This is a genomic window from Nocardia elegans NBRC 108235 (assembly GCF_001612845.1).
Lineage (GTDB): Bacteria > Actinomycetota > Actinomycetes > Mycobacteriales > Mycobacteriaceae > Nocardia > Nocardia nova.
The window spans coordinates 1-57,671 of the sequence record NZ_BDBF01000011.1 but is presented as its reverse complement, the minus strand read 5'-3'; the positions used below and the strand labels follow the sequence as shown (position 1 = coordinate 57,671).

The following is a 57,671-nucleotide window of genomic DNA, read 5'->3' as shown; positions in this document are numbered from 1 at the left end:
GCCGGCGGATGCCGCGTCGGTCCACAACTGCGCGAATGCCCCGGGCGGCGAGCCGGATTCGACGAAACCGCGCGTCCATCGATCCGGGGCTTCGGCGGAAATCCACTGCGCCTCGCGGCTGTTCGCATCGAGCGCATAGGACAGTTGCGACATCAGCGGATGCCGCGCGTCGAACCGGTCGACGACCGTCCCGGCCGCCGCGAGCGCCACCGTGAGGACCACCGCCGCCGCGGGGATAAGGATGCCCCGACGGCTCGGCCACGCGTGGGTCAGGGTGAGTGTGAACAAGCCGCCGAGTATGAGCACCACGGGCGCGGTGAGATACGCGGCGGCGGCGAGTCCGGTCTGCAGCGCCGCGTACGCGGTGCCGCCGGCGAAGACCGCCGCCGGGACGAGGAACAGGGTGAGCACCGGCAACCGCAGGCGGTCGGGCACCGCGAAGGTCAGCGCGACGCCGACGACGGCGGCGAGGCCCGGAACCACCACCATCACACCCGCGGCCGGCGCCGCAGCCGTGACCACCGCACCGATCGCCGTCACCGCGCACAGCACGCCCACGGCGGTCGCGGAGGGCCCGAACAGCCGACGCGACAGCGCATACCAGGCGGCGAGTACCGCCACACACGCCATCACCACGGCCGCGCCGTAGAACTGCGGCCGGTACGGATCGACGAACAGGGCGCGATACTCCGGGCGGATCGCGGTGATCGCTTTCCACAACCCGTAGACGACGCCCATTCCGATCGGAACCGCCACCAGAGCGGTTGCCGCCGCGCCCAGAGTCCGGCCGATCGTCGCCTCACCGGTCCGGCGGATCCGCCACACCACCCAGGCCGCGAGCAGCACCGAAGCCACCGCCGCCACGACCACCATCCACAGCGGCAGCACCACCAGCTCACCGAACGGCAGCGGAAAGTACGCGCGATTCGGCTGATCGGCCGCGGCCCGCAGATCCCGCGCCGCGAATTCGCGCGCCGCGGCGGTGGTGTTGTCGCCGAATTGCTGCACGGTGGCGAGGTCGACGTGGTCCGGGTCGTCGAACGGATTGTGGTAGTAGGCGTTCCGGCCGGCGAAGGCCCAGTCGAGCACCCGGAAGCCGTGGGAGTCCAGCGCCGCGAAATCGGTATTGCTCCCGGTCTGATCCCCGCCCAGGGTCGTGGACAGCGAATCGGTGTTCGGATGCGGTACTCCGGTGACCACACTGATCAGCCCCGCATCGGGGTGACTGATCCGCCACAGCATCGGCGGACCACCGGCGCCGCGCGCCTCGTGATTGATCACCACTCCGCCGCGCGGGTCGGCGCCGCCGGAGGTCGCGAAGGCCTCGGCGCCGAGCAGACCCACCTCTTCGGCGTCGGTGAGAAGCACAACGAGATCGTTGCGCGGCTGCAGTCCGCTCGCCCGCAGCGCACGCACCGCTTCCAGCACGGTGGCGACACCGACCCCATCGTCGTTCGCACCGGGACCGGACGGCACCGAATCATAATGCGCGACAAGGTAAATAGTTCCCGTAGCGGCGCGTCCCGGCCAGCGGGCGACGATATTTCCGGTCTCCCCGAGCACCGCTACCGCACGATGCGGATCCACCGGATACTTACCCACGCCGTAGCGAACATCGGTGTCCAGCCCGAGTTCTCGCAGCTTGCCTACCAGATGCTCGCGCACCCGGTCGTGTTCGGCGGTGCCGACGGGGTGTGGCCGCGAGGCGATCTCCCGGATCGTCGCCAGCGCACGCGCGGCACCGAATTCCGTGGCAGGGGCCGCGGCGTCGCGATATCCGTGCGGTTGTTGCTCCCAGGCCGTCGCGATCGCGATCAGGACCAGAACAGCGAAGGCCAGCACACCCGATACTCGACGCCCCATCGTGCGATGGTAACCCGGCAAAAATTGCAAAAATCGGATAGGCCGAGCGCCCGAGACGCGCAAAGGGCAGCACCGCAACGGTTTCGATCCGTCCGAGCACAAGGGTGGGATCGCCCGATGTGCGCACTAGCCTCGATCCGATGAGTCTTTCAGTTCCGATCGGGGTTTCGGTCTGGCCGCGGCCCGATGCGGCCAACGACGTCGACGAGGTCCTCCGGCTCGCCACGCAGGCGCAGCGCACGGGTGTGCGTTCGGTGTGGTTCGGACAGAAATTCGATCTCGATGCGCTGACCCTCGCGGCGGTGGTCGGGCTCGCCGTACCGGAGATCGGGGTGGGCACCTCCGTGGTGCCGATCAATCCGCGCCATCCGCTGGTCGTCGCGTCGCAGGCCCAGACCGCACAGGCCGCGTCGGGCGGCCGCTTCCGCCTGGGCATCGGATTGGGCGCTCCGCCACTGGAATCGGCGGCGTTCGGCATCCGCGAGGACAAGCCGGTGCGGCGGCTGCGCGAATATCTGATCGCGCTGCGCCAGGCCATCGAGGACGGCACCGTCGATGTACAGGGCGAGCGGGTGTACGCCCGCCCGCCGATACCGACGACAGTGCACGGCGGCAGCGATATCCCCCTGCTCGTGGCAGCCATGGGGCCGCAAGCATTGCGGGCCACGGGCGAATCGGCCGACGGCGTATTGCCGTACCTCGCCGGGCCGCGCACGCTGGAATCGCATATCGTGCCGACCTTGCAGCAGGCCCGCCCGGCGAATCCGGTGCGGCCGCTACAGGTGGTCGCCGGTGTGGTCGCGATCGTCACCGATCGCGCCGAGCAGGTGCGCGAGACCGCGGCGCACGCGCTGGCGTTCTACGAACAATTCGATTCCTACCGCGCGGTTCTCGACCGCGAGGGCGTCGCCCACGCGGTCGATGTGGCGCTGATCGGCGACGAGGACCATGTCACCCGCGGCCTCCAGACGTATGTCGATGCCGGTGCCACCGAATTGCTGATCCACCAGACCGATCTCGCCGGCGAGGACGATCAGCTGCGCACCTGGAAGTTGCTGGCCGAGCTCACCGCCTGATCATTCGCTCCGGGGCCGGGCGATGATGATCGGGCATTCGACGCTGTGCATCAGCGCCTGGCTGGTGGAGCCCAACGTCATTCCGGGAAATCCACCCTTACCGTGACTGCCGACCACGATGAGCTGTGCCGCGGCGGATTCGTGGAGGAGGCGCCGCACCGGCCGATCCTCGACGACGACCCGGCGCACCGCAATCGGTTCGTCCGGATCCTCGTGCGCGACCAGGGCGGCGTCGAGGAGCTGATTCCCCTCCTCTTCGAGGGCCGCCGGGGACGGGTAGTCGCCGAACCGCTGCCAGGTGTGCACGACCACCAGATCGGTCTGCCGCCGCCGCGCCTCGTCGACGGCGATCGCGAGAGCCTGTGCGCTGCACGGGGAATCGTCGTAACCGACGAGCACCGGCCGCTCGGACCCGAGCAGCGGATCCGCCGGCACCACGGCGACCGGGCCGCGAGCGTGCCGCACCAGTGCGGTGCTGACCGAACCGAGCAGGCTGCGCTGATAGGCCCCGAGCCCGCGCGCGCCGACCACCACCAGACGGGCCTCGTCGGCTTGGGACAGCAGCGCGGGAATGATCGGCGCATCGATGACGGCGGTGTCGATATCGATCTTCGGGGCGATATCGGCCGCGGCCCGAGCGGCCGCCGCAACGGCGCGCTGGGCCTGCTCGCGGGTGCGCTCGTGGTAGGCGCACACGCCCTCGTCGCCGGTGCGGTCCTCCGGAACCGGCGGCACCGCCGAAACCACTTCCAGCGGAACCCGGTGCAGCGCCGCATCATTGGCGGCCCAGCGCGCGGCCCGCAGCGCATCGTCGGAACTGTCGACTCCCACCACCACGGGCGCCTTCGAGGCCATGCGTCCCACCTTCCCAGCGGTTCACGAACGTTCCAGGGCGAAGACACCCCCACCCTACCGGCCGGGATGGCGACAACTGCGATACTGGCGATACTCCGACGAATGCACCCGACGAAATATCGCTCTGGGAGGCATCATGCAGCACGTTCCCGACCGCTCGACGATCGTCGCGGCCCTGCAGTTGGCCGCCCGCGCCCCGTCCGTGCACAACACCCAGCCCTGGCGCTGGGATTTCGACGGCACCCGGCTGCACCTGTTCAGTGATTCCACCCGGCAACTGAAGGTGGCCGATCCGAGCGGGCGCCAGGAGCTGATCAGCTGCGGCGCCAACCTGCACCACGCCCGGATCGCCTTCGCCGAGCAGGGGCATCCCATCGCGGTGTCCTATATGCCCGAGGAAGGGCTGCACGACCTGCTGGCCGTCGCCGAATTCGAGCCGCCCCGCGCGCCTTCGGATCGCGAACGCGCCCTCGCCGCCGCGATCCGCGCGCGCCGCACCGACCGGCTCCCGATGTCCGCGCCGGACCGGCCGGAGCTGGTGCAACAGTTGCGTGAGGTGTCCGAGGTGGACGGTGTGCACCTGAACGCCGTCGACGATTCGGTGCGGCCCCGGCTCGCCGCCGCTTCCGAGCAGACCGCCGCCCTGCAACAGTTCGACACCCCTTACCAGAACGAATTACGCTGGTGGACAGGAAATTTCGATCTTCCTGAAGGGATACCGTCCTACGCTCTGCCCACCGCCCGCGAGGCGGCACTGGTCGACGTCGGCCGCGACTTTCCCGTCGCGCCCGGAGACCCGCACCGCACCGGTGAACCCGATCACGCCACCCTGGTGGTGCTCAGCACCGCCGAGAACACTCCGCACGAATGGCTGGCGACCGGCGAAACCCTGTCCGCCGCCCTGCTGTCGGCCACAGCGGCCGGACTGGCGACCTGCCCCCTCACCCACATCACCGAAATCCCGGCCGCCGTCCGCGCGATCCGCACGCTCCTCCCCGACCCGGATCGGATCCCCCAGGTACTCATCCGCCTGGGCACCGCACCCCACGACACCTTTGTCCCGCCCACCCCGCGCCGCCCGGTCGAGGATTTCCTGTCCTTGCCGCATTGAGGCGCCGGAGACCGGTCGGCCCATGGCGGGGTGGCCACCGGCCCGCCACACGCTAGACTGACCACGCCTGATCGTCACCCCCGGGAGGCACAGGCATCGTGGACCACTGCGAGGCAGGTGCGAATTCCGTTGCGAAACGGGGTTTTCCACATTTCCGCGCACGGTCCGCGCCCTCGTAGCTCAGGGGATAGAGCACCGCTCTCCTAAAGCGGGTGTCGCAGGTTCGAATCCTGCCGAGGGCACACATAGGTTCGGCCTGTTCAGGTCTGCCGCTGCCCTGGAAACCGAAATATTTGCGGACCCGCCAACCCTGCCGAATGCGGCGGCTGGACATTGCAAAAGGGTTGATTCGGCAACTTTCTGACACACGGCGGAAACGCGTAGAATTCCACCAGGTCGGGACAGCTATCTGGAGCCCATCATGATCAAGAAAAGGAATTCACACTCGAAATTCGCCCGGTTGGCAGCAGCAGCCGGAATAGCCGCAGTCGCTGCGGTTCCGGTCGTCGCAGCCGCGACGCAAGCGTCTGCCACCGAAACGGCGACGCCCACGTCCGCCACCCAACCCGTCGACAGCCCTGGCTGGGGTCACGGCAACGGCTGGGGTCACGGCGGCGGCTGGGGTAACGGCGGCGGTTGGGGTAACGGCGGCGGTTGGGGTAACGGCGGCGGTTGGGGTAACGGCGGTTGGGGTAACGGCGGTTGGGGCAATGGCGGCTGGGGTAACGGCGGCTGGGGCAGCAACTGGTGGAACCCATTCGGCGGCGGCTGGGGAAGCTTCTAGTGCCGACGACCGAGCCCGGACACGCACAGCGTGCCGGGCTCGGCCGCATCCGATACCGATCATGTGATGCCGGGATAGACCGACCGGGCCGGAACTGGTGACCGAATGAAAATCGTATGTGTCGGTGGCGGGCCGGCCGGACTGTACTTCGCCATTTCGATGAAGCGGCGCGACCCGGGCCATGCCGTCACGGTGATCGACCGAGATCCTCCCGGGTCCACCTACGGCTGGGGCGTCGTGTACTGGGACGACCTGCTCGACATCCTGTATCGGAACGACCCCGACAGCGCACAGACGGTGCGGGCCGGATCGGTGCTCTGGCGGGAACAGGCGATCCACGTCGGCGACGACGGGACCGCATATTTCCCGGGCTACGGATTCAGCATGGGGCGAGCGGCATTGCTCGATGTGCTGTCGCAGCGGGCCACCGACCTCGGCGTCGATGTCCAGCACGGCCGGGAAATTCACGATCTGTCCGGCTTCGACGACGCCGATCTCGTCATCGCTGCCGACGGCGCGAACAGCCGGGTGCGGCAGCTGGAGGATCATCGCTTCGGAACGTCGGTGAATCTCGGCGAGAATCGATATATCTGGCTCGGCACCGACAAGGTCTTCGACCGATTCACCTTCGCTTTCGAACACACACCGGCCGGTTGGATCTGGTTCCACGCGTACCCGTCGATCGCCGGAAAGATCAGCACCTGCATCGTGGAATGCCAACCGCGGACGTGGCGCGAATCGGGATTCGATTCCCTGGACGGCGCCGCGAATGTGCGTCTTCTGGAAAAGATATTCGCGCGCGTTCTCGACGGTCACTCGTTGATCAGCAAGACACGAGGCGAATTCGCAAGGTGGAGTTGCTTTCCCGAAGTGACCAACAAATCCTGGTATCACGACAATGTGGTGCTGGTCGGCGATGCGGCGCACACGACGCACTTCACCATCGGTTCGGGCACCAGGTTGGCGATCATCGACGCCATCGTGCTCGCCCAGAGCCTGTACGAGCACGGCGAGATCGCCGATGCGCTGGAGAATTACGATGCGCAGCGGCGCGCGGCGATGCGCCCGATCCAGGCCGCCGCCCGTGCCAGCATGACCTGGTTCGAACACGCCGACCGGTATCTCGACCGCGACGCCGTGCAGTTCGCCTATGCGATGGCGGTTCGGCACGGGCTGCAAATGCCGTGGCGATACCAGATGCACCTGCTCACACAGGTTCCCGCTGTGCGCACGATGCGCAGGGGTATCGATTCCGGGCAGCGGTGGTGGCGGGCGGCGCGGCGGGGCGAACTCGCGATGCCCCGGCGCTGATCTATTCGGCGGCGCGACCGCTCTCGTCGCGATGCAGCACCCAGGTGCCGCGGCCGGCTGCCTTGGCCCGGTACAGGCCCACGTCGGCATCGTTCAGCAGTTTCTCGGCATTCGCGCCCGCCACCGGGGCGACGACGGCGCCGATGCTGGCCGACATCGCCAGCAGATCGGTGGGACCGACCGGAACCGGTTCCCGCAGGGTCGCGAGCATGGTCTCGGCGGCGGCGTGCGCCGCCTCTTCGTCGCAGGGCGGTGCGAGCAGCGCGACGAACTCGTCTCCGCCGATGCGGGTGACCGTGACCGCCGGTGAGGTCATCGTCGCGTCCAGCCGGCGACCGACCTCGGCCAGCACGCTGTCGCCCGCGCGGTGGCCGTACCGGTCGTTGATCAGCTTGAACTCGTCGAGGTCGAGGAAACACAAACCGATGTGGTCGGCGGGACCGGCCGTCGCGACGATGGCCTCCAACTGCTCGAGCAGGCAGTGTCGGTTGGGCAGACCCGTCAACGGGTCGTGGCGCGCCTGCCACCACAGTTTCCGCTCCATCGCGCGCCGCTCGGTGATGTCCTCTCCGACGGCGAGCAGCCGCAGATCGCGCCCACCCGCTCCGCGCACCAGCGTCATCGTCCAGGCACCCCAGCAGACGGTGCCGTCGGGACGGCAGAAGCGGCCTTCGAAGTGCACGGTGCCACACCGGCGCTGGTACAGATCGACGACAACCCGCTGAAGTTTGTCTCGATCCTCGGGATGCATCAGATCCAGACCTGCCACGCCCGGCAGTTCCTCCGGCTTCATCCCGACCATCCGGGCCGTGGTCCGGTTGGCTTCCAGCGTGATGCCGTTGCTGTCGTAGAGGGCGATCGCCACCGCCGCGTTGTCGAACACCACGCGGAAGCGCTGGTCGGCAATCTCGCGGCTGTCCGCGTGGACCTTCAACAGCTCGGCGCTGTAGCCGCGGCCGAGTTCGCCCAGGAGCGCGCCGAACCGCCGCGTGCGATCCGGCCGCTGCGACCGTTCCAGTAAACCGGCCAGCACCGTCGCGGACGGGGTCATCAATGCGGGGTCGGTCAGCTTCCACCGCACCATCTCGACCCCGACGCGGTATGCGGGCGACGGATCGAACGGCTCGGCCGCCATGGCAGCGTCCAGTTCGACGATCCACGCGGTCAACTGCTGGACGCGCGGCAGAGATGCCGGCACGCCACCGCATTCGACCAGGGCCGCCGACCACTCCCGCGCCATGTCGGCAACCTCGCGCCCGTCCATCCGCGAGGACCTTCCTCCATCGCCGGACCCGCGAGGCCCGGCACCGACAACCCTCCCCATTAGCTACCAACGAGCATACGAAACAACCGCTCTGCCGTGTGGGTGACGCACGAACCGGCCGCACTACCGGCGCCCCCGGTCGAGCCGGCATCCCCTGCATACGGGATGCCCGCACGACGACGCGAGGCAGCTGTCCGATCCACTCGGGAACTACCCCCGATCGCGCGCGAGTAACGCCCCCGGTTCCGCGTCGAGATGTCCGGTATGCACCGTTCGCGCACGGCTCGACCGCCGTAACCCGGTGGCGTGGCCGGTGGCCGAAACCCTCGATGGCGCTCACCGACGCCGCCGCTCGGGACGTGCGTGCGAGAGCTCGAGCCGAGGGCGCCCTGGCGACCGATCGCACCGCATCGAAAAGTGCAGCACGGCAATTATTTTCGAGGGTAAGTCGCGAATACCCTTGACGGGCTGTGGCATACGGCGCAGAATAGCGGGCGGGGACGGGGGGCAGGTCGCCGGGCGATATCGGGGAGGATTCGCAACAGGCCCGAAAATCCTTGCGGGATAGCGACTTACATCCGGAACGACATGTTCGTTCGGACCGGCAGCACGGGGGGACTGATCAAGTGCGTCGAATTTCCGGCGCGATCCGCTTTCCTCGAATCCACGACTCCATCAATTCTCGGTTGCACACATCCGAGTCGAACAGAACGACTCGGAATGAGGCCGCCTCCAAGGGGAGTGCGAGGAAAGGAAGGAAAGTGAAGATGGAGAACACGGCAGACAGATCGGACAAGAAGATCTACGAGAAGCCGGTGATCGCCAAATGCGGCGATTTCCGGAAACTCACCGGGGGCGTTTTCACCACGGAATCCGACCTGCTGGTCGGACGCCGCGGAATGATCTGAGCCGTCACCACCGAGCTCGAATCATAGGGGGTTAGAGGATGACTGGCGATGCTCGGACAGGATTTGTCGTTCTGCCCGACAACGTGGCGGGAGTGAGCATCGCCAGGCGTCTCCTCCCATGGGCGCGGGTGTTGGCAGAGCACCGTTCGGGACGTCCGATGGTCGTCGGACATTGCCCGGACCGGCCGGTCGTTCACACGAACGGCCGTGCGGCGCAGGTGGTGATACTCGGCCACGCTCTGATCAGCGAGCAGGCCGTCCTCGACTATGCGATGTCGACAGGTTCACCGGCTCGATGGCGAGTGATTCTGGACGCGATCGACGGATCGTTTCACTCGATCGTCGAGGTGAACGGCGACATCCACCTGAACGGTGCCGCATACGGATCCCGGGGCCTGTATCGCGCCCGCGTGGACGGCATCGACATCGCTGCCGATACCGTGCACGCCCTGCGGCACCTCGTCAGCGGCAAACTCGACGCCGGTGTCCTCGCCGCGCATCTGCTCGAACCCGTTCCGCATCACCTCGCACAACGTCCGCTGCTCACGGGAATCGAACCGCTCGCCCGCGGTACCGGGTTGGTGATCACACCGACCGGCACATCCCGGATGGTCCGGAGCGCGAGTGAAAGGGCCGTCGTCCGGGGCCTCGAGGAGGGCGCACACGAGGTACGGAACCGGCTCGAGGCGGCGGTACGGGCTCGGACCGCGGCGGGTGGCACGGTTACCTCAGAACTTTCCGGCGGCTACGACTCGACGTCGATCAGTTTCCTCGCCGCTCGCGGACCAGCGGAAATCACGCTGCTGACGGCACGCGGACGCGATTCCGCCAATGAAGACCTCGAATGGGCCCTCCTCGCCGCCCGGCACCTGCCGCACGTGCGGCATACGATCCTTCCCGATTCCGAACTGCCTTTCACCTACGCCGGCCTGGAGGACGGGCCGACCTGGCTGAACGAGCCCTCACCGCTCATCGCCGGCAGAAGCCGGGTAGGTGCGCTCGCGGCACTGGCGGCAACCTTCGGTCCCACCGTGCACCTGACCGGCCACGGGGGCGATCACCTCTTCACCGGACTGCCGACGCTCTACCGCGATCTACTGTGGCGTCGCCCGCTCACGGCATGGCGGGGACTGCGCAGTTTCGGCGCCCTCGGCGGTTGGCGATCACGAGATCTCGTGCGCGGCGCGGTCGAGCCCGCGGATTTCCGGGCGTGGTGGAAAAGGAATTCTGTACCGATCGCCGGCGTGCCGGAACGGCGCAAACCGATGCTGGGCTGGGCCCTTGTTCCGTCCATTCCGGTGTGGGCCACCGCAGCGGCGAAAGATGCTGTGCACGAGGGAATCTCGTGGATGGCCGCCAATGCCGAACCGCTGGCGCCCGCTCGTGGGCGCCACGTCGAACTGGAGTCGATTGTCGAGGGGGCCCGGACGGTGGCCGTGTTGAACCGCATGTCACTGGCATCCGGCGGGCCGCCCCTGTCCGCACCCTATTTCGATGACCGAGTGATTTCCGCTGCCCTGTCGGTGGCGGTTCCGGATCGGGTCAGCGCCTGGACGTACAAGCCTCTGCTCAGGGCCGCGGTCAGCGGAATCGTGCCCGACGAGGTACTGCGCCGGCAGACCAAGGACAGCGGATCACACGACGTCGAAGTGGGCTTGCGCAAGCATCGCGACGAACTGGTGGCTCTGTGGGAGAGCTCGCGGCTCGGCGCCATGGGCCTGATCGACTCGAAGCGCCTGAAGCATTTGTGCGCCGGCCCCAGTTCGTTCGAACTGGAAGACGGAACGATGTTCAGCACCATCGCCTGCGAACTCTGGCTGCGCGATCTGGAACGGAATTTTCTCGATCCGCGGGACAGTAACGCGCGGAAAGCCTGAGGAATGGGAGGGACCATGGATACCGCGACACCGAGGCCCGGCTTGTCTTTCGTGCGAACGGAATACGGGGGCGTCGTTCTCGATCTGAAACAGGGCGAGTATTGGCGGCTCAATCCGGTCGGAGCGGAAGTGTTCGCCTCGCTCCTCGCCGGCGACGCCGCCGATCCCGTTGCGGCAGTGCTCGATCAATTCGACGTCGATGCCGTTACCGCGCAGCGAGACGTCGCCGAACTGGTGAGCCACCTCCGAGCAGTGGGGCTGGTGCCGTCGTGAGCCACCAGATGGCGCTCGGGACCGAATTCGAGGCGGACGGACGCAGGGGTGAGCGCTCGGCCGCGGCCTGGGCCGTTCGCGCCGCGAGGGTCATCGTCAGGTTGCCACCGCGACGGATCGAATGGATCCTGAAGCAGTTACACCGAGGAAGTCGTCCGGCCCCGTTCGACGATGCCGAGCGATGGCGACGCCGGGTCGTCGAGGTGAGTCCCGACGCCGCCGGAAGATACGGCTGCCTGACGAGGTCCGTGGCGACGACGCTGCTGAGCCGACGCTACGGTGCGTGGACAACCTGGTGTGTCGGCGTGCGCACCGAATTGCCGTTCGCCGCACACGCATGGGTCGAAGCAGACGGAAAGCTTGTCGGGGAGGCGGGAGACATGACGACATTCAGTCGACTGATCGTGGTCGGCCGGCATGCGAACGTGGGTGACGATGTCAGCTGACGACGGTGAAGTTCGAGAGCGCGAGTCCTGGCCGCGCCGCGTCGGCGCGCTGCTGAGAATTCTCGCACCACAACGCAATTCGCTGCTCGCGGCGACGGCACTGCTTCTCGTCGGCACCGGTTTGTCGTTGGCGCAACCGCTGCTGGCCGGACAGGTCGTCCGCGATGCCGCGGCGGGCGCGACGATCGCGTGGTCGCTCGCGGCGTTGGTGGGGGCCTATCTCCTGTATGCCGTCGCCGATACCGGCGGCAACTACATTCTCGAGCGATCCAGCGAATCCGTACTCTTGTCGGTGCGTCATCGCCTGGCCGGGCATCTGCTGCGGCTGAGAATTCCCACTCTGGAGTCACAGCGGGTCGGCGATCTCATCTCCCGGGTCACGCTCGATTCGACCGTGATCCGCAACGCCGTGGGGAGCAGCCTCGTCCAAATACTCACGGGTGCAATCACACTCGTGGGCACCGTGGCGGTGATGATCTATCTCGACTGGCTGTTGTTCTCGATCGTCTTCGTCACCGTGGGCGTCGCCGCGGCTGCGATGTTGCTGGTCATGACACGAATCGAAGTGGCTTCGGTGCGCTTGCAGGAGAGCGTCGGCGCGCTGTCGGCGGACATCGAGCGCGCGCTGAACGGTGTGCGCACGGTGAAGGTCAACAATGCCGAGGACCGCGAACACGAGCGGTTGACCGAACTGGCCGGTGCCGCATTCGCCGCCGGCGTGCGCGCGGCCCGATTGAAGGCGCTGGGAAATCCGGCCATGCACCTGGCGGTGACCGGGTCGTTCGTGGTGTCACTGCTGGTCGGCGGCGTGCGGGTGGCCAATCATCAGTTGGAGTTGAGCAGCCTCGTCACGATGATGCTCCTCGCGATGAACCTGCTCATTCCGGTCGGCGATCTGTTCAACGGCTCCGTCGGATTGCAGAAGGCATTGGGCGCGCTGAGCCGGATCGAATCGACGCTGGGTTTGCCGGCCGAGGACGTCGACGAGATTCCGCGGGGCGGCGTCGACGGTGATTCGGCGATCGAGACCCCCTCGGAGAACGGGCATCCCGCACTGGAATTCCGTGAGGTGCGTTTCTCCTACGACGAGCGGCCGATTCTCGACGGCGTGAGTTTCTCGGTACCTCCGCGGGGACATGTGGCCCTGGTCGGGCACTCGGGCGCCGGGAAATCCACCGTATTCTCCCTGGTGAGCCGGTTCTACGATCCGGATGGCGGCGACATTCTGCTCGGCGGCCGGTCCTACGCCGGTCGACCGCGGCGGGCGTGGCGCTCGGAAATCAGCCTGCTGGAGCAGAACGCGCCGCTGCTGTTCGGCAGCCTCCGGGACAATCTGACCTACCGGCAGCCGGGCCTCGGCGAAGACGATCTGCAGCGCGCGATAGAGCTCGCCGGGCTGGCCGATCTCGTCTCCCGGCTCCCCCGCGGGCTGGACACTCCCGTGGGCGAGCACGGCGTCCTGCTCTCGGGCGGCGAGCGTCAACGCGTGGCACTGGCCCGAGCGCTGATCCGCCGGCCCGTCCTGATGATGCTCGACGAACCCACCGCGATGCTCGACGCCGAAACCGAGAAGGCGCTGAACGTGACGATCCAGAACGTGCGAAAAGAATGTGCCCTCCTGGTGATCGCCCATCGCCTGTCCACCATCCGCGAGGCCGACATCGTCATGTTCCTGAAGGACGGGCGGATCGTCGACAGCGGGCCCCACGACGAACTGGTCGCCCGCAACGCCGACTATCGACAGCTCGTCGGCGCGAAGGTGTGAATCCGGCGCGGGGCCGACGGATGGTCCCGATGATCCGTCAGCTCGACAGGGTTACCACCGTGGCCGGGTCGAACAGGTCCTGGATTCGGTTCCACGGGAGCTGAACCGGGTAGTAGTCGCCCCGGGCGTGTGCGACGGAGAAGTAAACGGTGAGTCCCTCCGGGGAGGGGACCCAGTTGGCGAAATCGTCACCGCCGGGAGCGTGTGTGAACAGGGTGGGGCCGTCCGCGGGCACCAGGCTCTGGGCGGTCGCGGCGAGGGCGTTCCAGCTCTGGGCCGGGTCGCGCAAGGCCGTCGGCAACATGACCGGTTGCACGGTTCCGGTGTCGATCACCACGGTGCCGATCTGGTTGACCGGATGCGGGCCGCCCTCCCACGTGTGGTCGGTGATCAGCACGCCCGCAACGACCTTCGCCCCGATCCGGGTGACGCGGCTGGTTTCCCCGCAGCGCAGCCGGGCATCGTGCAACGCACCGTTCGCGGCGCCGCCGCTCGTATCGGCCAGCGAGGCGCGCATCGCCGCGTTGAACCGATCGCGCACTGCCTGCTCACCGCCCTCGAGTTGCGGCAACGTCACGTCGGTCGTCAGCGTCGCGGTCTGTTCCCGCACCGGCACGGTGGTGGCGGTGTACGGCCCTGCCGAGGCCACGGGCGACTGCGGACACCCGGCCTGCTGATCCGGCGATCCGGTGACCTGCTGAGCAACCGGTTCGGAGGAGGCCGAGGCCGGTCCATCGGCGGCATCGTCCGTACCGCACGCCGAAAGCGCCGCCACGCCGAACCAGATTGCCACCCACACTGCGCTTTTCATTGGGTACTCCCCCCACTATCACCGGCGAACGGCAGCATACAACCTGGACACCCGCGCACGGGTGCAACCGACAGCACCTCGCTCGCGGCAACGCACGTTCTTCCGCACACCGCCGAGTCCACAATCTCCCAGCGACGGCGCGGCCGGCGCCGCCGAGGCCGGGGTTATGTTCGTACCGGCCTCACATTTCGGCGTGCTGTTTCGTCCAACAGTGGAAGGACCTGTACCGAACGAGGGAGCGAGATCATGACCGATCCGGAAGCGAGCGCGGTGGTGAGTGAGCGGCGGGCGCTGCTCAACCTCGCCTACCGGCTGCTCGGCTCCCTCGCGGAGGCCGAGGACGTGGTGCAGGAGACCTATGCGCGCTGGTACGCCCTGTCTCCGGAACAGCAGCAGGCCGTCGAGGCGCCCGGTGGCTGGTTGCGAACCGTGGCCAGCCGCATCTGCCTGGATCTGCTCGGTTCGGCGCGGGCTCGCCGCGAGCGCTACGTCGGTGAGTGGATTCCGGAGCCGGTCCCGGACCGCAGCGAGTGGGGCGCGCCCGCACCGGCCGATCCGGCCGACCGGGTGACGCTCGACGAATCGATCAGCATGGCGTTCCTCGTCGTACTCGATTCCATGACGCCGGCCGAGCGCGTGGCCTTCGTCCTGCACGATGTCTTCCGGTATTCCTTCGCCGAGATCGCCGATATCGTCGGCCGCACTCCTGCGGCCTGCCGCCAGCTGGCCTCCTCCGCACGCCGTCGTATCCAGACCTCGGCACGTCCCTCTCGGGACGAGCGTGCCGAGGTCGTCCGAGACTTCAAACGCGCGTGGGAGACGAAGGATATCGAGGCACTGATCGAGATCCTGGATCCACGGGCCGTCGCGACCGCCGACAGCGGCGGCCGAGTGGTCGCCTTCCGTCATCCGATCACCGGTGGCGAGCAGATCGCTCGCGCGTGGATCGAAATCGCTTCCCGCGCCGCGGAAGTCACACTCCTCGAGCGCACCGTCAACGGCCAGCCCGGCCTGGTGGCACAGATCGACGGCGCCATCGCGACCGTCTACGCCTTCGATATCGTCGACGGCCGGATCACCCGGATCTGGGCGATCCGCAATCCGGAGAAGCTGCGGCAGTGGACGGAATACCGACTGTCACCGCAGTGACCATGAAAGCGGTTCGGGCGGAACGATTTCTACGCGAATCGGACATCCGCGACTCGGCCTGATTTTCGGTACTTTGGATACGGTCACCGTCAGGACCGGTCCGACACCGTGGGGAGCGCCGATCGGCGCCGGTAGCAGGGAGCAGGGAGCACAGCATGGCCGAGGCCGAGGTTTCCGAGCAGATCGAACTGGTGGAAGACGACTTCCACGACGATCCGCACAAGTACTACGAGCGCTGGCGGGCTCGGGGGCCGGTGCACCACGTGCGGTTCACGCACGAGCGCGGGATTCCGTGCTGGGTCGTCGTCGGCCATGCGGAAGCGCGGGCGGCACTGGCCGATCCGCGCTTGCGCAAGAACTCGGCCGGCACCTTCGAACTGTTCCGGCGCAAAGGCTCTGCGGTGCTGTCGAATTCGGATGCGCAGGCGTTGAGCACCCACATGCTCAATGCCGATCCGCCGGAACACACGCGACTGCGGAAGTTGGTGAACAAGGCCTTCACGCCGCGGCGGGTGGCGGCCTTGCGCCCTCGCATCGAGGAGATCACCGCCGGATTGCTCGACGAAGTGGCCGCGCACGACGAGGTCGATCTGCTTCATGCGTTCGCGACCCCGCTACCCGTCACCGTGATCTGCGAACTGCTCGGCGTTCCCTTCACCGATCGCGACGATTTCCAGCTGTGGACGAAGATCCTGGTCGGGGCCGCCGGAGATCTGGCGGACCGCGACCGCGCATCCGCCGATATGGGCAGATATCTGACGGCGCTACTGGCGGACAAACGCGTTCGGCCCGGCGACGACCTGTTGTCGGGCCTGGCCACCGAACAGGACGAAGGCGACCGCCTCACCGATCCCGAATTGGTGGCGATGGCTTTCCTGCTGCTGGTGGCCGGTCACGAAACGACCGTGAACCTGATCGGCAACGGCACCTTCGCCCTGCTGCGCAACCGGTCCCAATTCGATGCGCTGCGGGCGGATCCGGACGGTATCCCCGCCGCCGTGGAAGAGTTTCTGCGACTCGACGGCCCGGTCGGCTGGGCCACGGTCCGGTACACCGAGGAACCCGTCGACATCGGCGGAATCGTCATCCCCGCAGGCGAATTGGTATATGTCGCGCTCTCGGCGGCCGATCGCGATCCCGATCGATACCGTTCACCCGACGAACTCGATATCGGCCGGAAGCCGTCCGGACATGTGGCCTTCGGCCACGGAATCCACTTCTGCGTCGGCGCTCCCCTGGCCCGGATGGAGGCCGCCGTCGCCTTCACCGCTCTGCTGGATCGCTTCCCGAAGCTGGCCTTGGCACCGTCGTTCACCCCGCGGTGGCAGCCGAGCCTGCTCATGCGGGGACTCACCGAACTGCCGGTCCGCCCCCACGGATGAGGTGAGCCCGCCGGATCATCCGGTCGGCAGCGCGGTCTTGGCCGCCACTACGCGCAGCGCGGTACGCAGCCCCCGGCGCGAACGAGACGGTGCGCCCTCGGCGGCCGCGAACGGGCGGTATCCGAGGAACTTTCGCTCCGACGCGGTTTCCGGGGCATCGTCGGAGGTCGCGGTGAGAAAGCGATCCGGCAGCGCCAATTTGTGGATCGTCCGGAGGGTGAGCGCGTACTGCCGCAGCAGAGGACCCGTCGTGTACGGCAGATCGAATTCTTCGCACAGCGCACGCACGCGGGTGGCGATATCCCGGTACCGGTTGCTGGGCAGGTCCGGGAACAGGTGATGTTCGATCTGGTAGCACAGATTGCCGCTCATGAAGGCCTGAACCCGCCCGGCATCGAAGTTCGCCGTGCCCAGCATCTGGCGCAGATACCATTCCGCCTTGGTTTCCGACTCCAGCACCGACGGAGTGAATTTCTCCGCGCCGTCGGGAAAATGGCCGCAGAAGATCACCAGGTACGCCCACAGGTTGCGCAGCACGTTGGCGCTGAGATTGGCGAAAAGCGTTCGCCGCCATCGCTTTCCGCTCAATGCGGGAAACAGCACATAATCCTTGCCGGCCTGCCGGACCAGTTTTCCCAGCAACGCCCGGGTCTGACCGGCGCGCTCGGCGGTATCGGTCACCCGATCGTGGACGGAGTCCAGGTCGTGCCAGGCGATACCCCATTCGAAGGTCGCCGCCAGCAGGACATTCTGTAACGGTTGCAGCAGCAGGCGCGGCCGCCAGCGCTGGTCTCTGGTCACCCTCATCACGCCGAAGCCGATATCGTCGTCCATTCCCAGCACGTTGGTGTAGAGGTGATGGCGGACATTGTGTGCGTAGCGCCACTGCGCGGACAGCCCGGCCATATCCCACTCCCAGGTGTTGGAGTGAATTTCCGGGTCGTTCATCCAATCCCATTGACCGTGGGAGACGTTGTGTCCGATCTCCATATTCTCGACGCTCTTGGCCGTCGCCAGGCCCGCCGTGCCGAGCACCCAGGCGAGGCGGCCACGACCGGCGAGAATGATCAGTCGCGCGGCGGCGTCGAGGGTGCGCTGAAAAACGATCGTCCGGCGAATGTAATCAGCGTCGCGAGTACCCCGGTCGGCCTCGACATCGGCACGAATCCGGTCGAGCTCACGCCCCAGCGCCTCGATATCGGCGGGACTGAGATGTGCGTACGCGCCGATCTCGGTAATAGCCATGACCTACATCCTCGGATTGGTGTGTGGTGGCGCGAACGCCCACCGACGAGGACATATGCGGAGACCCGCCGATCACCCGAGCCTACCCGTCCTCGATGAACAGTCCGCGAGACGACCGAGCCCGGCGTGCAGACGACTGCCTGCTACCGCCGACGCGTCGGGCGTCGACCGCGCCGTAGCCGGCGGCGAGGGGGCGCGGCCGGTCAGGTGCCGAGTTCGGCGGCGGAGTCCGCGCCTGCCGTACCGGTCTGCCGGAGGAAGTCCGCGATCACCTCGAGCTCTGGCTCCGAGTACCGCTCCAGCACCTCGTCCATGCGCCGGTTCATGCCCGAGAACACATGGAACAGTTCGGAATTGCGCTCGCGGACGGCGCGCAGGGTGACTGCGCGCCGGTCGCTCGCCTCCGGGTCGCGTTCCCGGACGATCCAGCCGCCCTTCTGCAACCGGTCCAGGACACCGGTGAGGGTGGCCGGGTGCAGGCCGGTGAGCCGGGACAGGGCGGTCGGCGAGACGGGGCCCCGCCGGTTGATCAGGTCCAGGCAGGTCCAGTCCACGTCGCGGAGTTCCACCCGGCCGCCGAACCGGCGATTCAGCAGGGCGAGCTGAATGTTCAAGTCGCGCAGCGCATCCTTGACGTCGACGGCCAGCCGGCGCCGTTGCTGCGCGGCCGCGCGATCCGCCTCCGAGGTCATCGGCACCCTCCGGTCGATTCATACGATTTTCATATGATATCCCCGGCGCGGACAAACCCGGCAGGTCAGTGCGGTTCGACCCGGAACACCGCGATGCGCTCGGCCGCCGCCGCCACTCCGTCGGGCGTTGCCGCCTCGGCCAAACCGGTTGTGACGAAACGGTTTCCGACACTGGCCGGCCCGGCTCCGACCAATTCCCGCAGCAGCGCCCCGCGCTGCTCGACCGGAACCTCGACCAGTCGCGCGGTCGAGGATTTCCGTCCGCGCGTCAGCGTGACCGAATCGGCCGCCCGCACGTTGGCCACCCAGGCCGCCCGCGGATAGGCCTGCACGATGTAGTGCGCCCCGCTCAACTCGTTGACCGCGATCGGGAAGGTGCGCGGTTGCCCGCTGCGCCGACCGGCGACGGTGAGCAGTTGCATCGGACCGAAACCGATTCCCAGCCGTTGCAGCCCGACCACGAGCGGATTGACCCGATTGACCATCCGCCGATACCGCTGCGCATCCATTCCGGCACCTCCAGCACTTCCAAACCATATCCTATGATTTTCATATTATATCTGAATGGTATCAACTTGCGATAGTCCTGAACGTCCGGATTCGTCCGATAAACCTGTCAAGGGTCATAGGTCACCAAGGTGGCGCAAGTGCGCCAGAACACACCTCCCGTTCGATGTCCATCAGGCGACACTCCGGCAAACCCCGTGCACACACCCCGTGAACCTGTGTCACCTGCACATTTGCCGGACGGCGAGGGAGGTCGGCCGCGCCCGGATACGAACGGGCGCGAGTAACGATCAGGAGCAATGTGAACTATCGTCCGGTCACGAATCGATAACCCCTCTTTCGCTTCGGGAGACCTCGTGCTCGAGCTCGACCATTTCAGCCACGGCTGGGTAACCCCGGTCCTGGCCTATGTCATGTCCTTCATCGGATCCGTTCTGGCGCTGCGCTGCGCCACCCACGCCCGGGCCTCGCGCTGGCCGGGCGGCTGGTTGATCGCCGCGGCCGTCTCGCTCGGCGGCGCCGGCATCTGGGTCATGCACTTCACCGCCATGCTCGGTTTCTCGATCCACGGCGCGAACATCCGCTACGACGTGCCGATGACGCTGCTCAGCGCGGCCATCGCGATCGTCGTGGTGTGGGCCGGACTGTCGATCGTGGTGCGCGGGCATCGGGAAGTGATCGCACTCCCCCTCGGCGGCATGATCACCGGATTCGGCGTCGCGGCCATGCACTACCTCGGCATGCATGCCATGAACGCCGGCGCACACATCGAATACAGCACCGGACTGGCGGCCCTGTCGCTGCTGATCGCCGTGGTGGCCGCGACCGCGGCACTGTGGTTCGTCCTGCACGTGCGCGGGTTCGCCGCCACCATCGGCGCGGCGGCCATCATGGGTCTGGCGGTCTGCGGAATGCATTACACCGGAATGGCATCCATGACGGCGCACCGCATGGACAACATGGCCGAGCCGACCGGCGGTGTCGACTCGGTGCAGCTGCTCACCCCGCTGATCATGGTGGTCACGCTCGTCACCATCATGCTCGTGGTGCTCGTCGGACTCGCGGAGGTCGACGGTCCCTCGCGACGCGACGATTCCGATGACACGAACGATCTCGATCTCGCCGACAGCGGCCGCGCGTGGCCGCGTGCCTACACCGAGGAATCTCCCGCACCCGGTCAGCCCGCACCGGCATTCAGCCTGCAGGCGATTTCGAAGCGGCAGTCGCCCCGCCGATAGGCGGGCGATCCGGACGATCGGCCGAGCGAACGCTCAGCCGATCGTCTTTCGGATCCATTCTTCCGCAGCGTTTTTCGCCTCCGCGACCGATCGCGCGCTGACCTCGCGCAGCATCCGGCCGTCGGCGGTTTCGATACGCCAGGCGCAGGTGGTCCGCGTGGTCGGCTTCACCAGACCGCGCGTATCGCCGAACGCCTTGACCAGCCACCAGCGGGTGCCGTCACCGGCCAACTCCCAGCCGTCGACCGCATTCGAGGGGCGCACCGGCCCGAACGGCTCGTCGGCATTCGCCCGAGTCTCGGCCACCGCCCCCTCCTCCGCGATTCACGTTGCAGTCCAATGCTGGTCGATCTCGATATCCGATCTCGATGCACATTGTCGCGCAACATATCCTCGCGGCGGATTCGAACCCCTGGATCGGCGAGCCGCGTGGCGCACCCGCCGGCGGCGTCAGAAGCGGCGGGCGCCGGCGACCGGCATCTGCGCGATCGCCGATCGGATGACACCTTCACCGCTCGTCGCGGCGTGCACGACCGTGCCGTCGCCGGCGTAGAGAGCGGAGTGCCCGCCGCCGTAGAACGACACCAGATCGCCCGGTTGCAGCGCGTCCAGGTCGACCGGCGTGCCGGCGGTCAGCTGGTCGTAGCTCGTCCGCGGCAGGTCCACCCCGACCTGCCGGTACGCCCACTGCACCAGACCCGAGCAGTCGAAGGCATCGGGACCGGTGGCACCCGAGCGGTAGGCCGAGCCGATCTTGGACTCGGCGGCCTCGAGCGCCCGCTCACCGACCGATTTCATGGGCTCCGGCGGGGCCGGATGGATTTCCGTGAAGAGCCCGGGAATTGTGAACTGCGGCGGTAGCGGAATTCCCGGTACGACCGGGGCGGGTATCGGCGAGTCGGCGTGTGCGGGGCCGGCGGTCGCCACCATCGTGCCCGCCGCGCCGAACAGAACGACCAGCGTTGCCGCGGTCGACCAGGCCCTACGACCCGGAAAGCGGGTACATCGACCCGCCTCGGTTCCTGCCATGATGCGTTCCTCCGAATCTCGTAGCGAGAGCAGATTTCCGAAACACCACGGTGATCAGTCGATCGTTGGATCCGGGGAGCAATGATTCGCCACGGTCGGGGAGAAACCAAATACCGAACGCGCCAATTCGAATAACAAAACGATAAATTCGCGAAATACCTCAGATATCGCTGGTATCTCGATACAATCCCTACGGCCGTCCGGCGGGGGTCGCGGACGCGTCCGGGCCGGTCGCCAGCAGGGAATGGCGGCGGCTGTAGGTCAGGTAGACGATCGCGCCGACGGCGAACCAGACGGCGAAGCGCAACCACGTCACCGGTTGCAGGTAGGTGATCAGCCAGATCGAGAAGCCGATGCCGAGCAGGGGCACCACCGGCATTCCCGGCGTGCGGAAGCCGCGCGGCAGATCCGGACGGCGATAGCGCAGCACGATCACCGCCGCACAGACCACGATGAAGGCCAGCAGGATGCCGATATTGGTCAGCTCGGCGGCCTGGCCGATCGGCAGCAGCCCCGCGATCACCGCCGACGCGACACCGACGATCCAGGTGATCCGCGTGGGCACCTGGCGTACCGGGTGGGTTTTGGCAAACCACTGGGGCAGCAAGCCGTCCCGGCTCATCGAGTACCAGACGCGGGTGACGCCGAGCATGAAGGTGAACAGCACCGTCATGATGCCGACGATGGCGCCGGCCGCGATCAGACTGCCCAGCCCGGGCAGGCCGACGGATTCGAAGGCGGTGGACAGCCCGCTCTCCGGGTCGATGTCGGTGTAGTGCTGCATTCCGGTCAGGACCAGGCAGACCAGCACATAGAGCACCATCGACACCGCCAGCGACAACAGAATCGCCTTGGGCAGATGGCGTTTCGCGTCCACCGACTCCTCGGCCGCGGTCGACATCGCGTCGTAGCCGAAGACCGCGAAGAAGACGGTCGCCGCCCCGGTGACCGCGCCGGACATGCCGAACGGGAAGTACGGGTGGTAGTTGGCGGAATCGATGTGGAAGAACCCGACCGCGATCACCACCACGACGACCACGATCTTCAGGCCCACCACGAAGGTTTCGAATCGCGCCGCGGCCCGGATACCCAGGTTCAGCAGGGCGGCGATGAGCAGGCACAGCATCGCGGCGAACAGATCCACCACATGGCCGTGCCCGGTTCCCGGCGCACCCAGCATCCACTCGGGGAGCTCGATATCCAACTGTCCCAACAGGAATTGGATGTAGCCGGAGATGCCGATCGCCACCACCGACACGATCGCGGTGTATTCGAGCAGCAGATCCCAGCCGATGAACCAGCCCACCGGTTCGCCGAGTACGGCGTAACCGTAGGTGTAGGCCGAACCGGCGCGCGGAATGAGTCCGGCGAATTCGGCGTAGGACAGCGCGGCGGCGGCACTCGCGACGCCGGCGATCAGGAAGGAGACGAGGACAGCCGGCCCGGCGGTCTGATTCGCGACCGCACCGGCCAGCGTGAAAATGCCGGCGCCGATGATGCCGCCCACCCCGATGGCGGTCAGCTGCCACAGGCCCAGCGTGCGGTGCAGGGTGGTGGCGGATTCGTCCTGGATCTGGTCGATCGGCTTGCGCCGGAAGAACTCTCGCAGAGCGGGACCGGTTCGCATGGGCGCTCCTTGTCCGACGGGCGGCGCTGGTCAGCCCACAGTACCGATCTCACCGGCCGGTCGCCCGGTATCGGTCCCGGTGCGCGAGCGGCGGACCGCCACCGATGAAACAAGTTCTAGACATACTGGGCTATTTGTCTTACCGTCGATACATGAGCATGACGATGTCTCACGAGGCACGCTTCACCTTGCGTTCCGGCGACTCCTGGCGCGACCCCTGGCCGATGTACGCCGCCTTGCGCGAATCCGATCCGGTGCACCACGTCGTCCCCGAGAACCGCCCGCACGAGGACTACTACGTCCTCTCGCGCTACGCCGACATCTACGCGGCAATGCGCGATCCCGAGACGTTCTCCTCGGCCCAGGGCCTGACGGTCGACTACAACAATCTCAGCGAGATCGGGCTCGGCGAGAACCGGCCGTTCGTCTTCACCGATCCGCCCGACCACACCGTCTTCCGGCGCCGCGTGGCCAAGGGGTTCACCCCGCGGCAGGTCCAGGAGATCCGGCCCGCGGTCGAGGCGTTCGTGATCGAGCGGGTGGAGAAGCTGCGCGCGGCCGGTGGCGGTGACATCTCGATGGAGTTGTTCAAACCGCTGCCGACCATGGTGGTGGCGCATTATCTCGGTGTGCCGGAGCAGGATCGGGCACAGTTCGATCGCTGGAGCGAGGCGATCGTGGCGGCCTCGGCGGCCGGCGGCATCGAGCACGCGCAGGAGGCGGTCGGTGAGCTGACCCAGTACTTCATCGCGATGATCGAGAAGCGCAAACTCGAACCGGCGGACGACACCGTCTCCCATCTGGTGGCCTCGGGACTCGGCGCCGGCGGCGACTTCGGCGAAATCCTGCAGATCATCGGTTTCGCGTTCACGATGATCACCGGCGGCAACGACACCACCACCGGAAATCTCGGCGGCGCGGTGCAATTGCTTACCAGCTACCCCGAGCAGCGGCGGCGCCTGCTCGACGATCCGAGCCTGATCCCGGGCGCGGTCGACGAATTCCTGCGCATGACCTCGCCGGTGCAGGGTCTGGCCCGCACCACCACCCGCGACGTCGAGATCGAGGGCGTCACCATTCCCGCGGGACGGCGGGTGCTGATGCTGTACGCGTCGGCCAACCGGGACGAGCGCGAATATGGTTCGGACGCAAGCGAACTCGATGTGACGCGAAATCCGAAGAACATCCTCACCTTCGGCAACGGCAACCACCACTGTCTCGGCGCGGCCGCCGCCCGCATGCAGGCCACCATCGCGCTGCGGGAACTGCTGGCCCGGTGCCCGGACTTCTCCGTGGATCCGGACGGCGTCCGATACACCGAGGGCAATTACGTGCGCTGGCCGGTCAACGTCCCCTTCGTCCCGGCATGAGCGACTGGCTGGCGCATCCGCGCTCCCTGCAGGCGGCCGAGCGGATCCTGGACGCCGCCGCGAGCCTGTTCTCCGAACGCGGCGTGAACGCGACCCAGATGGGCGATATCGCCAAGGCCGCAGGCTGCTCGCGGGCGACGCTGTACCGCTACTTCGACAGCCGGCAGGCGGTGCAACTGGCATACGTGCATCGCGAGGCGCGGCGGGTGGGCGCCCGTGTCACCGCCGAGATCGGGACGATCGCCGACCCCGGCGAACGCGCCGTCGCCGGAGTGCTGGCCAGTCTCCGCGCGGTGCGTTCGGACCCGCTGCTGATCGCCTGGTTCCGGCCCGACGACGCCGGAGCGACCCTGCAGATCGCCCAGACCTCCGAGGTGATCGAGGCCATCGCCCGCTCGCTGTTCACCGCGGAAACATCCTCGGCACACGATGATTGGGCACGGCTGGCCCGCTGGCTGACCCGCATCATCGTCTCGCTGCTCACGGTTCCCGGCCGGGACGAGGCCGAGGAGCGCGACATGCTGGAGCGCTTCATCGCTCCCCTCGTCGCCCGGGCCGGCTGAGCCCATTTTCCGGCGCCCACCGTCCCGGCGCACCGACCCGGACGGACGGCGCCGGACATGCCACGCGGGAGCCGTCGCGCGGCGCCACGCCCGCGCACCTTGCGCGCGCGGGCGTTGCCCAGCAGGCTTGGGATATGGATTCGCTCATCATGTCCGCTCGCGACCTCGATTTCCTGCTCTACGAGTGGCTCGACGTGACCGGGCTGACCGAGCGCGAGCGCTATCGGGAACACAGCCGCGAGACCTTCGATCAGGTGCTCGCGCTGAGCCGGGAGCTGGCCGAGAAGTACTTCGCCCCGCACAACCGCCAGGGCGATCTGCACGAGCCGACCTTCGACGGCGAGAAGGTGCACATCATTCCGGAAGTGGCGACGGCGCTGTCGGCCTTCGCGGAGGCGGGATTCGTCGGTGCCGCGATGGACGAGCGCGTGGGCGGTATGCAATTGCCGCATACGGTCTTCACCGCGTGCATGGCGTGGTTCTACGCCGCCAATGTGGCGACCGCCAGCTACGCGCTGCTGACCATCGGCAACGCCAACCTGCTCGCCGCGCACGCGGATTCGGAACAGCTCGACCGCTTCGTGCGGCCGATGCTCACCGGCCGCTACTTCGGCACGATGGCGCTGTCGGAACCACAGGCCGGTTCCTCGCTGGCCGACATCACCACCAAGGCCGTCCCACAGGACGACGGCACGTACCGGCTGTTCGGCCGCAAGATGTGGATCTCCGGCGGTGACCACGACCTGTCGGAGAACATCGTGCATCTGGTCCTGGCGCGCATTCCCGGATCGGATGCCGGAACCCGCGGCATCTCGCTGTTCATCGTGCCGAAATACCTGCCCGCCGAGGACGGTTCGCTCGGCGAGCGCAACGATGTGGTGCTGGCCGGGATCAACCACAAGATGGGCTGGCGCGGCACGGTGAACACGGCGCCGGTCTTCGGCGACGGGGCGTTCACACCCGGCGGCGCACCGGGTGCGGTCGGCTATCTGGTGGGTGAGCCGAATCGCGGCCTGACCTACATGTTCCACATGATGAACGAGGCGCGCCTGGGCGTCGGCCTGGCCGCTACCGCGTTGGGGTACACCGGCTTCCTCAAGGCCCTCGACTATGCCCGCAATCGGCCGCAGGGCCGCCCGGTGACGGTGAAGGGCGCTGCGAGCGCGCAGGTCCCGATCGCGCAGCATCCCGACGTTCGCCGAATGCTGCTGGCGCAGAAGGCCTATGCCGAAGGCGCGCTGGGCCTGCAGTTGTACTGCGGCACCCTGATCGACCGCCAGCGCAGCGCCGTGGACGCCGACGAGGCGCAGCGCGTCGCCCTGTTGCTGCGCGTACTGACCCCGATCGCCAAGAGCTGGCCGAGCCAGTGGTGCCTGGCCGCCAACGACCTCGCCATCCAGGTGCACGGCGGCGCCGGATACACCCGCGACTACGACGTCGAACAGCATTACCGCGACAACCGCCTCAATCCGATTCACGAAGGGACACACGGCATTCAGAGCCTGGACCTGCTCGGCCGGGCGGTGGTCGCGGACGGCGGCGCGGCACTGACCCTGCTGCTCGACACCATGGGCGAAACGGTCGACCGGGCTCGCGCGACCGGCGACGCGGAACTCGGCGACTTCGCCGATGCGCTGGCCGCGGCCGCCGGACGCATCGCGACCACCACCGCCACGGTATGGCGCGACGCCGATCCGGAAGCGGCACTGGCGAATTCGTCCGCCTACCTCGAGGCGTTCGGACATGTGGTGCTGGCCTGGATCTGGCTGGAGCAGGCGGTGGCCGCCGCGCGCGGATCCGAGGACTTCCACCGCGGTAAGCGGGTTGCGGCCCGGTACTTCTTCCACTGGGAATTGCCCCGTACCGCACCACTTTTCGATCTGCTCGACGCGATGGATCGCACCACGACCGACCTCGACGACGCCTGGCTCTAGCACACCGGGCCGGGCGGCGCCCACCCCTCCTGGCGATATTCGGCCATCGCACCGCGGACTAATCTGGCCCGGTGGAGACGCACCCGGTGGAGATGGGCTGGCAGCAGCTGGCGCAGCAGTTTCTCGTCGACGAGGACGAGGCGATCATCGCGCTGAACAAGCCCGCCGGGATCGCCGTGACCGGGGAACGCCACGACACCGATCTGGTCGAGCTGGCCGCGGCCGAGGGAATCACCCTCTACCCGGTGCACCGCATCGACAAGGTCACCTCGGGCCTGGTGCTGTTCGCCAAGGATCTGGCCGCACACGGCGGACTGACCAGGCAGTTCACCAAGCGCACGGCCGACAAGCGGTATCTGGTCGTCACCGCCGCCACCGATCTGCCCGACACCGGCGTCATCGACCTGCCGTTGAGCGTCGGGCGCAAGAACCGGGTGCGGATCGCGGCACCGCGCGACACCATCCGGCGGCAGGGGCAGATGTGGACCGTCGCCGAGAGCGATCTGCTGGCCGGTAGGAACTATCCGTCCCGGACCGAGTTCACCACCGTGGCGCGGACCGATCGGCACACGGTACTGCTGGCCCGGCCGATCACCGGGCGGCGGCATCAGATCCGGGTTCACCTGGCCTGGATCGGCTATCCGATCGCGGGCGATCCGCTGTTCGACAAATCGGGTGAGTACACGCGCACCCATCTGCACTCGCTGTCGTTGCGGGTGGAGGCGCCCTGGCGTGCGGATTCCGACCTCGCGTTGACCGCCGTACCGGGTGCCGATTTCTTCTCGACGGGATCGAGCCCGATCATCGACGATCCGGCCGCCCTGCTCGAGCGGATCGCTGCGGAATAGCGGCTCGCCGTTTCCGGCATTTCCCCATAGCCGTCTGCTATAAAAGGTGGCATCCGTCACGCAGACGGCGCGCTGAGGACCTTCTACTCTGGACAAGTGCCGTATCGGCACGCATGCGGCCGAAGCGATCACACCCGGGGGCCGATTCCACACGGGCTCGCACAGGTCGTTCCCGGCGACGGGCGCAACGGTGCGATCCCACGAGAAAGCGGACGCCATGATTCTGTTGGCACAGCTCAGCGATACCCACTTCGACCTGGATTCGCGCAACGCCGAACGAGTCGCCGCCGTTCTCGGCTACCTCGACCGATTACCGCGCCGGCCCGACGCCATCCTCGTGACCGGCGACCTCACCGAATCCGGGACCCTCGCCCAGTACGAACAGGCGCGCAAAGCGCTGACCACCGACATTCCGCTCTACGTCCTGCCCGGCAACCACGACGACCGGGCCAATCTGCGGCGGACGCTCCTCGACGGCCCCGCCGAGGAGGGACCGATCAATCAGGCCGTCGATATCGGCGGGCTCACCGTGGCACTGCTCGATTCCACGATTCCCGGTTCGGGCGGCGGGGAGCTGGGCGAGCGAACCTACGCGTGGCTGGACCGGTTGCTGGCCACCACGCCCGCGGACGCCTCCGTACTGGTGGCGATGCACCACCCGCCGGTGCCGATGTACTCGACGGTGGTCGATCCCATCCGGCTCGCCGATCCGGAGCGGCTGGAGCGCACCGTCGCCGGTGATGCGCGGATTCTCGGCGTGCTCACCGGACATGTGCACGCCATGGGCACCACGCTGTTCGGTGGGCGGCCGCTGGTGGTGGCGCCCAGTGTGGCCTCGGCCATCGGCGGGGCGTGGGAGGTCGAGGAGCCCGGCGACGTTCCGATCGACTACGCGCCCGACCCGTCCGTGGTGCTGCACGCCGTCGCGGACGGGCGGCTGACCTCGATCGTCCGCATCGTGCCGATGGGCGGCCGGATCCGCGTACAACCGCGCTGAGCAGGGTTTCCGGAACGGGGTTCGGAGGCGGCGGCACGCGCCTACAGTGGAGATACTGTTCTCGATTCGAGGAGCGCGCGCATGCCCGCTACCAAGCCGTCGGTCATCATCGTCGGAGCCGGGTTCGGGGGACTCGGCGCGGCAATCGAGCTGCAGCGCAACGGTTTCGACGACCTCACGATTCTGGAGCGGGCGAGCGACCTGGGCGGGGTGTGGCGGGAGAACACCTATCCGGGCGCGGCCTGCGACGTGCCCTCACCGCTGTACTCGTTCTCCTACGAACCGAAGCCGGATTGGCCGCATCGCTACTCCGGTCAGGCCGAGATCCTGGGCTACCTGCATGCGGTGGCGACGAAACATCGGTTGCTCGAGCGGATCCGATTCGGCGCCGAGGTCACCGAGGCGAGCTTCGACGAACACGCCGGGCGCTGGACGGTTCGCACCGCCGACGGCGACATCCGATCCGCCGACGTGCTGATCAGCGCGGTCGGGCAGCTGTCGCGCCCGCGGATGCCCGATATCGCGGGCATCGAGACGTTCGCCGGGCCGTCGTTCCATTCCGCGCAGTGGAACCACGATGTCGACCTCGCCGGCAAGCGGGTCGCGGTCATCGGAACCGGCGCCAGCGCAATCCAATTCGTACCCGCCATCGCACCCGAGGTGGACCGTCTGACGCTGTTCCAGCGGACCGCTGCCTGGGTGGTGCGGCGCACCGACCGCGAGTACCGGCCGATCCATCACGCCCTGTTCGCACACGTGCCCGGCCTGCGGCTGGCCCAGCGCCTGTGGGTGTGGTGCTTTCTGGAGTTCTTCTCCCTGGGCTTGACCACGATCCCGCCGATCCGGCGCATCGCGACCTGGCTGGGTACCCGCGCGCTTCGCCACGACGTGCCCGATCCGCGATTGCGCGCGAAACTGACCCCCGACTATCCGGTGTTGTGCAAACGGGTGCTGTTCTCCAACGAGTACTACCCGGCGCTGACGCGGCCGAATGTGGACGTCGTGACCGAGCCCATCGCCGAGGTGGTGCCCGAGGGCGTGCGCACCGCGGACGGAACCGTGCACCCGGCCGACGTGATCGTCTACGGCACCGGCTTCAAGGGCAGCGAATTCCTCTGGCCGATCCGGATATTCGGTCGCGACGGCGCGGAACTGGAGAAGGTGTGGGCCGAGGGGGCCCGCGCCTATCTCGGCATGACGGTGCCGGGATTCCCGAATCTGTTCCTGATGTACGGACCCAACACCAATCTGGGCACCGGCTCGATCATCTACATGATCGAATGCCAGGCCCGCTACATCCGGCAGGCCGTGGCATATCTGAGCCAACATCCGGGATCCTGTCTCGAGGTGAAGTCCGAGACCGCGGCGGCCTTCGATGCGCAGACCCAGCGCCGGTTGCTGCGCACGCCGTGGACCGCGTGCTCGAGCTGGTACCGCAATGCCGCCGGGCGGATCACCAACAACTGGCCCGGCACCGTCACCGCGTACCGCTTGCGCACCCGGTCTCTGAATCCGGACGACTATGTCCTGCGCGCACCGGAACCGGTCCATACGTCATGACCAGCCGACGCGGTCCGCGTGCGGCCTCCGCCCCGGCGAGGGCCGTCCCGCAGTCCGCCGGTGCTGGCAGACTTGAGCCGTGACCGCGCCTCCTTCCGCCGGCGCCGAGCCGCGAATCGCTCACGGCCCGCTGCGCCCCGTCGAACTCGCCACCGCGGCGGTCCTCGGTGGGGTGACCGTCGGGCTGGTGACCATCGGCTCGGTGGTGCCCTACGCGGCGGCCCTCAATCTGGTCGCCGCGGTGCCGATGGGCCTGCTGGCGCAGCGCTACCGGCTGCGCGCCATCCTGGGCGCGACCGTGGCCGCGACCCTGGTGAGCTTCGTCGCCGCCGGCCTGGTGCCCGCGGCCACCGTGGTCAGCTCGGCGACCATCGGCGGCATCATCGGCACCGTCAAACGGCGGCGACGCGGACTGATCACCGTCCTGTTCCTGTCGTCACTGGCCGGATTGATCTGGGCGGCCTTCTCGGTCGGCATGCTCTACCTGTTCGCCGCCTCGCGCCGGCTGGTCTTCGACAACGTGCGCAATATCGCCCAGGGCATCGATCACATGCTCTCCCGGCAGCCACAGCTGGAATCGCTGGGCAACGGTGTCGTCTCGGTCACCGACAGCGTGCTGAGCTGGTGGTGGCTCTACATCGGCGGCGGCGTATTCCTGGGCGTGGTCATGACCGCCGCCTTCTCCTGGTTCGTGCTCGGCTCGGTTCTGGATCGGCTGGAGTGGCTGCCGGGGCGGGATCGGCTGGACGCGCCGGCCGATACCCGCGCGGTCGCACCGGTGCCGGTCCGGTTGCGCGGCGTGTCCTTCCGCTATCCGGGTGCGCGCGCCGATGCGCTGAGCGATATCGACCTGTCCGTCGAGATCGGCGAATTCGTCGCCGTCGTCGGCCACAACGGATCCGGCAAGTCGACACTGACCCGGCTGCTGGCCGGCCTTCCGCCCACCGGCGGCACGGTCGAACGTCCCGGTTCGGCGGGGCTCGGCGTGATCGGCGGCACCGCGCTGGTGCTACAGCGGCCCGAGAGTCAGACGCTGGGGGTACTGGTCGCCGACGACGTGGTGTGGGGTCTGCCCGCCGAGGCCGCGCGCGCGGTCGACGTGGAGGCGTTGCTGTGCGAGGTGGGGCTGAGCGGGCTCGGTGGCGCGGAGACCGCGACCCTGTCCGGCGGCCAGCAACAGCGCCTGGCGGTGGCGGCCGCCCTGGCTCGCGATCCCGCACTGCTCGTGGCCGACGAGGCGACTTCGATGATCGATCCGGACGGTCGGCGCGAACTGGTCGCGCTGCTCGCCGGATTGCCCGCCCGGCACCGGATGGCCGTCGTCCTGGTCACCCACCACGAGGCCGACGCGGCGGCGGCCGAGCGGGTCATCCATCTCTCCGGAGGTCGCCAGGTCGACCATCTGCCGGCCTGGCCGCGCCCGGTGCGCAATCTGCGACGCTCCCCGATCGGCGAACCGCTGCTGGAGCTGCGGGATGTGCGCCACACCTACAACCGCGGCACCCCGTGGGCGGCGACCGCGCTGCGCGGGGTGAATCTGACCGTCCATCGCGGGGAGACACTGCTCGTGGTCGGCGGCAACGGGTCGGGAAAATCCACCCTGGCCTGGATCATGGCGGGACTCGTCGTGCCGACCACCGGCAGTTGCCGGCTGTGCGACTACACCGGCTCGCGGCCGGTGCACAAGCGCATCGGTGCGGTCGAGCTGGCCTTCCAGCACTCCCGGCTGCAACTGCAGCGCCAGACCGTCGGCGCCGAGATCGAGGATTGGGGCGGGCACGGCACCGGTTCCGGGGCGGTGGGCCGCGCGCTCGACGCGGTGGGGCTGGACCGGGCGATGGCCTCCCGCTCGATCGAGGAATTGTCGGGTGGTCAAGCCAAGCGAGTGGTTCTCGCCGCGATCGTCGCCAGTCGCCCGCAGGTCGTGGTGCTCGACGAACCCCTGGCCGGACTCGATCCGGAGGGCCGCGCGGAGGTGGTGGAACTGCTCGCCCGGCTGCGGGATTCGGGACTGACGCTGATCGTCATCTCGCACGATGTGGCCGATATGGAGAGTGTCTGCGACCGGACGGTCCACCTGCAATCCGGTCTCATCCTGGAAAGCCTGCCGGCCGTCGCGACCGCCGCCGACAGCTCGGCCGATGCCACCGGCGCCCCGGCGGTGGCGCCCCCGGGACCGGCCGAACCCGTACTCGGCCCGCCGGCCGACGGCGACGGGCGCGGGGAAACGGGAATCGCGGGCCCGCGGTCCGAACCGATGCAGCCCGGGACGAACGGCACGACGGACGGCGGCCGCCCCGAGACCGATCGAGCCCGGGGCACACAGCGCCGCAGCCGGGGCCGGCACGGCGACGCCCTCGGAGGTGCGCGATGAGTGTGGTGCTGCTGCGCGAAGTTCCGGTCGACAGCCCGATCCATCGGCTGTGGGCCGGGACCAAGATGATCGTCGCCTTTTTCATCAGTGTGCTGCTGATGTTGCAGCCCGCGTGGCCGGTCCTGGGAGTGGTGGTCGCCTTCCTGATCGCGATCGGCCTGACCGCCCGGCTGCCGCTGGGCACGCTGCCGCGGCTGCCGTGGTGGTTCTGGGCACTGATCGTGCTCGGTGGGCTGATCACCATCCCCACCGGTGGTGCCGCCGTACTGCGGTATGTCCAGGTCACGCTGTTCGGGCTGGTGTTGCTGACCACCTCGTTCCTGATCGCCTGGACGACCCCGATGAGCGAGATCGCTCCCGCCCTGGCCAAACTCGGTGCGCCGCTGCGAGTTCTGCGGATTCCGGTGGACGAATGGGCGGTCGTCGTGGCGCTGACCCTGCGCGGACTGCCACTGCTGATGGACGAGATCCGGGTGTTGCGCGCCGCCCGCCGGCTGCGTCCGAAGGACGGGTCGATGGCGCGCGGAGCCGCGAATCCGCTCGTGGACATTCTCACCGCGGCCATGGCCGTCGCGACCCGTCGCGCCGGGGAGTTGGGCGAGGCCATCACGGCACGCGGCGGGACAGGTGAATTGACCGCGCATCCGGCCGGCCCCCGCCGGGCCGACTACCTCGCTCTCGTCCTGTCGGTGGTGGTGTGCGGCGGCGCGGCGGCGATCGGCGTGTTTCTGTAACTCGCCGAAGCAAATCTTCAGCGATCTCATGTCGAAACGGGCAACCTTATTCCGCTTTGCGAAACACGAAGTCAGGAGGTCGAATTCACCCCACTTTGCGACCGAGTGAAGGTACGGTTACTTCCGTGAGTTAGCCGGACCGCGGCTCCACGCGCAGGGGTTGAGATACGTCGGGGGTATTGGGTTCTCAGCGCGCGTCGTTTTCGGCTACCGAATTTCTTCCTGATGGAGATTGGAACCGGAATGTTTCTGCGCAAGTTCGCCGCTCTTGCCCTTCCGGCAGTAGTGGCTGTCGCCCTCGGGGCAGGCACCGTCCATGCCGATACCGGCGCACCCACGGTGCGCTACGAAACCCATCTGACCGGCACTACCGTCGAAACCACTCTCGACGGCGGCTTTTTCCGCGTCGACGCCGACGGCCGCACCGTCGACGTCACCGACGCCGACGGCCGCGCGCTCGTCACACTGCCGCTGTCCTTGCGGCAGGACGGTGTGGAATACCCCCTGCCCCACCAGGTGCGCGACGATGCCCGGGTCCTGGAATTGACCGTGGTGAAGGACGTCGCGGCGGCGCGGCCCGCGCCGGTGACCCCGGTGGCGTCGCCGCTGGAGAATCAGAGCGCGATGAACGCGTTCGCAACCCAATTCGGGCTCGGAACCGCGATCGGCAGCTTCATCGGTACCGCCATCGGCGCAGTGATCGGCCTGGTCGTCGGCGCCGCGGCAGGCGGTATCGGGGCGATTCCGGGATTCATCACGGGTGCCACTGCGGGCGCGATCATCGGCTCGCTGGTGGTCGGCGGACCCACGCTGGTCGTGGCCGCCATCGATCTCATCAGCACGCTGAGCGCTCCGGCGGGCACCACGAAGTGGTACACCGCCACCACGAACTGACTCGCCCAACCGAACATCCCGAAGGGTCCGGCGCCCACACTCGTGGCGCCAGGCCGTCGGGCCACGGCACGAGAACGGGTCGGCCGCGCGAGAAAGACACCCGTTCGGGAGGCCGAAACCGGTTGTGGCGGAACCTACTTCTCGTCCGGCACCCACGCCGGATGCCACAGCCGCCCGGACTCGGTCCAGTTCATGTACCGCACCATGCCGGGGATTTTCGGCGTCGCCCAGACGGCATCCTTGCGTTCGTCGGCGGTCAGCTCGTTGGTGAAGGGACTGGTCTTGCGGCGGAGGGGGCGCAGGCGCGCGGTCAGGCCCGACATCTCGCGGTCGCTGAAGCCGGTACCCACCCGGCCGATGTAATACAGCTCGCCGTCGTGGCGGACGCCGACCAGCAGGGAAGCGAATTCTCGTGCGGCACTGCGACGCCAGCCACCGATGATCACCTCCTGGGTTCGCCAGTTGCGGGTCTTGATCCACGACTGGCCGCGCTTGCCGGGCAGATAAACCGAATCCTTGCGTTTGGCGACGACTCCCTCGAGCCGATGCTCACGGCTGTATTCCAGGGCGTCCGTACCGGAGCCCTCCAGCCGCGGCGGGACGAGCAGCGAGGGCACGCCCTCGGCCAGCGCCTCCAGCACCTGCCGCCGATCCGCGTAGCGCTTGCGCAGCAGCGAGGTTCCGTCCAGATACAGCACGTCGAAGGCGACCAGTTCCGCATGGGCCGGATCCGCCTGCAGCAAAGCCAGATTCGACGAACCCTCGGCGTCGAAGACGACCGCCTCCCCGTCGAGCACGATCCGATGCCCCCGCAGTTGCCGTCCCAGCTCGGCGATGCGCGGATAGCGGTCGGTGACGATATTGCCCGCCCGGCTGCGGATCACCACGTTGCCTTCGTCGATTTCCGCGATGACCCGGAACCCGTCCCATTTGGTCTCGAAGACCCAGTCCCGGGCGCCGAGTTTCGCCACCTCCCCGGAGGTCGCCAGCATCGGCGACAGTCCGCGCGGAAACTCGGCTCCTCCCGACCGTGCTTCGGTCCGGCTCGAGGTGCGCGCTGCGACATCGTGTTCGGCGACGCCGTTTTCGTCCCCGCCGGAGCCGCCGCGCCTACGCCCGGCCGTCCCTTGCGGGTCGCCGCGGTGACCGTCGGCCGAATCCCCTTGCTCCGCCACCTCTTCCGGCTCGGCGGCCTGCGATTTCATCAGGTGCATCAACCACTGCTTGCCGTCGGTGCGGATGAAGGCGTAGCGGCCGTTGAGACGCTCGCCGTGAAACTGGACGATCACCTCGTCCGCACGCCACTTCTCGGTGTCGTAGGTGCCGGTGTCCCAGATCGTCATCCGCCCGGCACCGTATTCACCGCGCGGGATGGTGCCGTGGAAATGCAGGTATTCCAGGGGATGGTCCTCGGTGTGCACGGCCAGCCGGTTCTCCGACGGCGAGGTCGGCGGCCCCTTCGGCACCGCCCACGACACCAGCACACCGTCGCGTTCGAGTCGCACATCCCAGTGCAGTCGCCGAGCGTGGTGCTCCTGCACCACGAAGCGATCACCCGCACCGGGATCGGGCGGCCCGGGCGGAACCGGTTCCGGCGTGCGGGCGGGGTCGCGCATGGACCGGTAGGTCTGCAGCGGATCCGCCGCACCGGCACCCAGGGGCGGATCCAGACCCGCCAGCAGATCCCCGTCGGAACGCCAGCGTTCGAGTACCTCGTCGAAGCGCAACTGCCGCAAGCACTTTCGGTCGGCGATCTCGTCCCAGCTGCGCGGCGCCGCGACCGTCGGCCGCTCACGTCCGCGCAGCGAATACGGCGCGATGGTCGTCTTCGCCGGGTTGTTCTGGCTCCAGTCCAGGAAGATCTTGCCCGGCCGCACGGCCTTCGCCATCGTCGCCGTGACCAGCGCCGGATGCAGCTTCTCCAGCCCGGTCGCCAGCTGTTTCGCGACCGTCGAGGCGCCGCCGGGACTCAGTACCCGGTCCAGCGGCACATAGATGTGAATGCCCTTGCTGCCGCTGGTCACCGGATAGGCATCGAGACCGGCGTCGCGGACGGTATCGCGAATCCACAACGCCACCGTCGCGCAATCGGCCAGGTCCACCCCCGGCCCGGGATCGAGATCGAAGACGATGCGGGTGGCCGGACCGCGCGATCCGTCGACGAAACGCCATTGCGGCACATGGATTTCCAGCGACGCCTGCTGTCCGAGCCAGGCCAGCCCGGCCACCGAGTCGATGACCGGATAGTTCACTCGGCGATCGGAATGATCCATCGGCCGGCGCTGAATCCATTTCGGCGCGTGCGAGGCCAGATTCTTTTCGAAGAACGAGGATTCGCTCACCCCGTTGGGCCAGCGCTTACGCGTCACCGGACGGCCGGCGATATGCGGCAGCAGAGCCGGTGCGATGGCGGTGTAGTAGTCGATCACCTCACCCTTGGTGGTACCCGTCGCCGGATACAGCACCTTGTCGAGGTTGGTCAGACCGACCTCGATGCCCCCGAACTCGCGGCGCGCCGCCATAGTCGCAGTGTAAAGCGAAAACGGGCCCCGCCGGAGGAGTGAACCTCCGGCCGGTGCCCGTCGTCGATCGGCGAGTGAGCCCGGTGGTACCGGGCATCCCGCCTCGTGCTCAGCCCTCCGGCGGCTGCGGCGCCTGCGGCGGGGTGGCGGGCGGAGTCTGCGGGGGCGCGGCGGGCGGCTCGGGAGCCGGCGGCGGGGTCTTGCCGCCCTGCTGGGGGATGTTCTTCTTGATGGCCTCGGTGCCCTTGTCGATGTGATCGGAGTACTTGCCACCGGTCTTCTCTTTGACGAAGCCACCGGCCTTGTCGACAGCGCCGTGGACCTTCTCCGCGTTCTGCGAGGCCGCGTCGCGGCCCTTACCCACCAACCCCTTGAGCGTATCCATCAAACTCATGAAGCCCACTCCTTCACTCGTCGACTGCGTTTCTAGCGCACATCCTCCCACCAGGAGACCTGCGGTGATACCGCATTGGTATCGATCCGCCCGCCGGGAAGCGGCACCGCTACCCGGGTACCCGCTGCACGCGCCGCCGCAACAAGTCTGTGGACCGGCTCGGACCAGCCGTGGAAAGCCAGGTTGAACGTGGCCCAGTGAATCGGCACCAACATGCCGTACTCGGCCTCCCCGACACACACGTCGGCGTGGGCGCGTACCGCCTCCTCGGGGTTCATGTGCACATCGGGCCAGTGCACGTCGTAGGCGCCGATCGGCAGCAGCGTGAGATCGAACGGACCATGAGTCGCGCCGATTTCGGCGAACGCCTTCGTGTACCCGGTGTCACCGCCGAAGTAGGCCCGCCGCCGCGGCCCGGCGAACACCCACGACGCCCAGAGCGTCGTGTTGCGGGTGAGGCCGCGTCCGGAGAAGTGCCGCGCCTCGGTGCAGGTGACGGTGAGCTCACCCAGCCCGGGGCGGGTGATGGAAGTCGACGTGTTCCAATCCAATTCGATGATGCGGGTCTCCGGGACCTGCCATTTGCGCAGATGGGCGCCGATCCCGATCGGCACCACGAACGGGGCGTCCTGACCGGCCACCAGCGCGCGCACGGTCTCGCGATCCAGATGGTCGTAGTGATCGTGCGAGATGACCACCGCGTCCAGCGCCGGCAGCGAGGACAGCGGCGCCGGGACCGGATGCAGCCGGGCCGGCCCGATCAGCGGTGACGGCGAGACCCGCTCGCTCCAGACCGGATCGGTGAGGATGCGGTAGCCGTCGACCTCGATCAGGGCGGTGGCGTGGCCGAACCAGGTCACGGCCAGATCTGCCGCCTGCTCCGGATGTTCGGTGCTCGCCAGCGGGATTTCCGCCGGTGGCCGCCCCACATCGCGCCGGGTCAGCGCCGACAGCAGCAGGGATGCGCCGGATCCGGGCGTGATCTGACTGCTGGGTTCGGTGTTGTGGAACTGCCGGTCGCGGTAGCTCGCCGACCGCGTCGCCAGCGGTGCGATGGCGGCCGCGGAAGCCCCCATTTCGGCGGGAATCCGCCATGCCGCGCGGGCCACCCAGCGCACTCCGACCAGCCCGGCCGCGGCCAGGGCCGCTCTGCGGGCGGCCGCGACGATCTCGGTGCCGGCCATCAGCGCCCCACGAACTTCGCCGCGCGCTTCTGTTCCCGCGCCAGCCGCGCCTCCTCGGCGTCGGCGCTGCGCCAGGCGGCCTCCAGCGCGGCGCGCTGCTCGGGGGTGTCCTCGCCGCGGGTGCCGTCGTCGTTGAACACCAGCTTGAGGTGGCGCAGCGAGAGCGGGGCGAGCTGGGCGATCGACTTGGCCCACTCCTGCGCGTCGGCCAGCGTGCCGAGGCGGTTGGCGAAACCGAAAGTGTATGCGTCGGAAGCGGATACGCTCTCGGCGCCCATCAGCACGGTCCGCGCCGGGCCGCCGCCGATCAGCGAGACCAGGCGGCGCACCGTCCAGCGATCCACCGAGATGCCCAGCTTCGCGGCCGGAATGGCGATATAGGAATCCGGGCTCATCACCCGCAGGTCGGAGGCCAGCGCCAGCTGCACCCCGGCGCCGAGCGCGCCGCCGTTGATGGCGGAGATCACCGGCACCGGGACCGTTTCGATAGTGCGCAACAGACCGAGCAGTCCGTCGAGGAAATCCGACGAGTAGACGCCGGACAAATCGGCTCCGGCGCTGAAAATCGGCCCCTGACCGGTCAGCACGATCACCCGCGCGTCGGCCGCCGCGGTCGTGACGGCCTCGCGCAACGCTGCCACCAACTCGTCGTTGAGGGCGTTGCGCCGCTGCGGGCGCTGTAATTCGATGGTGACCACGTCACCATCCCGGCTCACTGCGAGCATCTGACCTCTCCCCATTCGCGCGGTTTCTCTTCCGGGGGGCACACCTCACCGCACCCGCCGGTCGGTATCGACTCCACTGTATGCGGCGGACAGTTACCGCAGCGCACCCGACGCGTACTGTGACGGCGGTGACCGCACCCGATGTCGAGATTGTGGTGATCGGCGCCGGCCAGGCCGGACTGTCGGTCGGCTATCACCTGCGGCGGCTCGGATTGACACCGGGAACCGACTTCCTCATCGTCGACCACTCCCCCGGTCCCGGCGGGGCATGGCAATTCCGCTGGCCCTCACTGACTTTGAGCACCGTGAATCGCGTGCACGACCTGCCGGGGATGTCGTTCACCGAAACTCTTCCGCCCGGCTCGGATTCCGTACCCGCCGCGACCGCGGTGCCGCACTATTTCGAGCTGTACGAGAAGCGTTTCGACCTGCGAGTTCGCCGGCCGGTGTCGGTACGGGTGGTGTGCGACCGAGCAACCACCGCAACATGTCCGGGGACGTTGGTGGACGGGCTGTTGCACGTCGAGACCGTGGTCGGCGAGAACCTCTCGGCCGCAGAGGTTTCCGTCGTCGCACCGCCCGAGTCACCGGTTGTCGGCGACCGGACCCTCCGGGTGCGCGGAGTGATCAACGCGACCGGCACCTGGGAAAAGCCCTTCATTCCGTACTATCCGGGCGCCGAAACCTTCGCCGGGCGGCAATTGCACGCTCATGACTACCGCAGCGCGGCGGAGCTCGCCGGTCAGCACGTCGTGGTGGTCGGCGCGGGAATTTCCGCGGTCCAGCTGCTGGACGAGATTTCCCAGGTCACCGGCACGACGTGGGTGTCGCGGACGGAGCCGCGCTGGCGGGAGGGGCCGTTCGGTCCCGACGAGGGCCGCCGGGCGGTCGCGATGGTCGAGGACCGGGTGCGTCGCGGATTGCCGCCGCGATCGGTGGTGTCGGTAACCGGACTGCCGGTCGACGACCGGATTCGCGCCGCCCGTGCGCGCGGCGCGCTGACCTGGCATCCGATGTTCGCCCGCATCGAACCGAACGGCGTGCGCTGGCCCGACGGCAGCTTTCAGGCCGCCGACGTGATCCTCTGGGCCACCGGCTTCCGCAGCGCGCTCGACCACCTGGCGCCGCTGCGACTGCGCGGGCCCGGCGGCGGCATCGCGATGACGGGCAGGCTCGCTACCCAGGTAGCCGCCGACCCGCGCATCCATTTGATCGGTTACGGGCCGTCGGCCAGCACCATCGGCGCGAATCGGGCAGGACGCGCCGCAGCGGTCGAGCTCACGCGCTACCTGGGTCTGCGATAGGTGCCCGGCAACGCGTCAGTCGAGCCCCATCGCGAACGTGTCGGGATCGGGGCCGACGCGGCTGCCGGTGTCGAGCGCATTGAGGGTGGTCATTTGCTCGACGTCGAGTTCGAAAGTGAACACATCGAAGTTCTCCCGGATGCGCTCGGGATTCACCGACTTCGGAATGACGATATTGCCCAGCTGCAGGTGCCACCGGATCAGAACCTGGGCGGGCGTGCGGCCGACCTGTTCGGCGACCGCGCCAACGGTGGGATCCTTCAATTCCGCGCCCTGGCCGAGCGGACTCCACGCCTCGGTGGCGATGCCGTGCTCGGCGTGGAAGGCACGCAGCGTGTTCTGCGCGAGCGCCGGATGCAGCTCCACCTGGTTCACCGCCGGCACCTCACCGGTCTCCCCGATCACCCGCCGCAGGTGTTCCGGCTGGAAATTGGAGACACCGATCGAGCCGATGCGGCCCTGCGTCTTCAGCGACTGGAACGCACGGAACGTGTCCACGTAGCGATCCGCGCTCGCGACCGGCCAGTGGATGAGATACAGATCGAGATACTCGAACCCCAGCCGCTTCATACTCGCGTCGAACGCGCGCAGCGTCGAGTCGTACCCCTGGTCGGCATTCCACAGCTTGGTGGTGATGAAGACCTCGTCGCGCGCCAGCCCCGATTCGGCGATCGCCCGCCCCACCTCGGCCTCGTTCCCGTAGGCCGCCGCGGTGTCGATGCTGCGATACCCCGCCTCGAGCGCGGCGGTCACCGTGTCGAAGGTCTGTCCCTCCGGCACCTGGAAAACCCCGAAGCCCAGCCTCGGAATCAGATGGCCGTCGTTGAGAATCACCGACGGCACTGTGCTGCTCTCGCTGCGAAAGGTCACCGTTCCGACCGTAGAAGCGGTTTGCCGAGCCGTCAACGACGCGCACCTGCGTGTTCGGATCCTGTGCGCCTACCAGGCGGAACCTCGGACCTCAGCGCTCGGTTGCCCGTCCGAGGTCGAGGTCGACATCGAACGCAACGCGCACTCGCGGCCGATCGTGGTGGATGCCGGTGAGCGCGTACTGCGGTCGCGTTCCTCGGAACCGGGCGGACGGGTGGACCCGCACGCACGACGAAGGCGGTCGGAGCACGGAACCACACGCTCAGCCGGGAACGCCCAGCCGACGGTAACGGCGGTGGCGAAGGGCGCGCAGATCGGCTGTCGGTCGGGTCCGGAGGCTCGCCACTTCCCCGGCGATGGCGGCGACCATGCGGCGCGAGAAGTCGATCGGTTCGTGGGCGGCGTCGGGGTGCTCCGGGACGATGCGGTCGACGACGCCGTCGGTGCGCAGGTCGGCCGCGCCGACTCGTTGGGCGGCGGCCAGTTCCGGCGCATGGTCCGTATCGCGGAAGACGATGGCGCTGGCACCTTCCGGCGGGAGTGGCGCCAGCCAGGCGTGAGTTGCGGCGAGGACACGGTCGGCGGACAGCAGGGCCAATGCCCCTCCGCCGGTGCCCTGGCCCAGCAGTACCGACACGGTCGGCGTGTCCAGAGTGACCAAATCCGCTAGGCAGCGGGCGATTTCGGGCGCGAGGCCGCGCTCCTCGGCCTCCTGGGACAGCGCGGCGCCCGCGGTATCGATGACCAGGACCAGCGGGAGGCGGAGTTCGGCGGCCAGGTGCATACTGCGGCGGGCCTCGCGCAATGCGGCCGGACCCATGGTGTTCTCGCCGGTCTGGCCGGCCCGGTCGTGGCCGAAGATCACGCACGGTTCGCCCCGCAGCCGGGCCAGGGCGTGCACGACGGTGCGGTCGGATTCGCCTTGGCCGGTGCCGCTCAACGGCACCCGATCGGTCGCCTGCCGCAACAGCTCCCGGATGCCGGGACGCCGCGGGTCACGGGAGATCAGCACCGACTCCCAGGCCGATGAAGTGGTTCGGTCGGCGTCCGGTGAATCAGCGGTATCGGCCGAACCTCCGGCAATGCCGCCGTCGCCGGGCGGGACCACCGAAAAATCCTGCGCTGACGTAGCAATGGATAGCGAATCAGACTGTCCCGCAACCGAAGTCGTCACATTCAACAACCGGTGCGCGATCCGGCGGAAGAACCGGACCGGCACGACCCCGTCGATGACCCCGTTGCGATACAGGTTCTCGGCGGTCTGCACGCCTTCCGGAAACGGCCGGTCGTAGAGGGCCTCGTACACCCGTGGTCCGAGGAATCCGATCAGCGCCCCGGGTTCGGCGAAGGTCATGTGCCCCAGCGAACCCCAGGACGCGAATACGCCGCCCATCGTGGGATTGCGCAGATACACCAGGTAGGGGTGGCCGGCCGCTTTATGGGCGGCCACTGCGCCCGCGATCTTCACCATCTGCACGAAGGCGACCGTGCCCTCCTGCATCCGGGTTCCGCCGGAGGTGGGCGAGGCGAGCAGGGGCAGACCCAGCTCCGTGGCGCGTTCGACGGCGGTGACGATGCGCTCGGCGGCCGCCACGCCGATCGATCCGGCCAGAAAGCCGAATTCACACGCGATCACCGCGACGCGCCGCCCGCGCAACCGTCCCTCACCGGTCAGCACCGATTCGTCGGTGCCGCTGCGTTCGACCGCGGCGGTCAGTTCCGCGCGGTACGCCGGCGACGTGGCGACCTCGATCGGTTCTCGATCCCAGCTGCGATACGAACCGGGATCGAGCACACCGTCGAAAAACTCACGCGCCGAGATCTTCACGCTCCGAGCGTAACCGCGCCGGACCGGGCGATCGGCGGTCGTGGTGCCACCGCGCGCCGACGCGGCCGCGTCGTGCGGCCGGTCGTCGGCGTATCAGTAACCCTGAACCACTTTGCGCAGCGCGTACTCGGTGACCGAGACCAGCGCCTGCTTCACCGGCTCGCGGCGGCGCGCGTCGATCGACATGATCGGCACGTCCGCCGGGACGGCCAGCGCCTGGCGGATGTCCTCCAGGGGGTACCGCGGTGCGTCGTCGAACTCGTTGATGGCCACCAGGAACGGCAGCCCACGAGCCTCGAAGTAGTCGACGGCGGCGAAGGAATCCTCCAGCCGTCTGGTGTCGATCAGCACTACCGCCCCGATGGCGCCGCGAATCAGGTCGTCCCACATGAACCAGAAGCGGTACTGGCCGGGTGTGCCGAACAGATAAAGCACCAAATCGTCGGCGAGGCTGATCCTGCCGAAGTCCATGGCCACCGTGGTGGTGGCCTTCGTCGGCACGGCGGTCAGGCTGTCAACGCCCACACTGGCGTTGGTCACCAAAGCCTCGGTGCGCAGCGGAACGATCTCCGATACAGCACCGACCAAGGTCGTCTTACCCACACCGAAGCCACCGGCCACCACGATCTTCGCGGAGGTCGGCTTGGCGTTGCGGGTATCGACCTGGGCCGTCGAATCAAATACGCCGGAGTCCACTGAGAACCCTTTCGATCAGCTCGCGACGTTCATCGTCGCTCGAATCGTCTTTCAAAGTCGCCGAAACTCGAACATGTCCCGCCTCGATGAGGTCGGCGACGAGCACTCGAGCCACCCCGATCGGAATACCCAGTCGGGCAGCCAGTTCCGCGACAGATGGCGATTCTCTGCACAACTCCACGATTGACGTCTCGATGTTGGTCAGTTCGAACTGCCGCTCCAGGGCGACCGGATGCGATGCGACGAGCGCCTCCAATGCCAACTCCACCGTCGGCCGCGTACGACCGGCGGTCAGCGAGTACGGACGGACGAGGCTGGGCTCGGCGCTCCCCACGTGCTGGTTGTCTATGTCCATCCCACCATCAGGAACCCATCGTGACGCGAGGTGTGGCCTGGACTGTCTGGCCCACCCGCTCGACCAGCAGAGCCATCTCGTAGCCCACCTGGCCGATATCGCAGGACGTGTTCGTCAGCACGGCCAGATAGGACCCGTCACCGACTGCCATGAGCAGTAGGTAACCGTGTTCCATCTCGACCACGGACTGCAGTACCGTGCCGCCTTCGAACAGGTTCGAAACGCCGACAGAGAGGCTGGCCAAACCTGCGGTCACGGCGGACAGCTGTTCGGCTCGGTCGACGGGCAATTGAGCGCTCGCGGCCATCAACAGGCCGTCCGCCGAAACCAGCACGGCATGAGCGACGCCCGGGACCTCGTTGGCGAAGTTCGAAACCAGCCAATCCAGCTGACGGTTCGTACCACCTAGATCGGGGTTCATCGGTCTCCTTTATCTCCGGTTAGGTTCATTGCTCCCATTGCGCGGCCATCCCGGACGCCCTGCTGGTGACGACTCAGACTTGACCTGATCGACTCTGGGTCGCGGCTCGGCGCCCGGTCGGCGCGCCCGATGACACCACCGGGTACCAGCCGATTGCCGGGATCACGCTGCGGCAATCCGGCTGCCGTCCGCTTCTCCGACGAGGTTTCCACCGCTCGTCGGGCAGCCTGCCAACCTTCGTCACCTGGGGATTCGAAGGAGGCGGCGACTTGGGACCGGTCCGGGTTGGGGTCCGCGAGCCACGCCGACATCATCTCGGCGAAGATCGGACTTCCCCCTTCCGACGGGCCGGGGTCGGCTGCGGGTTGCAGCCGGGTCTGGAAGAACGATGCCGTCTTCTGCGGATTCGACCGGTAGCTGTGGCGGCCGCGTTCGCGACCCTCACCGGATTCCGCATTCGCGTCCGCGGCGGAGCTGTCCCGCTGCGGCGCATGACGTCCGGGCAGGCTCAGGCCCGGGGTGGGTTCCGGCCGCGGCGGCAGACCGGCGCCCGGCTGCCGCTGTGGCAGGCCGCCCGCGGCCGGGGCACGCTGCGGCAGACCCTCATTCGACTCTCGTTGCGGCAGGCCGCTACCGGCATCGCGCTGGGGCAGACCGCCGATGCCCTCGCGCTGCGGCAGACCGCCACCGCGCTGCGGCAGACCGCTGCCCGAATCCCGTTGCGGGAGGCCACTACCCGCGTCCCGCTGCGGCAGACCGGCGCCGGCGTCCCGCTGCGGGAGGCCGCTGCCGCCATCGCGCTGCAGACCGGTGGGCGCACCCTCGCGCGACGGCGCGCCATTGGAACCCGGAGTCCGCTGCGGCAGGCCTCCGGCACCGCGCTGCGGCAGCTCGCCGTTGGACGACTCCCGCTGCGGCAGACCACCGTTCGCGGACTCCCGCTGCGGCAGGCCACCCTCGCGCGACGGGGCACCGTTGGTGCCCGGCGTCCGCTGCGGCAGGCCGTTGGCGCCGAGTTCCCGCGCCGGCAGGCTTGCCGCGGGCCGGTCTTCACCGGCAGGCCCACGCTGCGGCAGGCCGGACCCGCCGCGCTGCGGCAGACCACCCTCCCGCTGCGGCAGGCTCGAGCCCGAATCACGCTGCGGCAGACCACCTTCGCGCGGCGGCAGGCCGTTACCGCCGCCCGGCGGCCGCTGCGGCAGTCCGGTGGGACGGCCCGGTCGCGGCGGCTGACCCGCCGCACCCGGCTGACGCTTGAGCATATTGGCGGCCAGCCCCGAGGTCGGCTGCGCCGGAGCGGCGCCGCCACGCTGGGGCAGATTCGCGTTCGGCTGTGCCTTGGGCGACTGCGGTCCGTTGGCACCCGGCTCACGCTGCGGCAAGCCCGTGCCCGGCTCGGCATCGGCGAGCGGATGACGCGCGGTCGGTCCGTTGGCGCCCGGCTGCCGCTGCGGCAGCCCGCCCGAAACCGCACCGCCCGGCTGGCGCTGCGGGAGTCCACCCGCGGCCGAACCGTTCGCCGCGGCGGCGGCGCCGTTGGTGCGCACGGTGCGATCGTCTCCGGCATCCGCGGCCGGCGTGATCGGGATCGGCCCGCTCACTCCCGGGTCCACGGTGACCATCATGTTGCCGCTCGGAGTGCGGGTGACGCCGCGCATCTGCATCGACGACGCCGCGGACGGCCGCTGGGTCGGCACCGACATCTGCTCACCGGACTGGTCCGGCAGCGAGACCGTTCCGCCCGAGGGCGCCACGATGATCGCCTTGGGCACATGCACGGTGACGGTGACGCCCGGGTCGCGGGCGGTGTCGAAGGTCGGGCGCAGGCGCACGTTGAGGCCGTGCCGCTCGGCCAGCCGGCCGACGACGAACAGACCCATGTGGCGCGCGGTGTCCGCACCGACCTCGGCGGTTGTTTCCAGGCGCCGGTTGATCGATGCCATCTCGGCGGGCGGCATACCGATACCGCGGTCGGCGACCTCGATCAGCAGACCCTGATCGTGGGCCTGGGCGAAGGTGAACTTGACGTCGGTCTCCGGCGGCGAGGCGCGGAGCGCGTTGTCGAGCAGCTCGGCGAACAGGTGCGCCAGGTCGGAGGCGGCCGGTTCGGTGATGGCGCCGCGCGGGGTGGCGCCCAGCTTCACGCGCTCGTAGTCTTCGACCTCGGAGATCGCGGCACGCAGCACGTCGGCGATCTCGACCGGCGCGGACTTGCTGCGCCGCTGCCGGGTACCGGCCAGAATCAGCAGGTTGTCGCCGTTTCGGCGCATACGGGCGGCGAGGTGGTCGAGCCGGAAGAGGTTCTCCAGCAGGCGCGGGTCCTTCTCGTCGTACTCCATCGCCTCGATCAGCGAGAGCTGATGGTCGACCAGCGACTTCGACCGCCGCGCCAGGGTCTCGAACATATCGTTGACCTGGGTACGCATGGAGGCCTGATCGGCCGCCAGGCGCAGGGCCTGACCGTGGATGTCGTCGACCGCGCGAGCGAGCTGGCCGACCTCTTCCTCGGTGTGCACCGGCATCGGCTCGAGCGGCACGTCCTCGGGGCTGGCGCCGTCACGCAGGCGCGAGACCTCGTAGCCGAGGTCGTGTTCGGCGACGCGCAGCGCGGCCAGGCGCAGCTTGCGCAGCGGCACGATCATGGCCCGCGCGACCAGCACGGCGAAGATCAGCGCGGCCAGAATCGTCAGGACGACGATGACCGCGTACTGGATCGCGCCGGCCCGGGCGTTACCGGCCAGGTCGTTCACTCGGGACGTGATGTCCTGAGTCGAGGAACCGACGATCTTGGTGTAGCCGTTCAGGCTGTCGACCAGCGACTGCTTGATATCCATCAGCGGCAGCTGACCGACGTCGACGTTCGGCCCGCTGGTCATGGCGATCCGGTTCTGCAGCAAGCCGTTCAGCTCGGCGATCGTCGGATCGTTCTGGGGCAGACGCTTGGCCAGCAGGTCCAGCATGTACTTCTCGGTGTTGCCCGCGACCTGGAAGTCGTGCAGGCCGCCCTTGGCGTCACCGGTCAGGGTCTTGGCCGAGGCCGCGATCTCCTGGACCATCACCGCGCGGGTGTTCAGCGAGTCGACCAGGCGCAGCTTCGCCGCGTCCACGCCGGGGTCGGAGATGGTCGAGACGATCTCCTCGACCGTGCGGACGCTGTTCTGGCGGATCGCCTCTTCCTGGGCGATCGCGTCGGCGAGGACCGGCGAGGGCTTGGTGCCCTGATCGCGCACCGCCTGGGCGCCCTTGATCATCTGCTCGATCGCATCGCGCGCACCCGGAACACCGTCCAGCTTGGCCGTGGCCTTCTGCGCGGTCTGGATGGCGCCGTCCAGTCGTGTCAGGTCCGCGTCCTGAACCAGCGACTGGGTCGGGCTGATCGCGGCCATCTGGCCACCGGCGACCGTGGCCGCGGCACCACTCAGGCCGGTGACGGCCGGAATCGCCTCGACGTGCTCGACCGCCTGATCCAGGTGGCTCGAGTCACTGAACTCGGACGCGATCCTGGAAGCACCGAGCACCACCGCGACGAGCAGCGGCACGGCCAGCACGGCCGTAACCTTCCAGCGCAGGTCCCAGTTGCCGAGCGCCCAGCGCTTCCCAACGGGCCTAGCGGCGTCACGCATCTCCAACTCACTTTCCAAACTGGCCCCAGCCACGCGCCATCGGCGAGCCTCCACGATCGCACGCGCGGCTCGATAAGCAGAACGGGCCGGGAACTGCGGCTGGCCGAGAAATTGCGTCCATGACGGCCGAAATAGGTGACATGCGATTCTAACGGATCAATAACTTCTTGTGTGACCTCTTGGCAACCACCAGCCGTTGACCTGGCTGTTCCAGCCAAAATCAAAGGTCGCGGCGGCCGCCCGGACGTCGCGTGAAGTCTGCCACAATCAGGCTGATCTATCGAGGCGGGCATCGATGCGAGGCAGGGAGTCATACGGTTGAACGCGAAGCAGGAGTACCGGCCCACCTACCAGACCAGCCTGGTCGACCCGTCGGACTTCTGGCGCAGCGCGGCCGAGGCGATCAGCTGGGACGTTGCGCCCGAACAGATTCTCGACACCACGGCACGACCGACGGCTCGGTGGTTTCCCGATGCTCGCCTCAACACCTCCTACAACGCCCTCGATCGGCATGTGCGCGATCTCACATCGGAACCCGCCTCGACGAACGACGATACCGATACCGCCGCCGAAACGGGCATTTCCGAAAAAACGGGCGGTCGCGCGAACCAGCCCGCATTAATATATGACTCCGCTATGACGGGCGCCACAGCCGTCTATACCTATGCCGAGTTGCTGACTGAGGTCGCCCAATTCGCCGGCGCCATGCTCCGGCTCGGGGTGCGCACCGGCGATCGCGTCGTGATCTACATGCCGATGATCCCCGAGGCCGTGATCGCGATGCTGGCCTGCGCGCGGATCGGCGCGGTGCATTCGGTGGTCTTCGGCGGATTCGCCGCCCACGAACTGGCCGCGCGCATCGACGACGCCGAACCCGTTCTGATCGTCACCGCCTCCGGCGGCCTGGAACCGAACAAGCGCCTCGAGTACCCGCCGATCGTGCTGCAAGCGCTCGACCAGGTGCAGACCACCGCGCCGCGGAATGTGGTCGTGAAGCAGCGCGAGGGCTTTCCGACCATCCGGTTCGCCGCCCCGCAGCCGGCCACCGACACCCTGCCGGATTCCACCGCCACCGTCGCGGCCCGCTGGCTGGACTGGGAGGACACGGTCCGCGACGCGGAACCGGCTGATCCGGTGCCGGTGGCCGCGACCGATCCGCTGTACATCCTCTACACCTCCGGCACCACCGGAAAGCCCAAGGGCGTGGTGCGCGACAACGGCGGCCACGCGGTGGCGCTGGCCTGGTCGATGCGCAATATCTACGACGTCTCCCCCGGTCAGGTGATGTTGACCACCTCCGATATCGGCTGGGTGGTCGGCCATTCCTATATCGTCTACGCCCCGCTGCTGGTCGGCGCGACGACCGTCCTGTTCGAAGGCAAACCGATCGGTACGCCGGACTCCGGCACCTACTGGCGGCTGGTCGAGCAGTACGGGGTGCACGTGATGTTCACCGCCCCCACCGCACTGCGCGCGATCCGCCGCGCCGATCCCGAGGCCGCGCTCGCCCGCCGCCACGATCTGTCCTCGCTGCGCGCGCTGTTCTGCGCCGGCGAACGGCTCGACCCCGCCACCTACGAGTGGACCCGGGAGACGGTGCTGGCCGATCTGCCCGACTGCCCGGTGGTGGACCACTGGTGGCAGACCGAAACCGGCTGGCCGGTGTGCGCGAACCCGCTCGGTTTGCAGGAGCTGCCGATCAAACCCGGCTCGGCCTCGGTTCCGGTGCCCGGCTACCGGCTGCGCGTCCTCGACTACGAAGGCGATGCGGTGGCGACGGGCGCGGAGGGCAACATCGTGATCGGCCTGCCGCTGCCGCCCGGCTCGCTGACCGGCCTGTGGCGCGACGACGAGCGCTTCGCCCGCTCCTATCTCTCGGCCTACCCCGGGCACTACCTCACCGGCGACTCCGGCTATTTCGACGAGGACGGCTATCTGTACGTGCTCGGCCGCAGCGACGATGTGATCAATATGGCCGGGCATCGGCTCTCGGCCGGCGGCATCGAGGGCGCGATCTCGGGACATTCGGCGGTCGCGGAAACCGCGGTGATCGGCGTGCCCGACGAACTGAAGGGTCAGCTCCCGATCGCCTACGTGGTGCTCAAGAACGGGGTCGACATCGAGCTGGCGCAGTTGCGCGCCGAGATCATCGCCCGCGTCCGGGAGCAGATCGGCGCGATTGCGACGCTGCACGATGTGACGGTGGTACGGGCCTTGCCCAAGACCCGATCCGGGAAGATCCTGCGCCGCACCATCCGCCAGATCGCCTCCGGCGAGAACTGGGAGATGCCGGCCACCATCGAGGATCCGGCGGTGCTGATCGCGCTGGAGGATCAGCTGCTCGCCGGGACCGATCCGACCGCCGACACGGCGGCCGAGAACACGGCCGATCCGGCGGCGAGCACGAACGGCTCGAGTATCGGTTCCTGATCGGGGCACCCGAGCGTGGGGCGCGCGGTCCGAGCAGCCGGTTCAGAGTCTTCTCAGAATCGGTTCACCTACGCCCCAGACTCCGGCGATACCGTGCCGGACACGTACGTGCCGACGCACAGGGAGAGAGAATCATGCGCATTCGCGGATTTGCCGCAACCACGCTCACCGCTGCGGGCCTGGCCGCCGGGGCCGCCCTGCTGGTCCCCGCCACCGCATCGGCGGGCCCGACCGAACTGGTTGCGCCGCTGCTGAATTCGACCTGCAGCTTCGCCCAGGTCGACGCCGCGTTGCACGACAAGGCGCCGCAGCTGGCCTCGATTCTGGACAACAACCCGGACCAGAAGGCCGAGCTGAAGGCCAAATTCGATCAGCCGGTGGAACAGCGCCGCGCCGAATTCCAGCAGTATCTGGCTCAGCACCCGGACGAGGCGCAGCGCGCCCAGCAGGACCCGCGGGCCGCCGGCCTGAGCTCGACGATCCAGGAAGTCGCCGATTCCTGCCACAACTACTGATCCGGCCACCGGATCGGCAACTCGCGCGAGCCTCGGGCCACCCCCGGGGCCGCGCGGTCAAATTACACTGCACACCGTGGCGAGCAGCGAGAATCCGACGGTGCTGGTGGTCGACGACGACGAGGATGTGCTGTCCTCGGTGGAACGCGGCTTGCGACTGTCCGGATTCCGGGTGGTCATCGCACGCGACGGGGCCGCGGCGTTGCGCAGCGTGGCCGAACAGGCGCCCGACGCGATCGTCCTCGATATGAACATGCCGGTGCTCGACGGTGCGGGCGTGGTGACCGCGCTGCGGGCGATGGGCAACGAAGTGCCGATCTGTGTGCTCTCGGCACGCAGTTCGGTCGGCGATCGGATCGCCGGACTGGAATCCGGCGCGGACGACTATCTCGTGAAACCGTTCGTCCTCGCCGAATTGGTGGCGCGGATCCGGGCGCTGCTGCGCCGGCGCACCGATACGGCTCCCGCCGCGGCGCCGGGCTCGATCACCGTGGGTCCCTTGGAAATCGATGTGGCCGGCTATCGCGCCCTGCTGCACGGTAACGAAATCGAGCTCACCAAAAGGGAATTCGAACTGCTGTCCACGCTGGCCCGCAATGCCGGAGTGGTGTTGAGCCGGGAACGACTGCTGGAGCTGGTGTGGGGTTACGACTTCGCCGCCGACACCAATGTGGTGGACGTCTTCGTCGGCTATCTGCGCCGCAAACTGGAGGCCGACGGCACGCCCCGGCTGCTGCACACCATTCGCGGCGTCGGCTTCGTACTGCGGATGCCGAAATGACCGGCGCCCACGCCGAATCGATCCGTACCGGTGCGGGATGACCGGACCGCAACGGCGACGCTTCGGGCTGCGTCACTCCTATTCGCTGCGCACCAGGGTCGCCGGGGCGGCGGCATTGGGCGCGATCATCATCACCGCGGTCTTGAGCTGGGTGTCGGTGGTGGCACTGGGCCGCAACAATCTCGCCCAGGCCGACCAGGAACTGGCCATCGCCTCGCGCATCGTGCTGATGCAGCCGCTCATCGCGGTCGGGGTGCTGTCGCTGGTGACCCCGAACAAGGATATGGCGGTGACGGTCCGCGACCACGGTGAGATCATCGCCTCCACCAGCGTGCGCCTGCCGGCCGAGGACCCGGGTTCGCATACGGTCACGCTGGAGGGCACCCCGTTCCGGGTGCTGACCACGACCGAGAACCAGCCCGAGGGGCGGACCGTATCGATCGCGATCCCGCTGACCGACGCCTATCACACCATGTCCGAGCAGCGGCGCTGGGTGCTGTTCGCGGCCGGCCTGGCGGTGGCCGCGGCGGCCGGGCTGGGCTGGGTGTTCGGTGGCGGCGCGGTGCGCCCGATCCGGGATCTCACCCGGCAGGTCAGTGCGCGCAGTGGCACCAGCACGGCCGAGGTCCGGGTGGACGGATCCGGGGTCTTCGAGGCCGAAAAGCTCTCCGAGGCAGTGAATTCGCTGCTGGAGCGGGTGCAGTTCGCCCAGGCCGAAACCGCGGCGGCACTCGAGACGGCCCGCGATTTCGCCGCCGTCTCCGCGCACGAACTGCGCACCCCGCTCACCGCGATGCGCACCGACCTCGAGGTACTGCGCACCCTGGACCTCGACGAGCAGCAGCGCGCGGAGATCCTCGACGACCTCCAGCGCAGTCAGGGCCGGGTGGAGGCCACGCTGGCCGCGCTGGAACGGCTGGCCGCGGGCGAGCTGACCGACGAGCGCGACCATGTCGAAACCGATGTCGGTGATCTGGTCGACCACGCCGCCCACGACGCGATGCGCCACTTCCCGGAACTCACCGTCCGCATCGAGACCGATCCCGAACTCATCACCCGTGGCCTGCCGACCGGACTGCGCCTGGCCGTCGACAACGCGCTCACCAATTCCGCCCGTCACGGCGGCGCGACGCAGGCGCTGGTATCCGCGCATCGCCGCCCCGACGGCTGGATCGTGATCTCGGTCGACGACAACGGTGCGGGCATCCCGGCCGAGGAACGGCGCAGTGTCTTCGACCGCTTCATTCGCGGCGCCAACGCCACCAAGGGCGGCTCCGGCCTGGGCCTGGCACTGGTCGCGCAGCAGGCCCAATTGCACGGCGGCCGAGCCTATTTCGACGACGGCACCCTGGGCGGCGTACGCCTGGTGCTGGAATTGCCGGACCGTCCGATGCGGGCGGCGCCACCGCCGCAGAACTGAATCGTCCGCGATCCCTCACAGAACCCTCAGATATCCGCCAGTACGTGCGCATTCACCGCCGCTACCGTCGAACGGCGTGGCAGGTAGACGTTTTCGCTGGACAGTGCTCGGTGTGGTGACCCTGGTGGTCGCCGGTGCGGTGACAGGTGGGGTGATCGCCGCCACCCGCGGTGGCGCCGCGCCGACCGATATCGCGATCGTCAACGCGGATACCGGTCCCACCGGGGCCCGCATCGTGAAGGCACTCCAAGCCGAGAGCGACACCTGGACCGTGGCCGAACCCGGCGCGCGCACCGCCGACCACGCCGCGGTGATCACCCTGCCCGCCAACCTCAGTGCGTCGCTGGGCACCCTCGCCACGGCGCAGCCGCACCGGGCGCAGCTGACCGTGGCCGCCAACGAGCACGCGGACACCGCCGCGGTCGACGATGCGGTCGCGGCGGTGACGCGGCGAATCGCGGCCGCGGGCGTGGATCAAACCCTGGCCGCGGTCGCGAACGCGCGCGGTTCGATGCAGCAGGCCGCCTTCACCTCTCAGCTGCTCGACGTGGGCGTGCGGACGGCCTCCGACGCCGCTGGACAGTTCACCGGCGGCGCCCAGCAGATGCTGGGCTTCCTGGATTCCGCGAAATCCGGTGCGGCCACGCTGACTTCGCAGCTCGGCCAGGTACACAACACCCTGGGTCAGGCGACGAATCAGGCCGAGAACATGGCCGGCGCCTTCGATGCCACCGGGCTGACCATCGGGCAGATCAGCTCCGGCGCGAAGGCGATGAGCAGCGGACTCGACCAGGTCCTGCCGCTGCTGCGCGCGCTGCCGTTCGCGGCGGATCCTCAGGTCACCGACATCATCGGAAAGCTGGAGGCGCTGCGCTCGATCGCCGGCCAGACCGATACCCAGCTGGCGGGCGTGGCCCAGCTGACCGGTAGCAGTACCGATCCGAACACCGGTCTCGGCACCATCCTGCGCGATGCCGCGAACCGGCTGACCTCCGCCGCCGCCCAGCTGGACCAAGGCGCCGCCCTGGCCGGACAGATTCCGCAGCTCGCCGATCAGGCGACCGCACAACTGCAGGGTGCGCTGCAGGCGGTGATCGGCGGGGTCACCCAGATGCAGCAGATTTCGACGAATCTGACCGATCAAACCGGCAAGGCCCTCACCGCGTTACCGGCGCACAGCACATCCCAGCAGTCCGTCCTGGCGACGAATCTGTCCGATCCGGTCGAGATCGTCCGGCAGTGATCGGCGACTACTCGACGACGTTCAGCAGATCGATGACGAAGATCAGCGTCTTGCCCGACAGCGGGTGGCCCGAGCCCTCGGGACCGTAGGCCAGCTCCGGCGGGATGGTCAGCTGGCGGCGGCCGCCGACCTTCATCCCCGGAATACCTTCCTGCCAGCCCTGGATCAGGCCGCGCAGCGGGAAGGTGATGGATTCGCCACGGTTCCAGGACGAATCGAATTCCTCGCCGGTGTCGTAGGTGACGCCCACGTAGTGCACCTCGACGGTGCCGCCGGGTACGGCCTCGGCGCCCTCGCCCTCGACCAGATCGTGCACTTCCAGCGTGGTGGGCGCGGGGCCTTCCTGGAACTCGACTTCCGGCTTGGTCATGCGTCCTCTTCCGTTGCGATGGATAAATCGTTCTGCGGATAAACCAATAAAGAGTTCACCATAGCGTTGCTTGCCAAACCGTGTTCCACACGACAGTTGGATCGGCCGAATTCGGAGCCAGGGTGCAGGATAGGTTGCCGTGGCCCACGTGATCGATATCGTCGACCCCGGCGACCCTCGGGTCGCCGACTTCCGCGACCTCAACTCGGCCGACCGACGTCCCGACCTCCCGGGCGGAAAAGGCCTGGTCGTGGCCGAGGGCGTGGTGGTCGTGCAGCGCATGCTGGCCTCGCGTTTCCAGCCGTTCGCCCTGCTCGGGGTGGGCCGCCGCTTCGATCAGCTCGCCCCCGACCTCGCCGGTGTGGACATCCCTTACTACCGCGTCGGCGCCGAGGTGATGGCCGAAATCGTCGGATTTCATCTCAATCGCGGCGTACTTGCCGCCGCCTACCGCCCGCCGGAATTGCTGCCCGAGGAGATCTTGCGGACCGCGCGCACGGTCGCGGTGCTCGAGGGCGTCAACGATCACGAGAACATCGGCTCGATCTTCCGCAATGCGGCCGGACTCGGCGCCGACGCGGTGTTGTTCGGCGACCGCTGCGCCGATCCGCTGTATCGGCGCGCGGTGCGGGTGTCGATGGGCCACGTGCTGCGGGTGCCCTTCGCCTCGCTGCCGACCTGGCCCGACGGCCTGCACACCTTGCGCGAGCTGGGCTTTCGGATCATCGCGCTGACGCCGAATCCCGAGGCGGTGAATCTGGCGACCGCGATGACCGGCGACCGGGTGGCACTGCTGCTCGGCGCCGAAGGCCCCGGCCTGACCGAGGCGGCGATGCGCGCCACCGACATCCGCGCCCGGATTCCGATGACCCCCGGCACGGATTCGCTCAATGTCGCGACCGCGGCCGCGATGGCCTTCTACGAAAGGGTGCGGACATCGTGAATCGACCGCTCGGCCGCCCGGACAGCGAACCCACGCCGTGGGCGGCGGGGATCGCGGTGTCGGTCTTCGTCGCCGCGCTGACCGCCGCCGGGGTGTATTCGTTCGGTGTCGCACTGGCACATGTCCATTGGACGCTCGCGGTAGCCGTGAACGTGATCGCCGTCGCCGGTACCGCACCGACCGCGTGGCGCTGGCGCTACACCCCGGTCACCCGCTGGGTGCTCGCCGGACTCGGCGCCGGGGTACTCATCGGCTGGGTCGTTCTGCTGATCGATGCCGCGTCCTGACGTCTCGAGTCCTGACGCCTCGAAGGATTTCGCGATCACAACACGCGGTCGCGGCCACGCAACCAGCCGAACCAGCGCTTACTCGCCGGAATCGTCACCGACGTCGCCCGCGTCGCCGGTGGGGGCGCCTGCCCCGCGGGGTAGAGGCTGAAGCCACACACCTCGATCCGGTCCGGATGCAGAGCGTCGTCGGAAGACCCCGCCCGATAACGGAATCCGAGCCACTCCTCGTTCGCGGCGTCGGCGAATTCCGGCGGGTCGAACGGCAGGATCTGGGGATCGGGAAAATCACCGGGCCGCAGCCGGACCGGATGGTCGCCGGCCCAGTACGAGCGCTCCCACACCAGCGGCAGCCCTTCGTCCTCGACGATGTTCACCCGCGTGGCGCTGAAGGCGCGACGGAATTCCCCGCGCTCCCAATGCGCGAACGCACCCCAGCCCAGTGGGACGTCGTAGGACACCAGGTAGGTGTGCTCGGAGGCCAGCGGCCGGATCAGCAGTTCCGGCAGCCGGGTCGGATGGCTGCGCGCCGCCTGTACGGTGCAGACCACGGTGACCCCCGGATAGCAGCCGATGTACATCGAGCCGGGATCCGGTCCGGCCCAGACCTTCAGGGTGCCGGAGGCGGCGGGCACCACATCGTGGCCGGGATTGAGCTGTTTGGCCAGGGCGAGGGCGGCCTCCGGATCGGGATCGGGGTGTGAGCGCAGGACCGCAGCCGGGTCGGGGTCGTCGACGTACCAGATCGACGAGGCTGTGGATGGCACCTGCGACACCTCCCGAGCTCGGACGGGTAAGCGTGGTTACTCCCGAGCAAACGCGGGAGTCGAACCACATCCGCCGCCGCGGCCTGCTCGCTGTGCGCCCGACGAGAATCGGGCGCACACGAAAAATCTACTCCCCCAACAGCGGAAACATCGGCGCTTCTGACTTCTGCCGCGCGTGTCAACCCCCATTTCACACATTCCGGCGGCGACACGCCCGAACGAGGGTGATCAGCGAACCGCCGCACGAACTTCGCGGCGGAGACCGGTGGCCTCCACGGCGAACTCGACGTGGTTGCCCGGGATTCGGTGCCCGGCCGAGGATTCGGTGCCCGGAGGGCTCAGTGCCCGGAGCTACGGACGCCGAGCAGCACATCCTCCCAGGACGGCATCGGCGCCTTACCCCGCTTGGCCCGGGCCGGCTTCTGCGCGGCGGGCTTGGCGGCTTCCGGCTTGGCGCTCGCTGCCGCAGAGGTGGACTTCGCCGCCGGCGCCGGCTCCGGCTCCGG

Annotated in this window: 51 protein-coding genes and 1 tRNA gene (1 of these 52 running past the window's edge); 30 read left to right on the top strand and 22 right to left on the bottom strand. The window is 68.2% G+C overall.

The window, feature by feature from the left end; genetic code table 11:
* Nucleotides 1-1,863, bottom strand: the 5' portion of a protein-coding gene (locus NE2_RS09535; protein WP_084493919.1) for a M20/M25/M40 family metallo-hydrolase. 375 nt of this gene lie to the left of the window's left edge; only the first 1,863 of its 2,238 coding nucleotides appear in the window; the start codon lies at nt 1,861-1,863; its stop codon lies off the left edge, out of view.
* A gap of 140 nt (nt 1,864-2,003) precedes the next feature.
* Between NE2_RS09535 and NE2_RS09530 the strand changes: the two genes are divergently transcribed.
* Nucleotides 2,004-2,939, top strand: a complete 936-nt coding sequence (locus tag NE2_RS09530) for a TIGR03564 family F420-dependent LLM class oxidoreductase (RefSeq protein WP_063025676.1) — start codon at nt 2,004-2,006, stop codon at nt 2,937-2,939.
* Here the strand turns inward: NE2_RS09530 and NE2_RS09525 are convergent, their stop codons facing one another.
* Nucleotides 2,940-3,794, bottom strand: coding sequence for a universal stress protein (locus tag NE2_RS09525; protein WP_063025606.1), 855 nt, complete (start codon nt 3,792-3,794; stop codon nt 2,940-2,942).
* A gap of 136 nt (nt 3,795-3,930) precedes the next feature.
* On the opposite strand from NE2_RS09525, the gene NE2_RS09520 reads away from it, so the two are divergent.
* From NE2_RS09520 to NE2_RS09510, 4 genes are all read left to right on the top strand, one after another.
* On the top strand, nt 3,931-4,905 hold the full coding sequence (locus NE2_RS09520) for an Acg family FMN-binding oxidoreductase (protein WP_063025605.1): 975 nt from the start codon (nt 3,931-3,933) through the stop codon (nt 4,903-4,905).
* Nucleotides 4,906-5,074: 169 nt separating this feature from the next.
* Nucleotides 5,075-5,147, top strand: a tRNA-Arg gene (locus NE2_RS09515).
* A 179-nt stretch (nt 5,148-5,326) separates the two neighbouring features.
* Nucleotides 5,327-5,689 carry a hypothetical protein gene (locus tag NE2_RS36630; RefSeq protein WP_157110926.1) on the top strand — a complete coding sequence of 121 codons (363 nt, stop codon included), beginning with the start codon at nt 5,327-5,329 and terminating at the stop codon, nt 5,687-5,689.
* A 105-nt stretch (nt 5,690-5,794) separates the two neighbouring features.
* Complete coding sequence (locus NE2_RS09510) at nt 5,795-7,000, top strand: FAD-dependent monooxygenase (protein ID WP_063025604.1); 1,206 nt, start codon at nt 5,795-5,797, stop codon at nt 6,998-7,000.
* A 1-nt stretch (nt 7,001) separates the two neighbouring features.
* On the opposite strand, the gene NE2_RS09505 is transcribed toward NE2_RS09510, so the two are convergent.
* Nucleotides 7,002-8,264, bottom strand: a complete 1,263-nt coding sequence (locus tag NE2_RS09505; RefSeq protein WP_063025603.1) for a diguanylate cyclase domain-containing protein — start codon at nt 8,262-8,264, stop codon at nt 7,002-7,004.
* A gap of 767 nt (nt 8,265-9,031) precedes the next feature.
* On the opposite strand from NE2_RS09505, the gene NE2_RS35575 reads away from it, so the two are divergent.
* The 5 genes from NE2_RS35575 to NE2_RS09485 all read left to right on the top strand — a co-directional run bounded on the left by NE2_RS35575 (nt 9,032) and on the right by NE2_RS09485 (nt 13,533).
* Nucleotides 9,032-9,172, top strand: a complete 141-nt coding sequence (locus NE2_RS35575) for a keywimysin-related RiPP (RefSeq protein WP_146165301.1) — start codon at nt 9,032-9,034, stop codon at nt 9,170-9,172.
* 158 nt (nt 9,173-9,330) lie between these two features.
* Entirely contained in the window at nt 9,331-11,049 is a 1,719-nt protein-coding gene (locus NE2_RS09500; RefSeq protein ID WP_063025602.1) for an asparagine synthase-related protein, read from the top strand.
* A 15-nt stretch (nt 11,050-11,064) separates the two neighbouring features.
* Nucleotides 11,065-11,322, top strand: a complete 258-nt coding sequence (locus NE2_RS09495) for a lasso peptide biosynthesis PqqD family chaperone (protein WP_063025675.1) — start codon at nt 11,065-11,067, stop codon at nt 11,320-11,322.
* Between the two features lie 8 nt (nt 11,323-11,330).
* Entirely contained in the window at nt 11,331-11,768 is a 438-nt protein-coding gene (locus tag NE2_RS09490) for a lasso peptide biosynthesis B2 protein (RefSeq protein WP_063025601.1), read from the top strand.
* Nucleotides 11,758-13,533 (top strand): ABC transporter ATP-binding protein, encoded by a 1,776-nt coding sequence (locus tag NE2_RS09485; protein ID WP_063025674.1) that lies wholly within the window; start codon nt 11,758-11,760, stop codon nt 13,531-13,533. The genes NE2_RS09490 and NE2_RS09485 overlap by 11 nt, the downstream gene beginning before the upstream one ends.
* Before the next feature lie 37 nt (nt 13,534-13,570).
* Here NE2_RS09485 and NE2_RS09480 read toward each other — a convergent pair whose 3' ends face one another.
* The gene (locus NE2_RS09480) at nt 13,571-14,344 is read right to left on the bottom strand and encodes a hypothetical protein (protein WP_146165303.1); all 774 of its coding nucleotides are present in this window, start codon (nt 14,342-14,344) and stop codon (nt 13,571-13,573) included.
* Nucleotides 14,345-14,590: 246 nt separating this feature from the next.
* On the opposite strand from NE2_RS09480, the gene sigJ reads away from it, so the two are divergent.
* On the top strand, nt 14,591-15,493 hold the full coding sequence (sigJ, locus tag NE2_RS09475) for an RNA polymerase sigma factor SigJ (protein WP_063025599.1): 903 nt from the start codon (nt 14,591-14,593) through the stop codon (nt 15,491-15,493).
* 155 nt (nt 15,494-15,648) lie between these two features.
* The gene (locus NE2_RS09470) at nt 15,649-16,875 is read left to right on the top strand and encodes a cytochrome P450 family protein (protein WP_063025598.1); all 1,227 of its coding nucleotides are present in this window, start codon (nt 15,649-15,651) and stop codon (nt 16,873-16,875) included.
* A gap of 15 nt (nt 16,876-16,890) precedes the next feature.
* Here NE2_RS09470 and NE2_RS09465 read toward each other — a convergent pair whose 3' ends face one another.
* The 3 genes from NE2_RS09465 to NE2_RS09455 all read right to left on the bottom strand — a co-directional run bounded on the left by NE2_RS09465 (nt 16,891) and on the right by NE2_RS09455 (nt 19,321).
* The gene (locus tag NE2_RS09465) at nt 16,891-18,120 is read right to left on the bottom strand and encodes a fatty acid desaturase family protein (protein ID WP_063025597.1); all 1,230 of its coding nucleotides are present in this window, start codon (nt 18,118-18,120) and stop codon (nt 16,891-16,893) included.
* 203 nt (nt 18,121-18,323) lie between these two features.
* Nucleotides 18,324-18,812 (bottom strand): MarR family winged helix-turn-helix transcriptional regulator, encoded by a 489-nt coding sequence (locus tag NE2_RS09460; RefSeq protein ID WP_063025596.1) that lies wholly within the window; start codon nt 18,810-18,812, stop codon nt 18,324-18,326.
* 65 nt (nt 18,813-18,877) lie between these two features.
* Nucleotides 18,878-19,321, bottom strand: coding sequence for a nitroreductase family deazaflavin-dependent oxidoreductase (locus NE2_RS09455; RefSeq protein ID WP_218018580.1), 444 nt, complete (start codon nt 19,319-19,321; stop codon nt 18,878-18,880).
* 354 nt (nt 19,322-19,675) lie between these two features.
* Here NE2_RS09455 and NE2_RS09450 point away from each other — a divergent pair, with 354 nt between their 5' ends.
* A complete protein-coding gene (locus NE2_RS09450; RefSeq protein WP_233429722.1) occupies nt 19,676-20,557 on the top strand; it encodes an MHYT domain-containing protein in 882 nt (293 codons plus the stop codon).
* Between the two features lie 33 nt (nt 20,558-20,590).
* Here the strand turns inward: NE2_RS09450 and NE2_RS09445 are convergent, their stop codons facing one another.
* The 3 genes from NE2_RS09445 to NE2_RS09435 form a co-directional block, all read right to left on the bottom strand.
* Nucleotides 20,591-20,863, bottom strand: coding sequence for a hypothetical protein (locus NE2_RS09445; RefSeq protein WP_063025595.1), 273 nt, complete (start codon nt 20,861-20,863; stop codon nt 20,591-20,593).
* A 144-nt stretch (nt 20,864-21,007) separates the two neighbouring features.
* A complete protein-coding gene (locus NE2_RS09440) occupies nt 21,008-21,487 on the bottom strand; it encodes a C40 family peptidase (RefSeq protein WP_233429726.1) in 480 nt (159 codons plus the stop codon).
* Nucleotides 21,488-21,776: 289 nt separating this feature from the next.
* The gene (locus tag NE2_RS09435) at nt 21,777-23,213 is read right to left on the bottom strand and encodes an amino acid permease (RefSeq protein ID WP_063025594.1); all 1,437 of its coding nucleotides are present in this window, start codon (nt 23,211-23,213) and stop codon (nt 21,777-21,779) included.
* Nucleotides 23,214-23,365: 152 nt separating this feature from the next.
* Between NE2_RS09435 and NE2_RS09430 the strand changes: the two genes are divergently transcribed.
* The 9 genes from NE2_RS09430 (at nt 23,366) to NE2_RS09390 (ending at nt 34,487) form a co-directional block, all read left to right on the top strand.
* On the top strand, nt 23,366-24,583 hold the full coding sequence (locus tag NE2_RS09430) for a cytochrome P450 (protein WP_063025593.1): 1,218 nt from the start codon (nt 23,366-23,368) through the stop codon (nt 24,581-24,583).
* Nucleotides 24,580-25,146: a TetR/AcrR family transcriptional regulator gene (locus NE2_RS09425; protein ID WP_030513310.1), complete on the top strand. Its 567-nt coding sequence runs from the start codon at nt 24,580-24,582 to the stop codon at nt 25,144-25,146. Before NE2_RS09430 ends, NE2_RS09425 begins: the two co-directional genes overlap by 4 nt.
* 134 nt (nt 25,147-25,280) lie before the next feature.
* Nucleotides 25,281-27,080, top strand: a complete 1,800-nt coding sequence (locus NE2_RS09420; protein ID WP_063025592.1) for an acyl-CoA dehydrogenase — start codon at nt 25,281-25,283, stop codon at nt 27,078-27,080.
* A gap of 71 nt (nt 27,081-27,151) precedes the next feature.
* Nucleotides 27,152-27,928: an RluA family pseudouridine synthase gene (locus NE2_RS09415; protein ID WP_233429721.1), complete on the top strand. Its 777-nt coding sequence runs from the start codon at nt 27,152-27,154 to the stop codon at nt 27,926-27,928.
* A gap of 217 nt (nt 27,929-28,145) precedes the next feature.
* Nucleotides 28,146-28,925, top strand: coding sequence for a metallophosphoesterase (locus NE2_RS09410; protein WP_063025591.1), 780 nt, complete (start codon nt 28,146-28,148; stop codon nt 28,923-28,925).
* 81 nt (nt 28,926-29,006) lie between these two features.
* On the top strand, nt 29,007-30,485 hold the full coding sequence (locus NE2_RS09405; RefSeq protein ID WP_063025590.1) for a flavin-containing monooxygenase: 1,479 nt from the start codon (nt 29,007-29,009) through the stop codon (nt 30,483-30,485).
* A 79-nt stretch (nt 30,486-30,564) separates the two neighbouring features.
* Nucleotides 30,565-32,859 carry an ATP-binding cassette domain-containing protein gene (locus NE2_RS09400; RefSeq protein WP_084493914.1) on the top strand — a complete coding sequence of 765 codons (2,295 nt, stop codon included), beginning with the start codon at nt 30,565-30,567 and terminating at the stop codon, nt 32,857-32,859.
* A complete protein-coding gene (locus NE2_RS09395) occupies nt 32,856-33,593 on the top strand; it encodes an energy-coupling factor transporter transmembrane component T family protein (protein ID WP_063025589.1) in 738 nt (245 codons plus the stop codon). The genes NE2_RS09400 and NE2_RS09395 overlap by 4 nt, the downstream gene beginning before the upstream one ends.
* Before the next feature lie 225 nt (nt 33,594-33,818).
* Nucleotides 33,819-34,487, top strand: a complete 669-nt coding sequence (locus tag NE2_RS09390; RefSeq protein WP_228816527.1) for a DUF8020 domain-containing protein — start codon at nt 33,819-33,821, stop codon at nt 34,485-34,487.
* Nucleotides 34,488-34,621: 134 nt separating this feature from the next.
* On the opposite strand, the gene NE2_RS09385 is transcribed toward NE2_RS09390, so the two are convergent.
* The 4 genes from NE2_RS09385 to NE2_RS09370 all read right to left on the bottom strand — a co-directional run bounded on the left by NE2_RS09385 (nt 34,622) and on the right by NE2_RS09370 (nt 39,312).
* Nucleotides 34,622-37,009 (bottom strand): ATP-dependent DNA ligase, encoded by a 2,388-nt coding sequence (locus tag NE2_RS09385; RefSeq protein WP_063025588.1) that lies wholly within the window; start codon nt 37,007-37,009, stop codon nt 34,622-34,624.
* A 109-nt stretch (nt 37,010-37,118) separates the two neighbouring features.
* Nucleotides 37,119-37,403 carry an antitoxin gene (locus NE2_RS34510; protein WP_084493928.1) on the bottom strand — a complete coding sequence of 95 codons (285 nt, stop codon included), beginning with the start codon at nt 37,401-37,403 and terminating at the stop codon, nt 37,119-37,121.
* Between the two features lie 32 nt (nt 37,404-37,435).
* Complete coding sequence (locus NE2_RS09375) at nt 37,436-38,587, bottom strand: MBL fold metallo-hydrolase (protein ID WP_063025587.1); 1,152 nt, start codon at nt 38,585-38,587, stop codon at nt 37,436-37,438.
* Nucleotides 38,587-39,312: an enoyl-CoA hydratase gene (locus tag NE2_RS09370; RefSeq protein ID WP_063025586.1), complete on the bottom strand. Its 726-nt coding sequence runs from the start codon at nt 39,310-39,312 to the stop codon at nt 38,587-38,589. Before NE2_RS09370 ends, NE2_RS09375 begins: the two co-directional genes overlap by 1 nt.
* 80 nt (nt 39,313-39,392) lie before the next feature.
* Here NE2_RS09370 and NE2_RS09365 point away from each other — a divergent pair, with 80 nt between their 5' ends.
* A complete protein-coding gene (locus tag NE2_RS09365; RefSeq protein ID WP_063025585.1) occupies nt 39,393-40,616 on the top strand; it encodes an NAD(P)-binding domain-containing protein in 1,224 nt (407 codons plus the stop codon).
* Between the two features lie 15 nt (nt 40,617-40,631).
* Here the strand turns inward: NE2_RS09365 and NE2_RS09360 are convergent, their stop codons facing one another.
* From NE2_RS09360 to NE2_RS09335, 6 genes are all read right to left on the bottom strand, one after another.
* Complete coding sequence (locus NE2_RS09360; RefSeq protein WP_084493913.1) at nt 40,632-41,486, bottom strand: aldo/keto reductase; 855 nt, start codon at nt 41,484-41,486, stop codon at nt 40,632-40,634.
* 262 nt (nt 41,487-41,748) lie between these two features.
* A complete protein-coding gene (locus NE2_RS09355) occupies nt 41,749-43,314 on the bottom strand; it encodes a carboxyl transferase domain-containing protein (protein ID WP_063025583.1) in 1,566 nt (521 codons plus the stop codon).
* 93 nt (nt 43,315-43,407) lie between these two features.
* Nucleotides 43,408-44,010 (bottom strand): GTP-binding protein, encoded by a 603-nt coding sequence (locus NE2_RS09350; protein ID WP_174553921.1) that lies wholly within the window; start codon nt 44,008-44,010, stop codon nt 43,408-43,410.
* Nucleotides 43,991-44,365, bottom strand: coding sequence for a DUF742 domain-containing protein (locus NE2_RS09345; protein WP_025347064.1), 375 nt, complete (start codon nt 44,363-44,365; stop codon nt 43,991-43,993). The genes NE2_RS09350 and NE2_RS09345 overlap by 20 nt, the downstream gene beginning before the upstream one ends.
* A 7-nt stretch (nt 44,366-44,372) precedes the next feature.
* Nucleotides 44,373-44,786, bottom strand: coding sequence for a roadblock/LC7 domain-containing protein (locus NE2_RS09340; protein WP_011207200.1), 414 nt, complete (start codon nt 44,784-44,786; stop codon nt 44,373-44,375).
* Nucleotides 44,783-48,409 (bottom strand): ATP-binding protein, encoded by a 3,627-nt coding sequence (locus NE2_RS09335; protein ID WP_084493927.1) that lies wholly within the window; start codon nt 48,407-48,409, stop codon nt 44,783-44,785. The genes NE2_RS09340 and NE2_RS09335 overlap by 4 nt, the downstream gene beginning before the upstream one ends.
* A 318-nt stretch (nt 48,410-48,727) precedes the next feature.
* Between NE2_RS09335 and NE2_RS09330 the strand changes: the two genes are divergently transcribed.
* From NE2_RS09330 to NE2_RS09310, 5 genes are all read left to right on the top strand, one after another.
* Nucleotides 48,728-50,839: an AMP-binding protein gene (locus NE2_RS09330; protein ID WP_063025582.1), complete on the top strand. Its 2,112-nt coding sequence runs from the start codon at nt 48,728-48,730 to the stop codon at nt 50,837-50,839.
* Nucleotides 50,840-50,973: 134 nt separating this feature from the next.
* Nucleotides 50,974-51,354, top strand: a complete 381-nt coding sequence (locus NE2_RS09325) for a hemophore-related protein (RefSeq protein ID WP_030513292.1) — start codon at nt 50,974-50,976, stop codon at nt 51,352-51,354.
* Between the two features lie 76 nt (nt 51,355-51,430).
* Nucleotides 51,431-52,135, top strand: a complete 705-nt coding sequence (locus NE2_RS09320; RefSeq protein WP_036523064.1) for a response regulator transcription factor — start codon at nt 51,431-51,433, stop codon at nt 52,133-52,135.
* A 37-nt stretch (nt 52,136-52,172) separates the two neighbouring features.
* On the top strand, nt 52,173-53,555 hold the full coding sequence (locus tag NE2_RS09315) for a sensor histidine kinase (protein ID WP_063025581.1): 1,383 nt from the start codon (nt 52,173-52,175) through the stop codon (nt 53,553-53,555).
* Between the two features lie 76 nt (nt 53,556-53,631).
* Complete coding sequence (locus NE2_RS09310; RefSeq protein WP_063025580.1) at nt 53,632-54,798, top strand: YhgE/Pip domain-containing protein; 1,167 nt, start codon at nt 53,632-53,634, stop codon at nt 54,796-54,798.
* Nucleotides 54,799-54,805: 7 nt separating this feature from the next.
* On the opposite strand, the gene NE2_RS09305 is transcribed toward NE2_RS09310, so the two are convergent.
* The gene (locus tag NE2_RS09305; protein WP_030513288.1) at nt 54,806-55,168 is read right to left on the bottom strand and encodes an FKBP-type peptidyl-prolyl cis-trans isomerase; all 363 of its coding nucleotides are present in this window, start codon (nt 55,166-55,168) and stop codon (nt 54,806-54,808) included.
* Nucleotides 55,169-55,307: 139 nt separating this feature from the next.
* Between NE2_RS09305 and NE2_RS09300 the strand changes: the two genes are divergently transcribed.
* Nucleotides 55,308-56,111, top strand: a complete 804-nt coding sequence (locus NE2_RS09300; protein WP_063018355.1) for a TrmH family RNA methyltransferase — start codon at nt 55,308-55,310, stop codon at nt 56,109-56,111.
* Nucleotides 56,108-56,398, top strand: coding sequence for a DUF2537 domain-containing protein (locus NE2_RS09295; RefSeq protein ID WP_030513286.1), 291 nt, complete (start codon nt 56,108-56,110; stop codon nt 56,396-56,398). Before NE2_RS09300 ends, NE2_RS09295 begins: the two co-directional genes overlap by 4 nt.
* 35 nt (nt 56,399-56,433) lie before the next feature.
* Here NE2_RS09295 and NE2_RS09290 read toward each other — a convergent pair whose 3' ends face one another.
* Nucleotides 56,434-57,165, bottom strand: a complete 732-nt coding sequence (locus NE2_RS09290; protein WP_063909344.1) for a DUF6928 family protein — start codon at nt 57,163-57,165, stop codon at nt 56,434-56,436.
* Nucleotides 57,166-57,671: the final 506 nt, after the last annotated feature.

What these genes read in the sequence shown, in the direction of transcription:
- NE2_RS09530 (WP_063025676.1), top strand. Translation starts at nt 2,004, where the DNA reads ATGAGTCTTTCAGTTCCGATCGGGGTTTCGGTCTGGCCGCGGCCCGAT.
- NE2_RS09525 (WP_063025606.1), bottom strand. Translation starts at nt 3,794, where the DNA reads ATGGCCTCGAAGGCGCCCGTGGTGGTGGGAGTCGACAGTTCCGACGAT.
- NE2_RS09520 (WP_063025605.1), top strand. Translation starts at nt 3,931, where the DNA reads ATGCAGCACGTTCCCGACCGCTCGACGATCGTCGCGGCCCTGCAGTTG.
- NE2_RS36630 (WP_157110926.1), top strand. Translation starts at nt 5,327, where the DNA reads ATGATCAAGAAAAGGAATTCACACTCGAAATTCGCCCGGTTGGCAGCA.
- NE2_RS09510 (WP_063025604.1), top strand. Translation starts at nt 5,795, where the DNA reads ATGAAAATCGTATGTGTCGGTGGCGGGCCGGCCGGACTGTACTTCGCC.
- NE2_RS09505 (WP_063025603.1), bottom strand. Translation starts at nt 8,264, where the DNA reads ATGGACGGGCGCGAGGTTGCCGACATGGCGCGGGAGTGGTCGGCGGCC.
- NE2_RS35575 (WP_146165301.1), top strand. Translation starts at nt 9,032, where the DNA reads ATGGAGAACACGGCAGACAGATCGGACAAGAAGATCTACGAGAAGCCG.
- NE2_RS09500 (WP_063025602.1), top strand. Translation starts at nt 9,331, where the DNA reads ATGGTCGTCGGACATTGCCCGGACCGGCCGGTCGTTCACACGAACGGC.
- NE2_RS09495 (WP_063025675.1), top strand. Translation starts at nt 11,065, where the DNA reads ATGGATACCGCGACACCGAGGCCCGGCTTGTCTTTCGTGCGAACGGAA.
- NE2_RS09490 (WP_063025601.1), top strand. Translation starts at nt 11,331, where the DNA reads ATGGCGCTCGGGACCGAATTCGAGGCGGACGGACGCAGGGGTGAGCGC.
- NE2_RS09485 (WP_063025674.1), top strand. Translation starts at nt 11,758, where the DNA reads ATGTCAGCTGACGACGGTGAAGTTCGAGAGCGCGAGTCCTGGCCGCGC.
- NE2_RS09480 (WP_146165303.1), bottom strand. Translation starts at nt 14,344, where the DNA reads ATGAAAAGCGCAGTGTGGGTGGCAATCTGGTTCGGCGTGGCGGCGCTT.
- sigJ (WP_063025599.1), top strand. Translation starts at nt 14,591, where the DNA reads ATGACCGATCCGGAAGCGAGCGCGGTGGTGAGTGAGCGGCGGGCGCTG.
- NE2_RS09470 (WP_063025598.1), top strand. Translation starts at nt 15,649, where the DNA reads ATGGCCGAGGCCGAGGTTTCCGAGCAGATCGAACTGGTGGAAGACGAC.
- NE2_RS09465 (WP_063025597.1), bottom strand. Translation starts at nt 18,120, where the DNA reads ATGGCTATTACCGAGATCGGCGCGTACGCACATCTCAGTCCCGCCGAT.
- NE2_RS09460 (WP_063025596.1), bottom strand. Translation starts at nt 18,812, where the DNA reads ATGACCTCGGAGGCGGATCGCGCGGCCGCGCAGCAACGGCGCCGGCTG.
- NE2_RS09455 (WP_218018580.1), bottom strand. Translation starts at nt 19,321, where the DNA reads ATGGATGCGCAGCGGTATCGGCGGATGGTCAATCGGGTCAATCCGCTC.
- NE2_RS09440 (WP_233429726.1), bottom strand. Translation starts at nt 21,487, where the DNA reads ATGGTGGCGACCGCCGGCCCCGCACACGCCGACTCGCCGATACCCGCC.
- NE2_RS09435 (WP_063025594.1), bottom strand. Translation starts at nt 23,213, where the DNA reads ATGCGAACCGGTCCCGCTCTGCGAGAGTTCTTCCGGCGCAAGCCGATC.
- NE2_RS09430 (WP_063025593.1), top strand. Translation starts at nt 23,366, where the DNA reads ATGAGCATGACGATGTCTCACGAGGCACGCTTCACCTTGCGTTCCGGC.
- NE2_RS09425 (WP_030513310.1), top strand. Translation starts at nt 24,580, where the DNA reads ATGAGCGACTGGCTGGCGCATCCGCGCTCCCTGCAGGCGGCCGAGCGG.
- NE2_RS09420 (WP_063025592.1), top strand. Translation starts at nt 25,281, where the DNA reads ATGGATTCGCTCATCATGTCCGCTCGCGACCTCGATTTCCTGCTCTAC.
- NE2_RS09410 (WP_063025591.1), top strand. Translation starts at nt 28,146, where the DNA reads ATGATTCTGTTGGCACAGCTCAGCGATACCCACTTCGACCTGGATTCG.
- NE2_RS09405 (WP_063025590.1), top strand. Translation starts at nt 29,007, where the DNA reads ATGCCCGCTACCAAGCCGTCGGTCATCATCGTCGGAGCCGGGTTCGGG.
- NE2_RS09395 (WP_063025589.1), top strand. Translation starts at nt 32,856, where the DNA reads ATGAGTGTGGTGCTGCTGCGCGAAGTTCCGGTCGACAGCCCGATCCAT.
- NE2_RS09390 (WP_228816527.1), top strand. Translation starts at nt 33,819, where the DNA reads ATGGAGATTGGAACCGGAATGTTTCTGCGCAAGTTCGCCGCTCTTGCC.
- NE2_RS09385 (WP_063025588.1), bottom strand. Translation starts at nt 37,009, where the DNA reads ATGGCGGCGCGCCGCGAGTTCGGGGGCATCGAGGTCGGTCTGACCAAC.
- NE2_RS34510 (WP_084493928.1), bottom strand. Translation starts at nt 37,403, where the DNA reads ATGAGTTTGATGGATACGCTCAAGGGGTTGGTGGGTAAGGGCCGCGAC.
- NE2_RS09375 (WP_063025587.1), bottom strand. Translation starts at nt 38,587, where the DNA reads ATGGCCGGCACCGAGATCGTCGCGGCCGCCCGCAGAGCGGCCCTGGCC.
- NE2_RS09370 (WP_063025586.1), bottom strand. Translation starts at nt 39,312, where the DNA reads ATGCTCGCAGTGAGCCGGGATGGTGACGTGGTCACCATCGAATTACAG.
- NE2_RS09365 (WP_063025585.1), top strand. Translation starts at nt 39,393, where the DNA reads ATGCGGCGGACAGTTACCGCAGCGCACCCGACGCGTACTGTGACGGCG.
- NE2_RS09345 (WP_025347064.1), bottom strand. Translation starts at nt 44,365, where the DNA reads ATGGACATAGACAACCAGCACGTGGGGAGCGCCGAGCCCAGCCTCGTC.
- NE2_RS09340 (WP_011207200.1), bottom strand. Translation starts at nt 44,786, where the DNA reads ATGAACCCCGATCTAGGTGGTACGAACCGTCAGCTGGATTGGCTGGTT.
- NE2_RS09335 (WP_084493927.1), bottom strand. Translation starts at nt 48,409, where the DNA reads ATGCGTGACGCCGCTAGGCCCGTTGGGAAGCGCTGGGCGCTCGGCAAC.
- NE2_RS09325 (WP_030513292.1), top strand. Translation starts at nt 50,974, where the DNA reads ATGCGCATTCGCGGATTTGCCGCAACCACGCTCACCGCTGCGGGCCTG.
- NE2_RS09315 (WP_063025581.1), top strand. Translation starts at nt 52,173, where the DNA reads ATGACCGGACCGCAACGGCGACGCTTCGGGCTGCGTCACTCCTATTCG.
- NE2_RS09305 (WP_030513288.1), bottom strand. Translation starts at nt 55,168, where the DNA reads ATGACCAAGCCGGAAGTCGAGTTCCAGGAAGGCCCCGCGCCCACCACG.